This is a genomic window from Rhizobium sp. BG4 (assembly GCF_016864575.1).
Lineage (GTDB): Bacteria > Pseudomonadota > Alphaproteobacteria > Rhizobiales > Rhizobiaceae > Rhizobium.
Genome location: NZ_CP044127.1, coordinates 55913 through 113583, shown reverse-complemented (window position 1 = coordinate 113583; position 57671 = coordinate 55913). Strand labels below are relative to the sequence as shown.

Annotated in this window: 47 protein-coding genes and 3 pseudogenes (2 of these 50 running past the window's edge); 19 read left to right on the top strand and 31 right to left on the bottom strand. The window is 57.1% G+C overall.

The features are described 5' to 3' along the window. Nucleotides 1-2071, bottom strand: partial view of a HAMP domain-containing methyl-accepting chemotaxis protein gene (locus F2982_RS28185; RefSeq protein ID WP_246777721.1) — the 5' portion only. Its footprint begins 131 nt before the window's first position; the window shows 2071 of its 2202 coding nt (coding positions 1-2071); the start codon lies at nucleotides 2069-2071; its stop codon lies off the left edge, out of view. Between the two features lie 267 nt (nucleotides 2072-2338). Between F2982_RS28185 and F2982_RS28180 the strand changes: the two genes are divergently transcribed. Next, entirely contained in the window at nucleotides 2339-4438 is a 2100-nt protein-coding gene (locus tag F2982_RS28180; RefSeq protein ID WP_203431462.1) for an ATP-binding protein, read from the top strand. A gap of 53 nt (nucleotides 4439-4491) precedes the next feature. Here the strand turns inward: F2982_RS28180 and F2982_RS28175 are convergent, their stop codons facing one another. After that, a complete protein-coding gene (locus tag F2982_RS28175; RefSeq protein WP_203431461.1) occupies nucleotides 4492-4905 on the bottom strand; it encodes a helix-turn-helix transcriptional regulator in 414 nt (137 codons plus the stop codon). A 354-nt stretch (nucleotides 4906-5259) separates the two neighbouring features. Here F2982_RS28175 and F2982_RS28170 point away from each other — a divergent pair, with 354 nt between their 5' ends. After that, nucleotides 5260-5835 (top strand): DUF488 domain-containing protein, encoded by a 576-nt coding sequence (locus tag F2982_RS28170; RefSeq protein WP_203431460.1) that lies wholly within the window; start codon nucleotides 5260-5262, stop codon nucleotides 5833-5835. 145 nt (nucleotides 5836-5980) lie between these two features. After that, nucleotides 5981-6736: a ZIP family zinc transporter gene (locus F2982_RS28165; RefSeq protein WP_203431459.1), complete on the top strand. Its 756-nt coding sequence runs from the start codon at nucleotides 5981-5983 to the stop codon at nucleotides 6734-6736. A gap of 29 nt (nucleotides 6737-6765) precedes the next feature. On the opposite strand, the gene F2982_RS28160 is transcribed toward F2982_RS28165, so the two are convergent. The 3 genes from F2982_RS28160 to F2982_RS28150 form a co-directional block, all read right to left on the bottom strand. Further along, the gene (locus tag F2982_RS28160; protein WP_203431458.1) at nucleotides 6766-8607 is read right to left on the bottom strand and encodes a glycoside hydrolase family 15 protein; all 1842 of its coding nucleotides are present in this window, start codon (nucleotides 8605-8607) and stop codon (nucleotides 6766-6768) included. A gap of 3 nt (nucleotides 8608-8610) precedes the next feature. Then, complete coding sequence (locus tag F2982_RS28155; RefSeq protein ID WP_203431457.1) at nucleotides 8611-9393, bottom strand: glucose 1-dehydrogenase; 783 nt, start codon at nucleotides 9391-9393, stop codon at nucleotides 8611-8613. Nucleotides 9394-9979: 586 nt separating this feature from the next. Then, a complete protein-coding gene (locus tag F2982_RS28150; RefSeq protein ID WP_203431456.1) occupies nucleotides 9980-10498 on the bottom strand; it encodes a nuclear transport factor 2 family protein in 519 nt (172 codons plus the stop codon). A gap of 166 nt (nucleotides 10499-10664) precedes the next feature. Between F2982_RS28150 and F2982_RS28145 the strand changes: the two genes are divergently transcribed. Together F2982_RS28145 and F2982_RS28140 are read left to right on the top strand one after the other, a co-directional pair. Continuing rightward, on the top strand, nucleotides 10665-11579 hold the full coding sequence (locus F2982_RS28145) for a LysR family transcriptional regulator (protein ID WP_203431455.1): 915 nt from the start codon (nucleotides 10665-10667) through the stop codon (nucleotides 11577-11579). Nucleotides 11580-11937: 358 nt separating this feature from the next. Next, nucleotides 11938-12110: pseudogene (locus F2982_RS28140) on the top strand (IS3 family transposase); the annotation flags it as partial. Here the strand turns inward: F2982_RS28140 and F2982_RS28135 are convergent. The 4 genes from F2982_RS28135 to F2982_RS28120 form a co-directional block, all read right to left on the bottom strand. Then, complete coding sequence (locus tag F2982_RS28135) at nucleotides 12109-12975, bottom strand: NmrA family NAD(P)-binding protein (protein WP_203431454.1); 867 nt, start codon at nucleotides 12973-12975, stop codon at nucleotides 12109-12111. The pseudogene F2982_RS28140 and the gene F2982_RS28135 sit on opposite strands and share 2 nt — an antisense overlap. Before the next feature lie 13 nt (nucleotides 12976-12988). Next, a complete protein-coding gene (locus tag F2982_RS28130) occupies nucleotides 12989-13537 on the bottom strand; it encodes a class I SAM-dependent methyltransferase (RefSeq protein WP_203431453.1) in 549 nt (182 codons plus the stop codon). A 447-nt stretch (nucleotides 13538-13984) separates the two neighbouring features. After that, on the bottom strand, nucleotides 13985-14242 hold the full coding sequence (locus F2982_RS28125) for a hypothetical protein (protein ID WP_203431452.1): 258 nt from the start codon (nucleotides 14240-14242) through the stop codon (nucleotides 13985-13987). 113 nt (nucleotides 14243-14355) lie between these two features. Then, nucleotides 14356-15063: a hypothetical protein gene (locus F2982_RS28120; RefSeq protein ID WP_203431451.1), complete on the bottom strand. Its 708-nt coding sequence runs from the start codon at nucleotides 15061-15063 to the stop codon at nucleotides 14356-14358. Between the two features lie 86 nt (nucleotides 15064-15149). Between F2982_RS28120 and F2982_RS28115 the strand changes: the two genes are divergently transcribed. Further along, nucleotides 15150-16070, top strand: coding sequence for a LysR family transcriptional regulator (locus tag F2982_RS28115; RefSeq protein WP_203431450.1), 921 nt, complete (start codon nucleotides 15150-15152; stop codon nucleotides 16068-16070). Between the two features lie 833 nt (nucleotides 16071-16903). Here F2982_RS28115 and F2982_RS28110 read toward each other — a convergent pair. Next, nucleotides 16904-17161, bottom strand: a pseudogene (locus F2982_RS28110) (transposase); the annotation flags it as partial. A gap of 701 nt (nucleotides 17162-17862) precedes the next feature. Here F2982_RS28110 and F2982_RS28105 point away from each other — a divergent pair. The 4 genes from F2982_RS28105 (at nucleotide 17863) to F2982_RS28090 (ending at nucleotide 22516) form a co-directional block, all read left to right on the top strand. Then, nucleotides 17863-19635: a PAS domain-containing methyl-accepting chemotaxis protein gene (locus F2982_RS28105; protein WP_203431449.1), complete on the top strand. Its 1773-nt coding sequence runs from the start codon at nucleotides 17863-17865 to the stop codon at nucleotides 19633-19635. 478 nt (nucleotides 19636-20113) lie between these two features. Beyond that, nucleotides 20114-20380 carry a hypothetical protein gene (locus F2982_RS28100; RefSeq protein WP_203431448.1) on the top strand — a complete coding sequence of 89 codons (267 nt, stop codon included), beginning with the start codon at nucleotides 20114-20116 and terminating at the stop codon, nucleotides 20378-20380. A 41-nt stretch (nucleotides 20381-20421) separates the two neighbouring features. Next, complete coding sequence (locus tag F2982_RS28095; RefSeq protein WP_203431447.1) at nucleotides 20422-21438, top strand: J domain-containing protein; 1017 nt, start codon at nucleotides 20422-20424, stop codon at nucleotides 21436-21438. Further along, entirely contained in the window at nucleotides 21431-22516 is a 1086-nt protein-coding gene (locus F2982_RS28090; protein WP_203431446.1) for a hypothetical protein, read from the top strand. The genes F2982_RS28095 and F2982_RS28090 overlap by 8 nt, the downstream gene beginning before the upstream one ends. A gap of 87 nt (nucleotides 22517-22603) precedes the next feature. Here the strand turns inward: F2982_RS28090 and F2982_RS28085 are convergent, their stop codons facing one another. Then, nucleotides 22604-23191, bottom strand: a complete 588-nt coding sequence (locus tag F2982_RS28085; RefSeq protein ID WP_203431445.1) for a hypothetical protein — start codon at nucleotides 23189-23191, stop codon at nucleotides 22604-22606. 10 nt (nucleotides 23192-23201) lie between these two features. Then, the gene (locus F2982_RS28080) at nucleotides 23202-23540 is read right to left on the bottom strand and encodes a hypothetical protein (RefSeq protein ID WP_203431444.1); all 339 of its coding nucleotides are present in this window, start codon (nucleotides 23538-23540) and stop codon (nucleotides 23202-23204) included. A gap of 395 nt (nucleotides 23541-23935) precedes the next feature. Between F2982_RS28080 and F2982_RS28075 the strand changes: the two genes are divergently transcribed. Beyond that, complete coding sequence (locus F2982_RS28075; RefSeq protein WP_246777720.1) at nucleotides 23936-26467, top strand: NB-ARC domain-containing protein; 2532 nt, start codon at nucleotides 23936-23938, stop codon at nucleotides 26465-26467. Between the two features lie 58 nt (nucleotides 26468-26525). On the opposite strand, the gene F2982_RS28070 is transcribed toward F2982_RS28075, so the two are convergent. Genes F2982_RS28070 through F2982_RS28055 form a run of 4 tightly spaced genes read right to left on the bottom strand, consistent with a single transcriptional unit; the run spans nucleotide 26526 to nucleotide 33062 of the window. Next, complete coding sequence (locus F2982_RS28070) at nucleotides 26526-27266, bottom strand: SprT family zinc-dependent metalloprotease (RefSeq protein WP_203431443.1); 741 nt, start codon at nucleotides 27264-27266, stop codon at nucleotides 26526-26528. 1 nt (nucleotide 27267) lies between these two features. After that, nucleotides 27268-30282, bottom strand: coding sequence for an HsdR family type I site-specific deoxyribonuclease (locus F2982_RS28065; RefSeq protein ID WP_203431442.1), 3015 nt, complete (start codon nucleotides 30280-30282; stop codon nucleotides 27268-27270). 7 nt (nucleotides 30283-30289) lie between these two features. Beyond that, complete coding sequence (locus F2982_RS28060) at nucleotides 30290-31582, bottom strand: restriction endonuclease subunit S (protein WP_203431441.1); 1293 nt, start codon at nucleotides 31580-31582, stop codon at nucleotides 30290-30292. Beyond that, complete coding sequence (locus F2982_RS28055) at nucleotides 31572-33062, bottom strand: type I restriction-modification system subunit M (protein WP_203431440.1); 1491 nt, start codon at nucleotides 33060-33062, stop codon at nucleotides 31572-31574. Before F2982_RS28055 ends, F2982_RS28060 begins: the two co-directional genes overlap by 11 nt. Nucleotides 33063-33190: 128 nt before the next feature. Between F2982_RS28055 and F2982_RS28050 the strand changes: the two genes are divergently transcribed. Continuing rightward, entirely contained in the window at nucleotides 33191-34150 is a 960-nt protein-coding gene (locus F2982_RS28050; protein WP_203431439.1) for a DUF5655 domain-containing protein, read from the top strand. Nucleotides 34151-35277: 1127 nt separating this feature from the next. Here the strand turns inward: F2982_RS28050 and htpG are convergent. The 9 genes from htpG to F2982_RS28005 form a co-directional block, all read right to left on the bottom strand. Beyond that, complete coding sequence (htpG, locus tag F2982_RS28045) at nucleotides 35278-37164, bottom strand: molecular chaperone HtpG (protein WP_203431605.1); 1887 nt, start codon at nucleotides 37162-37164, stop codon at nucleotides 35278-35280. Between the two features lie 369 nt (nucleotides 37165-37533). Then, nucleotides 37534-39240, bottom strand: a complete 1707-nt coding sequence (locus tag F2982_RS28040) for a dihydroxyacetone kinase family protein (protein ID WP_203431438.1) — start codon at nucleotides 39238-39240, stop codon at nucleotides 37534-37536. A gap of 23 nt (nucleotides 39241-39263) precedes the next feature. Next, nucleotides 39264-39992 carry an amino acid ABC transporter permease gene (locus F2982_RS28035; protein ID WP_246777719.1) on the bottom strand — a complete coding sequence of 243 codons (729 nt, stop codon included), beginning with the start codon at nucleotides 39990-39992 and terminating at the stop codon, nucleotides 39264-39266. Then, on the bottom strand, nucleotides 39992-40642 hold the full coding sequence (locus F2982_RS28030; RefSeq protein WP_203431436.1) for an amino acid ABC transporter permease: 651 nt from the start codon (nucleotides 40640-40642) through the stop codon (nucleotides 39992-39994). The genes F2982_RS28035 and F2982_RS28030 overlap by 1 nt, the downstream gene beginning before the upstream one ends. Next, entirely contained in the window at nucleotides 40635-41414 is a 780-nt protein-coding gene (locus F2982_RS28025) for an amino acid ABC transporter ATP-binding protein (RefSeq protein WP_203431435.1), read from the bottom strand. The genes F2982_RS28030 and F2982_RS28025 overlap by 8 nt, the downstream gene beginning before the upstream one ends. A 53-nt stretch (nucleotides 41415-41467) precedes the next feature. After that, nucleotides 41468-42349, bottom strand: a complete 882-nt coding sequence (locus F2982_RS28020; protein ID WP_203431434.1) for a transporter substrate-binding domain-containing protein — start codon at nucleotides 42347-42349, stop codon at nucleotides 41468-41470. Nucleotides 42350-42385: 36 nt separating this feature from the next. Continuing rightward, nucleotides 42386-43516, bottom strand: coding sequence for an FAD-binding oxidoreductase (locus tag F2982_RS28015; RefSeq protein ID WP_203431433.1), 1131 nt, complete (start codon nucleotides 43514-43516; stop codon nucleotides 42386-42388). Then, nucleotides 43513-44883 (bottom strand): FAD/NAD(P)-binding oxidoreductase, encoded by a 1371-nt coding sequence (locus F2982_RS28010; RefSeq protein WP_203431432.1) that lies wholly within the window; start codon nucleotides 44881-44883, stop codon nucleotides 43513-43515. The genes F2982_RS28015 and F2982_RS28010 overlap by 4 nt, the downstream gene beginning before the upstream one ends. After that, nucleotides 44883-45188, bottom strand: coding sequence for a (2Fe-2S)-binding protein (locus F2982_RS28005; RefSeq protein ID WP_203431431.1), 306 nt, complete (start codon nucleotides 45186-45188; stop codon nucleotides 44883-44885). Before F2982_RS28005 ends, F2982_RS28010 begins: the two co-directional genes overlap by 1 nt. Before the next feature lie 235 nt (nucleotides 45189-45423). Between F2982_RS28005 and F2982_RS28000 the strand changes: the two genes are divergently transcribed. Both F2982_RS28000 and F2982_RS27995 read left to right on the top strand, forming a co-directional pair. Continuing rightward, nucleotides 45424-46662, top strand: a complete 1239-nt coding sequence (locus F2982_RS28000; RefSeq protein WP_246777718.1) for an MmgE/PrpD family protein — start codon at nucleotides 45424-45426, stop codon at nucleotides 46660-46662. Between the two features lie 61 nt (nucleotides 46663-46723). Next, entirely contained in the window at nucleotides 46724-47542 is an 819-nt protein-coding gene (locus tag F2982_RS27995) for an IclR family transcriptional regulator (protein ID WP_203431430.1), read from the top strand. On the opposite strand, the gene F2982_RS27990 is transcribed toward F2982_RS27995, so the two are convergent. The 3 genes from F2982_RS27990 to alr are packed head-to-tail and all read right to left on the bottom strand — an operon-like array spanning nucleotide 47498 to nucleotide 50314. After that, complete coding sequence (locus tag F2982_RS27990; protein ID WP_203431429.1) at nucleotides 47498-48376, bottom strand: TIGR01459 family HAD-type hydrolase; 879 nt, start codon at nucleotides 48374-48376, stop codon at nucleotides 47498-47500. The two genes, F2982_RS27995 and F2982_RS27990, sit on opposite strands and share 45 nt — an antisense overlap. Continuing rightward, nucleotides 48354-49235, bottom strand: a complete 882-nt coding sequence (locus F2982_RS27985; protein WP_203431428.1) for a DMT family transporter — start codon at nucleotides 49233-49235, stop codon at nucleotides 48354-48356. The genes F2982_RS27990 and F2982_RS27985 overlap by 23 nt, the downstream gene beginning before the upstream one ends. Further along, nucleotides 49232-50314: an alanine racemase gene (gene alr / locus F2982_RS27980; RefSeq protein WP_203431427.1), complete on the bottom strand. Its 1083-nt coding sequence runs from the start codon at nucleotides 50312-50314 to the stop codon at nucleotides 49232-49234. The genes F2982_RS27985 and alr overlap by 4 nt, the downstream gene beginning before the upstream one ends. Nucleotides 50315-50442: 128 nt before the next feature. Here alr and F2982_RS31735 point away from each other — a divergent pair, with 128 nt between their 5' ends. Further along, complete coding sequence (locus F2982_RS31735; protein WP_246777717.1) at nucleotides 50443-50652, top strand: hypothetical protein; 210 nt, start codon at nucleotides 50443-50445, stop codon at nucleotides 50650-50652. Next, complete coding sequence (locus F2982_RS27975) at nucleotides 50649-51605, top strand: hypothetical protein (RefSeq protein ID WP_246777716.1); 957 nt, start codon at nucleotides 50649-50651, stop codon at nucleotides 51603-51605. The genes F2982_RS31735 and F2982_RS27975 overlap by 4 nt, the downstream gene beginning before the upstream one ends. 6 nt (nucleotides 51606-51611) lie before the next feature. Here the strand turns inward: F2982_RS27975 and F2982_RS27970 are convergent, their stop codons facing one another. Further along, nucleotides 51612-52643, bottom strand: coding sequence for a C45 family peptidase (locus F2982_RS27970; RefSeq protein ID WP_203431426.1), 1032 nt, complete (start codon nucleotides 52641-52643; stop codon nucleotides 51612-51614). A gap of 245 nt (nucleotides 52644-52888) precedes the next feature. On the opposite strand from F2982_RS27970, the gene istA reads away from it, so the two are divergent. Further along, complete coding sequence (istA, locus tag F2982_RS27965; protein WP_246777756.1) at nucleotides 52889-54343, top strand: IS21 family transposase; 1455 nt, start codon at nucleotides 52889-52891, stop codon at nucleotides 54341-54343. After that, nucleotides 54340-55097, top strand: a pseudogene (gene istB / locus F2982_RS27960) (IS21-like element helper ATPase IstB). The gene istA and the pseudogene istB overlap by 4 nt, the downstream one beginning before the upstream one ends. 64 nt (nucleotides 55098-55161) lie before the next feature. Here istB and F2982_RS27955 read toward each other — a convergent pair. Beyond that, complete coding sequence (locus F2982_RS27955; protein WP_203431424.1) at nucleotides 55162-55533, bottom strand: hypothetical protein; 372 nt, start codon at nucleotides 55531-55533, stop codon at nucleotides 55162-55164. Between the two features lie 413 nt (nucleotides 55534-55946). On the opposite strand from F2982_RS27955, the gene F2982_RS27950 reads away from it, so the two are divergent. After that, nucleotides 55947-56528 (top strand): hypothetical protein, encoded by a 582-nt coding sequence (locus tag F2982_RS27950; protein ID WP_203431423.1) that lies wholly within the window; start codon nucleotides 55947-55949, stop codon nucleotides 56526-56528. Between the two features lie 24 nt (nucleotides 56529-56552). On the opposite strand, the gene F2982_RS27945 is transcribed toward F2982_RS27950, so the two are convergent. Continuing rightward, nucleotides 56553-57671, bottom strand: the 3' portion of a protein-coding gene (locus F2982_RS27945; protein WP_246777715.1) for a relaxase/mobilization nuclease domain-containing protein. The gene runs 900 nt beyond the window's last position; 1119 of the gene's 2019 nt are visible here — the last part of the coding sequence; its start codon lies off the right edge, out of view; it ends in the stop codon at nucleotides 56553-56555.

Below are 57671 nucleotides of genomic sequence, written 5' to 3'. Positions count from 1 at the left end.
CTTCCCCCTCCGCGGACCCTAGTTGGAACTGCCCAACGACCTGCCGCAGCATCCCGGCTTCAGCTGCAAGTGTCGCGCCGGCTGCACTTGCCTCTTCCACCATAGCGGCGTTCTTCTGAGTAACCTGATCCATTTGATTAACGGCCGTGTTGACTTCACTCAGTCCTATGGATTGCTCGCGAGCGGATGTGGCGATCGAAGCCATGTGGGTGTTGATCGCCACAATGAATGTCTCGATCTGCCTCAGCGCCTCGCCGGTTTCGCTGACAAGCTTGACCCCTGTTTTTACCTCAGCTGCCGACTGCTCTATCAATCCTTTGATTTCTCGTGCGGCGTTGGCGGACCGCTGGGCAAGCTCCCTCACCTCCTGAGCGACAACGGCAAAGCCTTTGCCTGCGTCACCTGCACGAGCCGCTTCTACACCAGCGTTCAGGGCGAGCAAATTAGTCTGGAACGCTATGTCATCGATAACGCCGATAATGTTTGCTATTTGGCCGGAGGAGTTCTCGATCCGTCCCATTGCTGTCACTGCACTGGCAACAATGCCTCCCGATCGACGAGCGCTTTCATTTGCCTCACTCGCCAAGCCGCGAGCTTCTTCTGCCCGCTTGGTTGAGTTAGCAACATTAGTGGTAATCTGATCCAGGGCAGCGGCGGTTTCCTCAAGCGAGGCAGCTTGTTGTTCCGTTCGTCTTGAAAGGTCCTCGGCGCTGGTGCTGATCTCTCGCGATCCACCATCGATGGCATTGGTAGAACGAGCAACCGTCGAGAGCGTCGCGCGAAGCTGGCTCATAGCACTGTTGAAGTCGGTTCGCAGCCCCTCGAAATCAGCCGCGAAAGCCGTATCTAGCTCGAACGTCAGATTGCCTGCGGCCAGCTGACGAAGGCCTTCTGCTAGGCCCTGCGTGGCCTGCAACATCTCCATGGCACGCACACGGTCTTGCTCTGCCAAGTTTCGACGCTGTTCTTCACTGTGATTGCGCTGGTTCGTGGCCTCTTGCTCAAGCCTGCCATTTTCAATCGCATTCTTGCGGAAGACGTCCACTGCTCCAGCCATTGCGCCAATCTCCGTATGGAGCCCTAGCCCGGGTATCTGCGTGTCAAGCCGCCCTTCCGCCAAACCACGCATCGCGCTTGCCATGTCCAGAACCTGACGGGAGATCGACCGGCCAATCGATGTCGAGAGAAACAGGAGTAGAAGTATCATTGCGCTAACGGTGATACCGGCAAGCCAAAGCGCTTCCTTGGCACTTGCGGCCCCGGCCGCTTCTTGAGCGATCTTCACTGCCGCGGCGCGATCGTGGAACTGCTGCACAAGAGGTTCGACAACCGCGAACGCCTCCGAAACGCTCTTTCTTGCGACCGTTTCATCGCTGGCCGCCGCAACATAATCGTGAAAAGATGTCCTGTATGAGCTCAAGGTCCGCAGAGCTTCGTCCTTCGCAGATTGCCCGCCAAAGGCCTGCGGCGCGAGCGACGCCAGGTGCTGGGCTTCAGCATCGTGGGCCGCAGCGTATTTCGGATCGCGACGCATGATGAAATCTTTTTCGTGGCGCCGCAGCATAAGCATCGAGATCTGCGTATCGGCATCTCCACCCGCTTGAAGCTTTGTCTCCAGTTTATGGACGGCTTCCCGCATGGCGCCCTCCAACCCCAGGGACGGGTCCAGACCGAGCCTGATGTTCGTCGCGACAAGCGTCTTGAAGCGATTGTTGTATTCAGCATAAGTGCCCGCCACCTTGTCGAGAAGTTCACGAAGGTCGCGGTCGTCTACCGACTTCTGGAGAGACTGGATTGTATTCAACAACTCGGCCGAAGCAGCGTCGTGCTTTTGTATCGAGAGTTGATCCTTTCGCAGAAGGAAGTCCTTTTCGTGCCGGCGAACCTGCAAGAACATCCCGTCTAGTTCGGACATCGTAAGATTGAGCGCGTCGATCCGCGTCGTCTTGTCCTCGTAAAAATGCTCAGTCGACCGCTCGGTTATGAATATCGCGCAAACTGATAGAAGCGACACGACGGCAAGAAGTGTTAAGAACACAGTCCTGTGGGCTATCTTAATCCTGCCAAGCATCGCGAGCTCCCTATCGGCATAATTGCAGCGATGAGGCTAGATGACGATGACTTAAACTGGTCTTAAAACTCCTTGGAAAAGCCCCGGGTCAGACTTTGGTCCGATGCTTTCAAGTAGTAAAGGTAGGTTATTCTCTCCCACGCGCAACGAATGCGCGAGTACCCAGGTATTTTTTCGGACAGTTTCCACCAGGCCGGCTGACTTCAGCCCGCGCTTCAGCCCATTTTTAGTTCGCAACCGACTATTGCCGTGCCGCGGATAGGCGTTATGTCGGCTCAACAAATTGCTCACATTCTCGGTTTTTCGATGCGAAAAAAAATACGTTGGCTCGCGCTTTTGATCTTAGCCGGAACGATTCCTGTGCTTATCGCTGCCGCTATCATGGCGCATTTCTACATCAGCGAGAAGAAAGTTAGTTTTGATGACGAGTTGAAGGAAAGTGCGAAGTCGCTGTCAGTGGCGATCGCCCGTGAGCTTGAATCCCAAAAGGCGTTGCTCTCGATTATTTCGGATACGCCTCGTCTTGATCCGCCGATACAGCCGGGAAACTTCGAAGAATTGGCTCGCCGGTTCCGCATGCGATTGCCGCTTTGGGAAATGTTGCACGTCGCTGATTTGCAGGGAAATATTGTCCTGTCCGAGCCCGCGTCAAATTTGGACCCGCCCAGAACCACGGTCCGCGATATTGATAGCCTCCAACTCGCGTTCAAAAGCGGCGCGCCTGTGGTCGGCAATGTGTTCCGTACCAGCAAAGAAATGGCCGCTTTTCCGATACGCATACTGGTAAAGCGAAAGAAGGCAGTGTTCGTGCTCAGTGCGCTGGTGCGTGCGGATGCCATCGGCGCCGTCGTCTATCAAAACATCGACCCGGCGCTATCGAGTGTCTGGGTTACAGACGAGAAGGGCGGGCTTGTTGCGGCGACCCGTGCCTCGCCGTCTGCGGTCGGTGACCCGGCAAAGGATTTCGCAGCATTGAAGACGACTGCGAACGGAGAGGCAACCGATCAGTCTTTGGCAGATGGCGAAGAAGTCCGCATAGCTGCTCTTCCAATTTCAGGGACGGGCTGGAAAGTCCACGTCGCAATCCCGATCGCCGTTTACCAACGGGTCGTTCGTGAGGGCTATGAACTTGTTGCGGCGGCGGTGGCAGCCATTACCGCCCTGTGTATCGCGGCAGGAATCCTGCTCCAGCGAGAGCTCGAAGCCCGTCGTCGTCAAGAGGCTTCGATGGCCATCATGCAGCGCATGGACGCGCTGGGGAAATTGACGGGCGGCGTGGCACACGACTTCAACAACCTGCTGATGGTGTTCCAGGCCGGGATCAACGGACTGCAAAGAAGGCGGCTCGACGAGACCAAGTTCGCGACCACGATCGATCTCATGGCCGATGGCGTTGCACGCGGAAAGGCCATTACCGAGAGATTGCTCTCGTTTACGCGTCGTTCGACGCAGCAGGCTGAGACCCTGTACATTCAGCATCGTGTTTCTGAGCTTGAGGAACTTGTCCGCCAGGCTGTCAATGACAGGATAATTGTGGAAATTGACCTAGATCCTGACCTATGGCCGATCACGGTCGATCGCCAGGGCCTGGAGGTCGCTATCGTCAATATCGCCACAAACGCAAAAGAAGCGATGCCAGACGGAGGAAAACTGGTCATTCGCGGACGAAATATACCGCAACCCTCGGGAATGGCCCGATCGATGCGTGAGGGTGCGGTTTCGTTAAGCCTTATAGACAACGGTCAGGGCATTCCGGCTGACCGCATTGATCGGGTCTTTGAGCCGTTCTACACGACGAAGGGTCCGAAATCGAACGGTCTAGGACTCAGCCAGGTTTATGGCTTTGCCCAGAGAACCGGTGCAGACGTCCGTGTGAATAGCGTGGAGGGTCATGGTGCCGAGGTGATGCTCGTCTTTCCCCGCGCCAAAGCCCTGGCTGATGTCTCTCTGGAGATATCGCATCGGCCTTCTCTTCCGCGTCGCGTGTTGGTAGTTGACGATACCGCAGCTTCGCTTGACGCCTGCAAGTTGGCACTAGAGGTGGAAGGCGTTCAAGTGGTGACCGCAACTGGTGGCGCCGAGGCGTTGGTTATATTGCGTCAAAACCCCAATCTGAAGCATGTTCTTTCCGATGTCATGATGCCCCAGATGTCCGGGCTTCAACTTGCAGACCATCTCAAAGCCGATCATCCCGATGTCTCTATCGTCCTGATGACTGGCTACAGTGACGCCCTGGAGGGTGGCTTGCAGACGGAAACACCTGTTGTGAGAAAGCCATTTGCGGTAGAGGAGCTTGGCCCCGCCTTTGCTGCAGCAGACAAGCTGAACGAGAGTGCGAAGAAGATCATCCCGCTGCATCCGAGTTAAGAACGTGTCGCATGGCAGAGGCTGCGCCAAACGGGATTAAGTGCTGTAGCATTCTACTGATCGTCAGGCTGTAGGCCTGCGGCGGCCTCCATGAGAGCGATGAACCGTGCCTGGAGGGATGGCGGGCAGTTTCTGAATGCGCTGAGCAGCCGGAACTCTAGCCTGCTCGCGGGCATTGCCTTAGCCTCAGGATCTTTTCCATTTGCTACTGCTTCCTGCTCGCCAAGAAAATAGCTTAGAGGGAGCTCAAACAGTCCCGCTATCGTCACCATGGCGGCCGCGCTTATCCTGTTCGAGCCCTTCTCGTATTTCTGGACCTGCTGAAATGAAACACCAAGTCGCTCTGCCAAAGCGGTCTGCGACCAGCCCTGGTTCATCCTTGCTGCTTTGACACGCGCTCCGACGAACCGGTCGACATCCGTGGTCTTCCGATTGCTTCGAGCGCTCTCCAATTCTCTTATTGTCAACTTTTTCCTCCAACTGCAGGTGCCTCGCGCCCCTGCCGCACGATCATGCAGCAAAGTCTCACCGTATGCTCAGCAGTGCAAGTAGCAGACCATCAAGGATCGGAATTCCGCACCATGTTTCAAGAGGGTGGGTTGGAAGAAGTTCACTTACAATCCTGCAGGAGTCTTCCGGCATACCTCTGCGGCGCCCGGGCAAGCATTTTTCCACACCATTGCCGCGGCAGAGTGAAGCGTTGAACCACAGTTGCTCACTCAGCGTTAGGTGATGGAGAGCCTTTGTGAACTACCGAAGCCGACTGAGAAAGAACCTGAGGAAAGCGGACAAAGCAGCGCGAAACGACCGCGAGGTACACCATGACTGCCCTAACGCCTGGACGCCTGCCAATCTACACGATCGGACACTCAAACCGATCCCTGCAGGAGTTCATGGATCTTCTGCGCGCGCCGCAGGTGGAATGCGTCGTTGATGTTCGGAAGATGCCGATGTCGCGGACGAACCCTCAGTTCAATTCAGATGTTTTATCGGATGCACTACTGCATCACCACATAGCATATCGCCGATTGGACGCACTGGGCGGTCTCCGATCGAAGGCACGTACGATACCTTTCGAGCTGAACGCCTTCTGGAAAAATAGAAGCTTCCACAACTACGCTGACTATGCACTTTCCGATACATTCCATGAAGGCCTGAGTGACCTTGTCCAGCGCGGGCAAAGTTGCGTATGTGCTATTATGTGCTCGGAGGCCGTGTGGTGGCGCTGCCATCGCCGCTTGATCGCGGATAATCTTCTCGCACGGGATGAAACCGTATTCCACATAATGGGACAATCCCGCATCGATCGTGCAAGCTTAACTCCCGGGGCGCTGGTGAATCGCGACTACAGGGTCACATATCCGGTTGTTAAAGACTTGGTTTGTCCTCATAGCTAGCGCGAGCTATCTCGATGCTGCTCCTGGGACCCGCTTACCATTCGCGCGAAAGTTCCCGGTTTGCGGCTTTTGCATGATCGAAAGCGCGGAACTAGTCTTCCTTCGGGTTGTCCGTTTCGTTTACGTAGGGGAGTTAGGGGTGCCAATGTATCTACAAGCCGGCCTGTGGGGCCTCGTGGGCGGATCGGCCCTTATCATAGGAGCGGTTATACCGTTTCTTGCTAACCTGCCCCAGCGCATAATTGCCGCAGTCATGGCAATCGGCTCAGGAGTATTGATCTCTGCTGTTGCCTTCGAGTTGATGGACGAGGCATTTGCTCGCGGAGGGTTCGATTCGACGGCACTCGGTTTCCTGCTCGGCGCGGCGATCTACACAGCGGCGAACGTCTTTTTGAACCGACGTGGTGCCCGTCACCGAAAGCGCTCCGGGCATCACCAAGAGCAGAAGCAGCAGAATGCCGCGGATGGTTCCGGCTTGGCGATCGCGATTGGCGCTCTCCTCGACGGCATCCCGGAGTCGGTGGTGATCGGTGTGAGCCTACTTGGTGGTTCCGGCGTGAGTTTGGTGACAGTCGCCGCAATCTTCCTGTCGAATGTCCCGGAAGGTCTGGCGAGTTCCGCTGGCATGCGCCATGCCGGCAGATCTGCGAGCTACATCTTCTGTGTCTGGGGATGTATAGCTCTTGCCTCTGGATTGGCGGCCTTGGTCGGGAACGTTGCTCTCGCGGGAGCAAGCCCAGACATCATCGCTGGAACGACAGCTTTGGCCGCTGGCGCTATACTCGCTATGATAGCAGACACAATGATCCCGGAGGCGTTTGCAGAGACGCACGAGTATGCAGGATTGATCACCGTCGTCGGCTTTCTGTGCGCCTTCGTGCTTTCAAAACTGGGAGGATGACGTACGCCTTATCTGGGCGACCGTCGAAATTATTCTTTCTGCAGGCCTTTCCGCCCGTTTGGCGCGGTTTTATTTATCCGCTGCTTTGCCGGGCCTTCGATGCTCGCCAGGTTATGAGCAGTGTTCACCAGGCCTATATGAGAAAAAGCCTGGGGGAAGTTTCCGAGGAGGCGGCCACTGCTAACGTCATATTCTTCGGCGAGAAGTCCAAGATCGTTGCGCAGCCCAAGCAGGCGGTCAAACATTTCGCGCGCATCCTTATGGCGCTCGCCAAGAACATAAGCGTCGGCGAGCCAGAAACTGCATGCCAAGAACGCCCCTTCCCTGCCGCCGACACCGTCATCCGTTTCGCCGGTCGAGTAACGCGCGACCAGTCCCCCGTGCAAAAGCTCCCGCTCTACAGCTTGAAGAGTGCCTACTATGCGCGGGTCGTCGGCGGGAAGAAATCCAAGCTGCGGCATGAGAAGAAGGCTAGCGTCAAGCGTTTCGCCTCCAAAATACTGAACAAAACTGTTTTTCCTCGCGTGGAAGCCGTTATTGCAAATGTCGTCGTGAATACGGCGCCGCAGCTCGCGCCAGCTCGACACTGGCCCTTCAAGCTGGTATTTATCATGGCTAATGATCGCGCGGTCAAAGGCAGCCCAGGCCATGGTTCTGGAGTGAGTGAACAGGCGTGGCGGACCTCGAACCTCCCAAATCCCCCTGTCTGGTTCTCGCCATGTCGCGCCAAGGTGGCCAAGCAGGACCTTCTGGAGTCGCCATGCCTCTTCCTGAGGCTGCAACTCTGCCTCACGCGCAGCGTGAAGAGTTTCAACCAGCTCACCAAAGACGTCTGTCTGCACTTGGCCAGCGGCCTCATTGCCTATTCTGACTGGCTTGCTGCCCTCATAACCAGAAAGCCAGGGCACCTCAAACTCAGGAAGCCAACGCTCTCCGGCAATCCCGTACATGATCTGCAATTGTTGGGGTGAACCCGCGACCGCACGCAGCAACCATTGGCGCCAGTCTCGCGCCTCTTCGCGATAGCCGGAATTCAGCAGGGCATAAAGGGTCAGAGCGGAGTCCCGTAACCAGCAGTAGCGGTAGTCCCAGTTGCGTTGCCCACCGATTGCCTCCGGCAGGGAGGTCGTCGGCGCCGCTACGATACCGCCCGTCGGCCCGTAGATCAGCATTTTCAGCGTGATGAGAGAGCGAACAACCGCTTCACGCAGGCTCTCCGGCAGTTCATGAGCAGTTCCACGTTTGACCCATTCGCGCCACCAGCTTTTGGTCTGATCGAGAAGTTCTCGGCGATCGGCGATAAAATGAGGCTGCTCATTCGAAGGATGATACGACAGGGTCATAGGTATGCTGTCGCCAGCTTTTACCCGGAAAACCGCTGTGGTCTTGAGGTCCTGCCCCTTCAAGGGCAGATCAGTAATCAGTTCGACGGCATGTGGCCCAACGATGGCGCTTAGCCCGTAGTCCTTTCGCCTCACCCAAGGGACAGCCTGACCATTCTCAAACCGCAGCGTGATTTCCATCTCCATTTCGATCATGCCGGAGACGCCAGTGACGATCCTGATGACATCGGGCGAGCGATCAAGAGAAGGAACAGGCATGAAATCTGTGACTGTGACTACGCCCGTCTCTGTTTCAAACCGGCTTTCCAATACGCCGGTATCCGTGAGATAGCGGCGACTGCAGCCCGACGACGCTTGGCGCGGCGCCACCTTCCATCGCCCATTGTCTGGCGTCCCAAGCAAAGCGGCAAAGCAAGCCGGGGAGTCGAAGCGCGGCAGGCATAACCAATCGATCGATCCATCGCGTCCAACCAAAGCTGCGGAAAGCATGTTTCCGATCAGGCCATAATCTTCTATGCGGAGCGCCACTGTTCACCCACCGTGTGAAAACGAGGGATAGTCCGTCATGCCGCCATCTACGAATATCGTCGTCCCAGTGATGTATCCGGCGACGTCAGAGGCGAGTATGACGGCCATGTTCGCGATATCTTGAGGTTCCCCGATGCGGCCGAGCGGAATCTTCGTCAGCAGATCCTTGCACTTCGTTTCGTCCTGCCATACCGACCGATTGATCGGCGTGCGGATTGCACCGGGGGCGATGCAGAGTACACGGACGCCAAAAGGAGCTGCTTCCTGGGCAAGGGATTTCGATAACATTGAAACGCCAGCTTTACTGGCCGTATAGGCGCTATAGCCTGTCCAGGCTATAGCCTCGTGAACGCTGGAGACGTTGAGTACCACGCCAGACTTTTGCTCAATCATCCGCTTCAATGCCGCTCTCGAGCATCGGTATGTGCCTTTCAGGTTGATGTCCATGACATGGTCCCAATCCGCCAAGTCGGTTTCCCATCCAAGGGAATAGCTTCCGTCGATGCCCGCGTTGTTGACCAAGATGTCGATGCCGCCCCACTCATCATCCAGCGTCGAGAAAATCCGCTCGACGTCTTCAGAGCGGCTGATGTCACCCTTCAATGCCAGAGCCGCAGCGCCGTCCGTCGAGAGCTCTACCGCCATCCGCCGCGCTTCATCAGAATCAACTAGATAATTGATCGCTACCTTTGCACCATTTTCCGCAAAGCCGCGCGCGATCGCTGCCCCTATTCCAGAGTTGCCTCCCGTTACAAGGACGCGCTTGTTCGCTAAATCAATTTTCATGCGCCGGACTTCTAGGTTTTGGTGACGTTGCTGGAAAAACGCGGGCACGCAAATCATGTTCCTGCGACAGAACGTACATCTTTTCACTGGCTCGGAGACCGCGTCCTCCCAACCCTTGAGGCCCCGAACACGTGGCGGCAGATAATGACCCTGTTTTGCCTACTCGTTGCTTCTTAGAGTTACTTCCCAGCGGCGAAATGGATCGTCGCCCGCATCGCTGCTTCCCATCCCTTAATGAGATCGCGGCTCCACGCAGGAACGATAGAGCGCACAAATATCTCGCCTACCGCGCATTGCGCGGCCAACGGACCTGGTTCCGGCCAGCAACCTGTCCCAGAGCCGGCCAGCAGGTCTCAAGTGCCCGCTGACCGAAACGCGGCGAGTTTGACATGAAGCATGTCCGCCCCGCAACCATGCGCGTCACAAGATGCCCCAGATCTACTTCCGATAGAGTGCGGAACTTCGGCCGTCTGAAAGAAGATACGACGTCCGTGTCCCAACCCCTCATCGGTTGACGCGATCCGTGCTGTGGTTCTTGGAGAGGCAGCGACACGGCCGATGTCTCGATATCGTTGCAGCGACAGGCCTACTTCGTCGTGCCAAGCTGCTTGATGATAGGATCAACGTTTGGATCAGCCTTCAAGATGCGTCGAGCAAACCTCCAACCTTCAGGAGTGTGGATCAATTCATCCGTAAAAGTTGCCGTGCCTGTCACAGCGAGGCCGACGCGGTCGAAGACGGTAAGGTAGCAATACATGCTGGCTCGATCACCATTGATCGAGATTTCGTGATTGGTAACGACGTGCCGTTTGTTCTTAGAAAAAGTCGACACCATGAACGTATGGGCCTGCCGCAGTTCCTCGGTACCCTTTGCTGTACCCCAAAAGCCTACGAGTTCACCTTCTGTCGCAAAAGTTGCCACGAATCTAGCAGCGTCTTCTGAGTCCAAAGAGTTGTCGAAACGGGCACTCAACTCTGCGATCTCGGCACGGTCAGCGGCTTCCAAGGCTCGTGCCATATTTCTTTCGGATACTTGGGCGAAGGCTGGTGTAGCCGCATGTGCCGCTAAGCTCATTAATACTGCTGATAGGAGATTTCGAACCATTATAACCCTCCACTTGCCATTCAAGGCGTTGCGACGGATTCCAGACCCAGGTCCGGAGATATTGAATGTTTCCGCGCACTGTTTCATGGAAGACTTTGTATAATCGTTGATTACCCTATTCAAATTTATTGTTCGAAGCCCTATGCTTCATACTATGAATATATCGATGTTTGACCTCAATCGCATAAAAGCTCTTCATTTCCTGCTGGAAGAAGCCCATGTCGGGCGAGCCGCGGCACGATTGAACATCACTCCCGCCGCGACAAGTAACGCACTTCGTCGACTACGCGAAGATCTTGGAGATCCACTTCTCGTGAAGCGAGGCCGCGGCCTGGTCAGAACCCGGATCGCAGAGGATTTACGAGCTCCGGCACGTGATGTTGTCGCCTGCGCAGAGCTTTTGCTGAGAACTGCTCGGCCTTTTGAAGCGCGCGGGTTCGCTGGTGAACTTCCCGTCTCGCTGTCCGAACACGTTGCCGCAATCTTGCTTCCACACCTAGACCGCCTCGTTCGCGAACGGGCGCCGCTGGCTAAGTTAACCGTCGCAGCTATTCCGCTCGATGTAGCTGACTGGTTGAAGAAGTCGGGGGGCATTTTGGTCGGGCCGTCGGGGCCATTTGCAGCAACAATGGAAGGGGATAATCTGCTTTCTGAGGATTATTATCTGGACCGCTACGTCTGCGTCGCGCGGCGCGACCACCGTCTCGTCAAAATGCGCTGGAGCCCGCGTGCTTACGCGGACCAAAGCCACGTACTTGTCGTTCCCCGCGGGCGTTCAACGCGGAGCGACGTCGATGACGCTCTCATCGAACATGGTCTGTTCAGGCAAATCGCTCGAACTGTGCCCAGTTTCCAAATGGCGATCCAAATCATTAGCCAATCTGACTTAGTGACGACAATGCCAGAACGAAACACGTTCTTACTGCCGGCCGAATTGATCACAAGGAAGATGCCTTTTGATACGCCGCCCCTGCCAATGCGGTTGATTTTCCACCCAGCTTACCGCGAGGATGGACGTACCACATTCATCAAGACCTTGCTTCGCGATGCGTTAGCACTTTTCGATGCTGCTGCTGCTTGAGTAATCGCGGAGCTCCCAGAGACACAGCCCTTTGCGCAACTAATCCTGACTTCGTGTCCAAGCAAGAAGGCTCAGATAACCTATATCGAAGGTGTTTCGATAGGTTGATCTAATACTGGACAACGGAACGCAAACTGCAGATTATCGAGGAAAGAAGCCGCCGATGACACCGTTTCCTCTGCGGCGCGGCGACGTGGAGTTGCGCCAAGCCCTTTTATCGCTGGGGAATCTCTGCCCTTTCAGCAGGCAGCGGCGAGCTGCCTATATGCCCGTCGTCAATCGCAAACGGGTTTATCCCACCAAGGCCACCCACGCTATGATCCTCGAGAAACACACGGCGGTGCGGACAGGCCGTGTGCACGAGGGCAAGGTCATGGTGATGCGGTCTAATCTCCGCTGGTGCTCGGACGGCTTGAGTTCACTTGCTGGAATGGCGAGGTGGTTCGTCTCGCGTTCATTATCGATGCGTTTGACCTAGAAATTATCTCAGGGAGAGCCGTCGCCAATGCCGGGATATCCGGCTCCGACATTAACGGTCTACGATTAGGCGTAGGGCGTCAGAGAGTGTCGTTTCGCCGCGCATCGTGACGCCTCGGCCCTCAAACGCTGTGTGACCATTGTTGAACCCTCGATAAAGCTCGCAGAATGCCTTGATAGCGTTCGTGGAGAACCCTGCCTTGGCGAATACCTCATTCCAGCAAGCAGGCGGCAATAAAACAGCTTCAACTGGACGACCAAGTATTTCGCTCAGAGCGCTAGCGGCATCGTTTGGCGAATAATCTTTCGGTCCATGAAGTTCAATCAGCGAGGGTGCGGCGGTGCCCGCCAATAGCTGCTCGCCCACCACTCTGCCAACGTCCATTACCGAGACCATGGGAAGACGCCTGGAAAGCGGTGAGAACATCGAAAGCAGCACACCATCTGAGTTAACTCGTTCAAGCGACCAACTCCAATTTTCCATGAAGTTCGCAGCGCGCACTATCGTCGCTGGAACTTTCGATACGGTCAGCCGACGCTCCAAATCGTGGGTTGTCTTGATATTGCCAGTGCCATCGGTGTGCTGAGCGCCGACCGACGACAGAGCAACCACATGAGAAAGAGCGGCGGCCTCTGCCGCGGCTATCAGCGATGCGTGAACCGCCGCAGAGTGACCAAAAATGTCAGGGTCGGCATAAGCGGGTGGATTCATAAGATAGGCGCCACGCGCGCCCCGGAATGCATTGATCAGCGCATCTGTATCGAGCAGATCAACGACCGCCACCTCCGCGCCGGCTTCAATCCAAAGCTGGCCTTGTTCCATTTTGCGTAAGATCGCCTTAACGGGAACGTTTTTTTTGAGAAGGTAGCGCATTGCAGCCGAACCAGTCTGTCCGTTAGCACCCGTTATTGCATACATATCTAGTCTCCTCTCAAGCCTTGAGCTTGACACTGACGGCGGTCCGTCCGCCTTCTGCCATCATGCTGGTCATCCACGTTGCTGGATTGGCGAGCATCTCACGGTATTGGGCAGTCTCACGACCACCGAGCCCGAGATTGGTGCTGATCAACATTCCTCCAACGCGCAGCGACGACGCCAGCAAGTTCAAATCCTGAAGCGATGGCGCGAAACCGTCAAAGAACGCTATGTCGTACCCGGACGTGAGCCTCGGGAGGATCTCATGGAAAGTCCCGTGGTGGACAGTGATTCGATCATTGAAGCCGGCTTCTGCGATATTCTCGCGTGCCAACAGTACATGCTGCTCGTCGAAATCGATCGTGTCGATTGACGCCACGGTGCTACCTCTCGCGAACCAGCACGCGGTGTATCCGAGCGCCGTCCCGCATTCAACGATCCGGCGCGCGCCAGCGGCAGCTGCCAGTACGCCTAACGATACGCCGTCACCGAATGGATACGCTTTGCAACGATGCTGACTTCGATGTCGCGTCGTCGCATCAAGAATATTTTGATAGTAGTCCATAAGCTCGCCCTTCGTCCGCCCACAAAATATCGGTGGCTTTGCTCGGAGTTGAAAGAGAACGGTCAGCCAATCCTCTAGGTGCCAAATTCACAAGTTGCCCGTTGCAAATTTCATGATTGTCGATCACCACGATTCGAACGCGCCTCCGTAGCGGCGATGCCTGCAGAAGCGCCGCGCTGCGGTGCGGTGATAGTCGAAGCGGACGACAACCCTGTTCCCGTCAGCGCACATCCATTCGCGGCCCGGCTCCCAACTCGACGTCTGCGGTACATCCACCCAATCATCCGTGAGCACGTTGTCGAGTTGCGGTCTCGGGGAGATGATAAAAAATTTTGAAACTCCGTCACCAATTGACGTTACCGGATGGCGTTCCACGATTTGAAGACGGCCGCTTGAGTAGGCGCAACGGCGACAGCGCAAAGGGAGAAACGAGGATAGTTTTTCGAATCACTTAACGTTGTCTTTGAACCATTTGGCGACCTCCGTTGCCGTGGGTTCGATTACGAGAGGATCGTCGTAGAATCTCGTATGAAACACCCCATCGACGATGATGAGCTTTTTGTTTTGCGCGGGTACCTTACGGAATACGTGCTGCGCGGCCGCTTCGAAGCCGTCGGATCGCTCACCGTGAATGATCAGCGTCGGACACTGCAGCTTTGCAGCATAGTCATCGACGTTGAACGTCCAAACCTCGGCGTCGCTCATGGTTGTGTAGCGATTCTCCCAGCGACTGGGCTCACCCCATTTTGATGTGGTCCAGGGGTGATACCAGTCGTAGATCTCTGGCCAAGGTAGACCAACGTTCTTATCATCCGAACTCACCACGGGCGTGTAATCGACCTCGCCGCTCGTATCAAACTTAGCCCTAGCTGCCTGACCACGAGCGATGCGCGCTTCCAATCCGAGACCGCCGCCTCCAAAAATCCTTCTAGATTTTCCTTGAAAAGATATTGGCCCGAAACTGTCGCGAGGGCTTTAATTCTGGCGTCGGCCGACGCTGCTGCGATCATTTCCGAGGACCCTTGGCATATTCCGAGCGCAAACATACCTTCGTTGCTGATGTCTGCCCGAGCTTCAAGAAAGGAGATGGCGGCATTGATGTCGGCAATTTTAGCGTGAGGACTCTCATAGCGCCGGGGCTCTCCACTGCTTTCGCCGCTGAAACGCGGATCAAAAATCAACGCAGCGAAGCCATCGCGTGCGAGCCTCGTCGCGTATTCCATCGGAGATTGTTCTTTTACAAATCCAAATGGACCAACGATGACGGCGCCTGGGAATGGGGGTTGTGCAGCCGTCGGCTTAAACAGGAGACCGACGAGCGATGCCCCGTGGCTTTCGAAACTTACTCGCTCGGATTGATAGGCGCCCGCGTTCAGTGCCATTGAAGAAATACTTGTCATGCTCGGAGATCCTTTTGCTCTTGCTTGCGCGTTAAAAGAAAAGGACCCCAAGGCTGCGACTGGCATCGTAGCCATCGCTTGCAATATTTGTCGCCGCACGCTGCTATGGGCGCGATCATTTTGCATGGAGGCCTCCTCTTTCCATTAATATTATTCGACAGACAATGGAGAAGGCGTCATGATGTGTCTAATGCATGATCCGGATATCTACTATGCCGCTTAACGAATTACGACGCCTTGACCTCAATCTGCTCGTTGTTCTCAGGGCGGTCCTTCAGACGCGGAACGTCACTGTCGCCGCACAAAAGCTCAACATGAGCCAGCCTGCAGTCAGCAGGGCGATAGGGCGTCTTCGCCATGTTTTTGCCGATCAGTTGTTTATCAAAGGCGCAAGAGGTGTCGTTGCGACGCCGCGGGCGGAGGCTTTAGCGGACTCGATTTCCAAGTTACTGCATGACCTCGATGACTTGCTTGGCTCGCAAGAATTTTCGCCCAGTACGAGCAACCGCATCTTTCGCATCGCTACGACTGATTATGGCGCTATAGCAGTCTTGCCGTCGCTCGCTGCTGTCTTCGCCGCAGAAGCCCCCAATGCCGGAATTGAAGTGCTACCATTTTCGCAAGATACATTTCGCCGCGCCTCCAACGGCGATGTGGATGTCGTCCTTTACAGCGATGACCCAGTGCCAGACGATTTGCAGCGTACCATCCTCTTCAATGAAACCTATCTTTCGTTTGTGCGAGCAGATCATCCGCTTGCAAGTCGCCTTAACAACGGCCAGCCGCACCTCGACGATTTTCTAGATCCTCCGCACATACTCGTTAGTATTTTCGGGGGCCGGACAAGCGAACTGGACGACCGACTTGCTGCACTCGGTCGATCCCGAAGGATCGCAATGTGGTTGCCCTATTTTGCAACCGCAGCAGTGATCGCGTCCAAAACAGACTTCATCCTGACCATCCCAGAACGGGTGGCTAGCGAGTTGGCTTCACCACACGGGCTGATTAGCTTCCGGACACCAGTCGAACTTGAAGGCTTTGGCTACCAAATGCTTTGGCATGCTCGCACCCAAAGTGATGCGGGGTCGCTTTGGCTTCGTCGGCAGATCATTTCGGTCTCACGTGCGCAATGAATTATGGCTGGTTAAAGCCAACAATATGCTATGCGGAAATCCGGTTACGATAACCGGCTCGACGCCGATCAAGAGTCCCTGCTAAGTACGCAGAGAGGAGCGGTGACCGATTGATTTGCTCTTGGATGTTGCTAGAACGCTCATGTCTTGCGTCGAGTTCTAAATCACCCCGCACTTTGAATTCAAGGGACGCTGCTTGAAACTGTTCTCGAGGACCTACATTTCGTCAATGGAAGATCGTGGAGTGTGCAGTGCGAAATCAGCAAACTGTCGAAGACTACCCTAGCGTGGTCGAGATCTTGAGCGAGCTCGAAGAAGAACTGCCGATAAATTCCGAGGATGAATGGCATCACTTGCGAGCGCTTCTCATTGATTTCTACGAACACGGAATTCGCGGACACGCCCGCTTGAGGCACCTTGCGCTCTCGGCGACGATTAATCGCCGAGTGACCGTGAGCAGCCACTCGTCATCGGCTAGACCTTCGTATTATGCCTGGGGGTCTGGTAAAATGCTGAAAATCATAGACCGGGCTAACCGGCCACTCCAGTTTTCTCACTCTGAGAAAGCCAACGCCTGAACGCACACTCCCGATAGGCGGTTCGTCGTCCTCGGATTCGTCGCCACGACGGACGCAAGCCAAGGGGTCGGCCGCGCTCCTCGGCTTCAATGCCGATTGTCGCGATCTCCGACTAATACTGTTCAACCTTGCGCGACATCATGTTGGCAATCTTTTAGCTGACGGCCTCGGCTGTTGAAAATCGCGGTCAGCAAAGGGAGTAGAAGGGCGGGCGACTGTTCGTCAGAGGGACTGCTATTGACCTTGCCCCAAGTTTTATCCAGTTTTGAGTTCACTCCAACGGTTTTGGGTTGCTGTATTCGGGGCGGTAGCGGCGGGTTGCGGTGCGAAGCCATTTCGGCTGCACAGCCTCGCGTCACGTCGCGGGTTGATGTCTGAGCGAACTCGGCAGGTGTCATCCAGCCGGAGGCCGGAGTGCGGTCGGTGATCGTTGTAATCGCTGCGCCAGTTTGAAAGCGCTGATCGAGCTTGGGTCAGTGTCGAGAAGAGCGTTTCATTCAAGAACTCGTCTCGCGCCCCATACCAGGGAGCGTAATATTATCTTAACAAGACAGGATACGTTGATTACCGTACATTGTGCCGATGGATACTGTAAAATAGTTCAGGCATATTCAAAACGGGCAAGATATTTTCAGAACAGCGCTCCCAGTTCCGAAGCGACTGGTCGAAGCGGTTGCGCACCCCGTGCGCTGAATGAGAGTGCCAGGGAACTGGCGGCCACAAATAGTGAAAAGGCGAGCAGAACGCGTAGCTTTGTCATATCTGACCCTCATAAAACTCACAAAATCGCATCCGGAGATAGTTGACCAAGCATCGATGTCCATCTCGCGGTTGATTTTTTTGCAGCTGAAAGCTGATCAAAGGCATTCTCTGGTAGGACGGCGTTCGGTGCGTGGTCCCTCAACCCTGCTCGTTCCGCACTGCGCCGACGGCACGGTTCAAGCCCCATCAAACTAGGGCCGGCGTGCAACCAGCGACCTTATTGGAGTCGATCAAAAGGACGTTTCATTAATTTGCTCAGCACAAAAAGCATCACCTGGGCATGACTGGCAGGTTTAAGCCAATGTCCACGATGAGTGATCGCTTGCGACCCGATCACTGGCCTGTACGTCGGAAACCGCGTTACGCGCTTAGTTGCTAATTGGGCCCACCGCCCATTCTTCATTAACCAACTGAGCGCAAAGTGTCCCAAATTCAAAATGGAGTTCAGGACGATGCTGGGTGCGATTGACGCGCAGAGGGCGCTCGAAGCTATTGCAGCTTCGCAGGCCGTCATAGAGTTCGACCTGCAAGGTAAAGTTCTTTCAGCGAATGCAAATTTCTGCGCGGTCCTTGGCTATCAACTTAGCGAGATTGTCGGCAAGCACCACAGCATGTTCTGCGAAGCCAGTCATTCCGGTTCGCCCGAGTATCGGGACTTCTGGAGCAGACTTGGTTCGGGGACGTTCGCCTCCGGGACCTATAAGCGCATCGCCAAAGGAGGCACGGAACTTTGGGTCCAAGCGACCTATAATCCTGTGAAAAAGGGTGGGAAGCCCTACAAGATCGTCAAGATCGCATCGGACGTGACAGCGGCCAAGCGCCAGGCTCTCGAGGATGCTGCAAAACTTGAAGCAATCTCCCGCTCCCAGTTCGTTATCGAATTCACTTCGGACGGACAAATCATCGCTGCGAACGAGAACTTTTGCAGGACGATGGGCTACGCCCTCACCGAGATAGTAGGCAAACATCACACCCTGTTCTGTCGCAAGGACTACATCGCCACGGCCGAATATGGGCAGTTTTGGAAACGTCTTGCAGCCGGCGAGTTTTTCTCCGACGAGTTTGTCCGCGTCAGCAAAAGCGGCAAGGAGGTCTGGATCCAGGCGGCTTACAACCCGATTATCAACAGCTCGGGCGAGGTCATCAAGGTCGTGAAGTTCGCTACCGACGTAACGGCTCGGATATCGGCAATCGAACATGTGAATTCAGCGCTGTCGGCTCTTTCTCAGGGAGACCTGACAACCTCTCTTGACCTAGTGTTTGTGCCGTCGATGGAGGAGCTGCGGGCCAATTTTAATAGCTCGGTGCTCAGGCTGCGACAGACCATGGAGACGATTGGTATGAATGGCGGCGAGATTGCCGCAGCCGCTTATGAGATTAGCAACGCGGCAGATAGCTTTTCCAAACGAACGGAGACGCAGGCTGCCTCACTTGAGGAAACCGCCGCGGCTCTCGAGCAGATTACCACCACCGTTGCCGATTCCAGCCGCCGAGCGCACGACGCTGGGCTTCTCGTTGCCCGTACGAAGCAGGGCGCGGAAGCGTCCGGAGAAATCGTTCGCAGCGCTGTCGGCGCGATGGGCGAAATAGAGCGATCCTCCAACGGCATTACGAACATCATCGGCGTCATCGACGATATCGCATTCCAAACGAACCTGCTCGCCTTGAATGCCGGCGTGGAGGCAGCACGTGCTGGTGAGGCTGGGAAGGGCTTCGCGGTGGTGGCGCAGGAAGTGCGTGAGCTGGCGCAACGGTCCGCCGCAGCCGCCAACGAAATCAAGTCGCTAATTTCGACGTCGGGGCAACACGTCAGAAGAGGTGTCGATCTCGTGAGCAAAACGGGAGAGGCTTTGGCCGAAATAGTCGAGCGGGTCGGCGAGATCAATGACAACGTCGCGGCTATCGTTGAGGCGGCGCGAGAGCAGTCCGTGGGTCTCAAAGAGATTAATGTGGCTGTAAATTCAATGGACCAAGCCACTCAACAAAATGCAGCTATGGCAGAGGAAAGCACTGCCGCGAGCTCCGGTCTAGCCGAACAGGCCGCCGCCTTGCGTCAACTTCTCGCTCAGTTCAAAGTTGACTCCGCCCTAAACGCCCCCTCGGCTCGCGGTTTCGTTCCAACTGAACGTCAGTCGACGCAGAATGCCCGCCGGCACGCTAGAGCGTCTGTCTTGGTCAACCGTTCGGCGGCAGTCGCGTATCAGGAAAGCTGGCAAGATTTTTGACTACCGCCCCGACGTCAGGTCGCGCGTTTCGGTGGGGAGAGTGCCTGATTTTCCTTCCTGGTTGCTATGCAAAGACGGCCCTTAGCCTTGCCGAAACGATCGGCAGTGCGTCGAGGCTGCCTCATTTCCCAGCCCCGGGCGGCGCCAGTGGTAACGCTCAGCATCGGCGTCGCCACCCTCCCCGGACTGTACGCCAAAGAGCGTGGACGCTTCGGCGGGAAGCCGATGCAGCACTTTATGCGGCAAAGAGAGAGGACCGCAATCGGTGCACTCACGGCAGTTCAGCCGACGAAACGAAAATGTTCAGACCCTCGCCTTGAACGGATACGAACGCACGACCCTCATACCGTGTGGGCAACATCGAAAGCTCAGTTAAGCGCGACTACCGCAACCGCGGTTTGGATAATCGCTAAGGCTTTCTATCCAACAACACCTTCCATCGAGGAGACCTGCCCCCCGTTGAAACTATCGAAAGATCATGTACTTTCGCGACTGTATTGGCATGGGGGTCGCGTTGCGCTGGGATCGAGAAAATCTTCCGGAAATCAGAATAGATCGCTGGTGGAAATGGCTGCTGCTTCCGGGCGCGGTCATTCTCTGGTTCGGGTATATGTTTCCGAACCCGGGTGTTCGAGGCGCGGTCTTAAGCGCGAGGCATGCCCGCAGTCCAATCATGACTGTTTACTACAGCCTCGTTTTTTACGGCGGACTGCTGTTCGTGCTTTTTCTGATGGTCGGCAGGTAATGGCGAGCAGGCGTAAGCAGAGCGGGGGTTTTACGGGCAGCATGTTGTACGTCGGCATGTTCATAATTTTCGCCCTGCTGGTGCTCTTGACGGCCGGCTTCTACTTCTATCCGGTTCTCTGCCTCGGCCTGATGGTCTCGTCGGCCCTCATGGGCGCGAAGCCGCCGCCGCTCCCTGACCCTGACAAACTGGTGAGTGTCGAGGGAGACCGGGAAATTGAAGGCCAGCTCCGCAAACTCGGGGCAGTCCGTGAGGAATTTCGGCGCCTTCATATGAGGGCGAGTGCGCTCGGCATTGACTCGACCTCGTCGAGCGCCGGCATGCGCTATGACCGCCGCAAGCGAGACGGAAAGTTGATTAATGCGGAACTCGACGACGTCGAGCTGCGTATGAAGGATGTGATGCACCAGATCAAGGCGACCAGGACACAGCTCCTCGGGGCGATCCCGAACTGGCGAGGTCCATTCGAGAGATGGGTTGGACGCAGGGCGTGGTCACTTGCAGCAAGGCTCTCCCTCTTGGTCGCACTCTTGTCGATCGCTGGAATGATGATCGCTTCGCGCGACTATCCCGGAGAGATTGCCTGGCTCGCGAGCATCGGCAATTTCGCCTCCGGCCAGCTTTTGTGGCGTCCGCTGCGACCGGATATGCTCGCTGTCATGATGACCGGGGTGCTCGCCGGGTACGCCTCCCTCTTTGTTTCGCAGCCGTTTTTCCGGAGCCGCCTGAAGCGGTCGGGCGACGTCGGGACTATGCTGAGGCTTGCAGCGCTCGAGGAACGGCTGAATCCAGACCAGATCTACGAATACGACCCGGACGGTGCATTCGAAGAGCCTGAGGAAGAAAGATCGCGGAGCGAGCCATGGTGGACGGTGCTGGGCGTTGCAGCCGACGCGGCCGTCGAGGAGATCAAGACCGCCTACCGCAACGCGATCCGAGGATATCACTCCGACAAGGTTGCGCATCTGGGCGACAAGCTCAAGGTTGTCGCCGAGTTTGAGAGCCGGCGCCTTAACAAGGCTTACGAGACCGCGAAGGTGGAGCGCGGGTTTGTCTAGAATACCGCCCCTTCTCTTTTTGCCGTTCCGCGCTGTAAGGTACATCGCCTTCGCATCGCTCGTCATGTCGGCATGGGCCTTTACACCATACTTTATTGATGCCGTCCGACTCTTCGGCATACGCGACGACCCCACGGCGATGCTTGAAAGAGCGGCCGAATCGCGCTCGCCAGACGAAATCCGGAGGCTGGCCGAACAGGCGCTCGCGGAAAACGATCCGGAGTTGGCCGAGAGCCTGTCGGTCGTCGCCGCAGACAATGGCGAGCCGCTCCCGTCAGAACTGCTCGCGAAAATCGAGGAGAGCAACAAGTTCAGCCTCGCTCGCTCCGCGTTTGAGGTGTGGACAGGCATATCGACCGGGAGAGGCGACACGCCGACCGCTTTCGTTGCAGCTGCAGCGACGGATGCTTTGATCGTCGGCGATCTGAGGGATCTAGCGACGGAGGCGGCTAAATATCCGGACTATGACAGGCTGACTGTTTTTCTTGCAGGGATCGGTGTCGCGGCCTCGGCCAGCAACTATGTGAGCTTGGGTGCAGCTGCGCCGCTTAGGGGCGGCCTGTCGATCCTGAAGAAGCTGAAGAAGCTCAACAAGCTGCCGGAACCGTTGGAGAAGGACGTTGTGGCGCTCGCGAGTCGCTCGATCGACGACGGCGTGATCCGGGCGATGAAGCATCGGGCGAGCGACCTCGACCTGAACGGCGCCCTTCAGGAAGGCCGCAAGCTGATCAAGCCGGAGGCCGTCAAGATGGTCTCAGACGCCGCCAGGGCGACATTCACTGTTTCAAGCAAACAGGGTTATCGCGCAACGGTTCAGACGGTCGAAAACGCGGGGGAGCTCGCGGATTTGAAGAGGTTAGCGGCCGTCGCCGAAAAAACGGGACAAAAATACCGCGGCGTGCTCGCGCTCCGCAAAGGGGCGAAGATCGTCTTCACGATCGTTGAGTACCTGGCCGAGGTAGTCTGGATCTTGATCGGAGTAGTCGTCTGGATCCTGCTGGCGCTCTGGACGCTTCTGAGGTTTGTCCGAAGCGTCGCAAACATCCCTATGTGGTTTTCTCGCAGATCGGCGCTCTAAACCGAAGTGTGCCGGATACATCGCCTGCACAAATGCCCGCCATGTCGCCCTTGGCTTCGGCTCAAACGTGGCTGAAAATGACGGCCCTCAGGCGGACTTGCTCCGGGAGAGACGTATTCCGCGGTTCCCTTCGATGGTCTCGGAAACGTCATAGCGATGGTAGAAGTGGTGTAGCTCGCGCAGGGCGTCCAGAAACCTCCTTACATGTGATTCAATGAGTGGAAAGTCCTTGGTGGCATCCAGCATACCGACCGCGATCTCTACGCCAGCATAGCCCTTGGCCCTGGTGGTGCGCCATCCATCAGGCAGCAGCGAATTCAGGGAGCGCTCGGCTCCAATCGGATCCCGCGTTTCGACGCGCAATTCTGCGGTTCCCATCTTCATTTTCATCAAAAGTGAATCGCCCCTCGCAGGCAACGCATATGGTAGATGAATTATCGAGGAGTCATAGCCAGCCTGTTCGAGCCACGCCATCCTCAGCTGGGGATACTCGTTGGTGGCAATGCCGTGAACGGACTGGTGAAAATGCGTCATTCGGGTGTCGAGGCGTTTCACGTATCCTATACGCGCATCGTCTATCGCCTCGGTCAGCATGTGTACCTTAAAGGCATTGAGGGCGGGGGCGTCCCTGGTGAGCCAATCCCTGGTCCACTCATAGGTGAGAAATCCATCCACGAAGGCCGCTTCATCTACTGTAATGTATGACCGGTAACCCTCCGGGGAAAACTGCGACGTAATAGCGTTCCCACAATTCCCTCTTTTGACCATCTTCCCCTCGTCTGCGATAACGCCCGAGTTGTTCTGGCATCAGAAGGGCACGCACCTTGTTTTCGATAAGGAAACCTACACGCTCTCGCCCGACCTCGACCACAGCCTCGATGTCGGTTTCGCCAAGTAACGTCTTGTGAACGCTCCGCCGGACGCTGATCACCTTTCCGGCGTCACCAAGGCCAAGATGCGCGAACACGTCGAGGACAAATTGCGGCCTGGTGCCTAACAGCTCGCAGAGCAAGAGATCAGTCATGAGCTCTTCGACTCGTCGAAGAGTGCGGCCTTTTTCGTGACGCCTTGTGTCAAATCCATCCCCATTCGGTGGCGCGGCCGACAAGATAGTATCCGATGAACTGATACAAGTTGCCCTTCTGTCGAAAGGTAGCTGTAGGCCGCGTAGCAGCAAGCTGCGAGTGGACGCGACTCATGAACGAATGCGTGTTCAACTCTTGCGGAAGACAAATATGCGTTTGAGAACAACAACGATCCGCGATTGATTATGTTCAAGGCTGGACCGTAGCCCCCATTGTGAAGCCCTATCCGCGTCGACTGTATCCTGTGCATTACTCGAGCACAGATTGATTCCGGACTAAACTTTGCTCAACCAAACAGGTAAATTATACTTTCTAGACGTTTCGGAGAATCACTTTGGCGAGCTATCAGCGAGTAGCCCTTTTCATCTTTTTCGATTCGATAGAAAAGGATCTGGTCACGCACATTCGCTCCGCCTCGGGTCGTATAACAACCGGATTTCTGAGTACGCAAGAACGCGAAAAAGCTACTCAACGTGCTGAGAAGTCTGATGAGCCATATACAACCGCAAAGGACGATTTCGAACTTCTCTATCAGCTCGATCTTGGCGACAAAGTAGCAATTGCTCAACGTCTCAAGCAGCATTTCAGTGATGCACTCCGGAAGCATTTTTCCGCGAAAGCAGCATCGCTAATGGCGGCGGTGCCGGTACGCAACTCAGTAATGCACGGTCGGCCTCTGACTGTTGAAGAACACGCAACGGCGTTTGCGTTGGCCAATGACTTGGTTAAGAGCAATGGTTTTTGGCCTGTTCTTCACAAAGCTCTTGTTGATTATAACACTGATCCAGAAGCTATCACCCGGCGAGCAGTCACCTTTCTTGAACAGCCCACTGAAAGCGGTATTTTCCATAACCTGCCTCTTCCCGACTACGACGATACCGGGTTTGTCCCTAGGCCACAGCTCGAACAAGAACTGAAAAAGAAAATTTTAAGTCGGCATCCAGTCGTTACCGTGTTGGGCGATGGCGGAAATGGTAAAACGGCCCTCACGGTGCAGGCACTTTATAGCTTGGTTAATTCCGGCGATCATGACTTTGACGCGATCGTCTGGGTCTCAGCAAAAACGTCCAAATTAACGGTTGGTGAAATCCAGAGAATTGAACACGCAATAACGACTTCAATGGGCCTCTTTGAAGAGGTAGTAGGCATCTTTGAGGACGATAAATCGAATCCTATGTCCCGTGTTCGGCAGCTTCTAGAGAACAACAAAATACTTCTTGCAATAGACAATCTTGAAACGGTCCTTGACGACACCATTCGGGATTTCGTGTCGGACATCCCCGGCCAGAGTAAGGTTGTGTTGACGTCTCGTATTCCCGTCGGAGGCGATTTGACGGTGGACGTCAAACCGCTGACCGATAACGAGGGAGAGATTTATCTTCGTGCGCTCATAAAATCCTATAGCATAAAAACGCTGTCATCATTGAAACCGGACGAGTTGCGGCATTTTGCTAGCCGTCTGGAGCGAAGGCCACTTCTGTTAAAGTGGTTTTGCATGGGCGTGATTGCTGGGCTGCCTGCCAGCAAAATCGTGAGCAATCCTGAAATGGCGCTTAGGTTTTGTCTCGAAAACGTCTTTGACGCACTGAGTATCGATGCAAGAATGACTTTGTCGCTAATGTCGATCCTGCCACGCGCTGTTTCGTTAGGTGTCTTGCACCATGTCTCGTCTGTTGACGTTCGTAAGTTGGAGGCTGGCGTAGCCGAGCTCTTGAAGTTTTCGATTTTGGAGATCGAGAACCAAAGCGGCTATGAGTTGAACTATCGAATCAAGCCTTTTGCTCGCGCCTACATTGCGCGCATTCTGCGTTTGACGCCTGAAGCCCAGGAGGCTGTGATCCGGAAATTCCGTGGCCTTAGCTTCGCTTATCAAGCAGAACGAGGGGCTGAAGGCCAGGAAAAATACAACTTCAGAAACTTTACGGTTCGCTCCATGTCTCAAGCTCTTGCCGCTGGGAAACTACGCGAGGCTGTTAAACTCGCGTACAACGATGAGTTCCTTCCAGCAAACATGATTATCGAGACGCTCAAAGTCTCCAATCACGATTATTTCGAAGTCTTTCGAGCAGATGCTTTTATTCGATTCCGCCAACATGACTTCGCCGGCGCGACCGACTCATATCGCTCGGCTATCGAGTTATCGCCGGAGACGCCACAGCTGTACTTCTTCTTCGGTGGGTTCTTGCTACGTGGGTACGGAGATTGTCCCGCGGCTATCGGACAGTTGGAAGAAGCCTTGAAAAGAGACCCAGATTCTGTCGATATAAAGCGAGAACTGGCAAGAGCAAAGATGTACGACTTCGATTTCGAAGGGGCTATGGACATCCTTTCGTCGGAGACAGCGGCGCCACTTTCAAACATGCGAACCAAATTGATTTTTGCGGATCTCCAAACACAGAATTTTCAACGCATGATCGCTCATAAGGCTGCCGTTGGCATAGATGCAGACCTTGAAGCTCCTTTTGCAGCTTTCGCAGATTTTCTCTCTTCCCTTGACCCTAGGATAATCGACGCCAAGATGACGGGGCACCTAAGAAAAGCGCGATCATCGGTTGTTCAGGCTCTGCAAACCAAGAATGTCCGTACCGGGAATGAGATTGTCGCCTTGTTGGACAAGCTGATCGGAGAACTAGAAGCTACCGACCACAGGACATCAATATCGGGTCTCATTGGCAGTCTCAAAGAGAAGGGCCGAAAACCTAATTTCGGTTTTCTCGTCGATCCATCTAACCGTGAATATTTCCTTGCGCGTGCAATAGTGTCAGACCTGATTTGGGCCGGGCTACAATCTGGCAAAATGGCAACTTTTGATGTGGATCTCGATAACCAAGGTCGCCAGCGCGCTACAAATGTTCATTTGATTTGAGTGTGACAGTAGCCTCGCCGAGGTCCTCACTCCGCCCCGCCAAAGCAAAGGGATTACCTTAAGACACCTTCAGCGTCTCCCAACCGAGGAAATTCTCGTTGTTGTCGAGCCATTGCTTTCGCGCTTCCCAGTCTGGCAAGACACGACCCACTAGATCCCAGAATCTGGGCTCATGGTTGCGGTACTTTAGATGACACATCTCGTGGACAACGGCATATTCGAGTACGGGGACCGGGGCGAAAACTAGATGCCAGTTCAGGTTGATCCGGCGGTCTTTGCCACAACTGCCCCATAAGTGCTTTTGGTCCTTGATCTGCACGCTACGCGGCTTCAGCCCATGCCGCTCGCCGTGCCGATCGATAAAGGCACGGGCGTCGTCTCGCACGCGGCGTTTCAGCCAGAGACGGAGTGCGCTCTCGATGATGGTGTCGGATGACTCCGGCGACAGGTCGGCGGGCTTGCGTATTTGGAAGCCGTTACGGAAGCTGACCTCGACGAGGGAGCCATCGAAGGGCTCGATGGTGAGCCTCGTCATCCGGCCGCGATAGGGGATCTTGGCACCGGTCACGAACTGGTAGACGCGCGTCTGCGCCCTGGCGCGTTCTGCCATATGTTGCACGGTCTCGATGATCCAGGCGCGCCGGCGGTCCAGCACGGCGCTGATCTGTTCATCGGTGGCTGCTTCAGGCACCAGGAGCTCGAAGGATTTTGGGGTGACGCTTAGGCTCGCCTTGCGCGCCCTCAGCGAGCGCCGCAGGGTGTATTCGATGTCTTGGCTACCTATGCGATAGACGGCCATGTCACTGCCCAGCAAAATGCTTGAGCGCGTAAGCCTCGACCTCTTCCGGGATCTCCCTGAGCTGCGTCAGGCCGGCCAGATGCGCCATAGACCGTACCTGCTGGCGCAGGCTCTTGCGCAGACCATCCTTTTCCCACCAACCGAAAGGCGCGGTGACGGGGTCGGTGTAGAGCCCCTCCAGGCGGAGCGCCAGGGCCTCGCCCTCCGGTCCCGAGGTGAAGCCGTTGAGGATCTGCAGGAGGCCGTAGGCGCCGGAGGAGAGACCCGCTTCGACATGGGCCGCATCCTCGGCAGTGATGTCCTTCGCCAGCTCTTCCGCCGCCTTGAGCTTTTCTGACCAGGAAAGCTGCGCGCTTTCCAGCTTTTCCAGAAGTTGCCGCAGGCGCTCGGAAAACTTGCCATATTGATGCGGGCCGTCGTCGATCCGCTCGGTCACGGTCTTACGCAGCTCCGTTGTTTTGCGGATCGCCGCGGTCATCAGGTCTTCCTCGGTTTTGCCATCAGGATCGAAATCCTCCCAGAACTCCGGATCGGTGATGTGACGCAACTTGACGGTGACGCTCAGACCCGTCGCCTCCAGGTGCTTCTCCAGCATCTCGCGGATCTTTTCGCTGTAGTTCATCTGGTCGAAGGCCTGGCGCTTTTCGAAGTGCTGCGTGCCATAGAGCAGGAAGTTAGCCACCCACTTCAGATCGACGGTGAACTCCAGCACGCTCGGGTCCGGGCTCAGCGTTTCATAAAGCGCGATGAAACTGCGGGCCTTCGCCTTGAAGTCGAACCACTTGTCCTCGGTGCCCAGCAGCTTCACGAAGGCGTCGTATTTCGCCTTTAGCGCATCCTTGTCGCTCGCCTTGCGCTTCAGCGGCTTCATCGGCGCGGCTACGGCGGAATGCGCAGCCCGTAGCTGATTGCGCAGATCGTCCAAGTCGCGCATGGCGTTCTTCACATCATCGGCGCGGTAAGAGGACAGCGCCTCCTCCAGATGGCCGGAGACGCCGATGTAATCGACGATCAGCCCGTTGCGCTTCCTGGCGTCGGAAACGCGGTTGGTGCGGGCAATCGCCTGCAGCAATCCGTGCTCTTTCAGCGGCTTGTCGAGATACATCACGCTTTCGATCGGGCAGTCGAAACCTGTCAGCAGCTTGTCGCAGACGATGAGGAACTGCGGGTCGTCGCCCTTGCGGCCAAAAGCCTTCTTCGCCAGCTTCTCCGCCTCGGGATCGAGATACTGCGCCTTCAGCTCGGTGCGGATCGCCTGTTTGTGCGGATCCTCGCTTGGCTTGCTGTCTTCCTGGTTGATCGAATAGACGCAGGCCGACATGGCATCGGCGCGGGCGAGCGCCTCAGTGGGCTCCATGCCCTCGGCCTTTAGATCCTCGGCAATGACCTTGGTCAGTGCCTGCTTGTAGAGGATCACCGCCTCGCGATCGATGGCGACGATCTGCGCCTTGAAACCATCAGGCCGGGCATACTGCTTGAAATGCGTCCAGATATCATAGGCGATCAGCTCGATGCGGCGCGGATGCTTGACCAGATCCTCGATCTGCAGGCCGCGCTTCTTGATCTCGTTCAGCTTGTCGTCGTCCAGCTCGGAAAACCAGGTGTCGAACAGAATGTCGATCTTCGCCTCGTCAATATGCCAGTCGGTCTTGCGGCCGGTATAGTAGATCGGCACGGTCGCACCATCGGCCACGGCGTCGTCGATGCCGTATTTGTCGAGATAGCCTTCTCCCGGCACGCCAAAATTCTCGTAAGTGTTCTTGTCGTCTTTCTTCACCGGCGTGCCGGTAAAGCCGAAGAAGCGGGCGTTGGGCAGCGTCGCGCGCAGATAGGCGCCGAGATCCTTTTCCTGGGTGCGGTGGGCCTCGTCCACCATCACGATCCAGTTTTCGGAATTGGCCATCGCCTCTTTCGAGCCCTGGAACTTGAAGATGGTGGAAAGCGCCGTGTGCCCGTCCTTACCGCTGCAGATCAGCGCATGCAGGTCCTTGATGCTCTCGATCGTCGTCGGGTTCGGCAGGCCGCAGGCGACGAAGGTTCCGCTGATCTGCGAATGCAGGTCCACGCGGTCGGTCAGCACCAGAATGTTCGGGTTGGTGAGCCGCTCGGATTGGATAGTCCGGTGCGTCTTCAGCTTCAGAGCGGCAAAGACCATGGTCAGCGATTTGCCGCTGCCCTGCGTGTGCCAGATCAGCCCCTGCCGGTGCTTGCCCCCAATGACGCGCTCAACGATGCGATTGACGGCGCGGAACTGCTGGTAGCGGCATATCTTCTTGATCGTGCCCGTCTCGGTCTTTTCGAAGACGACGTAATGCGCGATCAGATCCAGCAGCCGGCTTGGCTCCAGCAGGCACCAGAGGCCCTTGGAGAGTGTATCGGGAAAATCAGCCTCCAGCTTCGGCCAGGGGTCACGCCACTCCGCGAAGTATTTGGAGCCGGCGCCGGTCGCGCCATAGAGCACCAGCGCGCCGTCGGTGACGATGTTGAAGACATTGGAGAAGAACAGGCGCGGAATGTCCCGCTCATATTGCCGGATCTGTTCAAAGGCCTCGCCGGTCTTGTCCTTCACATTCAACGGGCTTTTCGCCTCTATCACAACAAGCGGGATGCCGTTCACATAGACCACGACATCCGGCTTGCGTGTATTCTCAGCCTTCACCCTGAGCTGATGCGTCACGGAAAACAGGTTGTTGCCGGGGTCGAGAAAATCGATCACCCGCAGCGTCTGACGCGTTTCCTGGCCGGTCACCTTGCGGGCATAATCGCCGCGCAGCACCTTCAGCCAGGCCTCGTTGTCGCTGATCGCCGCCAGTTCCCCATAGGCAGCCTCGGCAGAGGCGCGGTCGATCCCATTGATGCGTATCAGCGCGTCGATGAGATGCGGCCGAAAGAGAACCTGGTTTTCGCCCTCGCGTAAACCAGCGTGTTCCGCCTGCGCCACGAAGCCATAACCCATGGCCTGGAGACGCTCGATCGTAGGGCGCTCGGCAAAATGCCATTCGGGGCCGTGGCTCATGGGGCCCTTACTCCGCAGCCATGGGCAGGGCGTCGGTGACGCGCTTGCGGCCGGTGAGGAGGTCGGACATCAGGGCGGCTTTGAACCCAATCTGCTGTTGCAGCGTTTGCTCAAGCACAGCCTCGGTGTTCGCAAATTCCTGAATATGCGCTACGATCTCATGTTGTTCGCTTAGCGGTGGCAGCGGCAATTTCATCTGCTTCATTGCCCCCACATTGAAGTGCTTCTGCGCCAAGCCCCCTTCTGCTTTCAGGACTTGGGTTTTCCCGCTTGCACTGTTGATGAAAGTTGAAAGAAAGTAGGGGGCGACCAGTTCGATCTTCGGTCGCGCGAAGATGATATCGATGCAGTTGGCTCCATCATATTTCGGCGGCACCACACAAGAGGTTCCTGGATAACCCGTTCGGACAACAAGAACGTCTCCGGTCCGGAGGACTGATTTCCGGTTTACGCGATTGCCCTCGTCACTGATGTAAACCCAGTCTGCATCCTCCACGAAGCCTTCACGGACATTGGCAGAACGGAAGCAGCGAACCCCGCTCTCGACATAATATTGAGACGGCTTGATAACGATCCCGACACTGACTTGTGTGCAGACACTGTCGGCGCTGGTTAGCGGCCACTCCTCCGGGATCTCCCCGATTTCAGTTTGCTTAAAGCGTGTGTGGCCGATGCCTTTGGTGAGTAGGCGTTCCAACACGGCCTGCTTGACCTTTCTGCTCTGCACAATCACAGCCCGCGTTGCCGCAATGGCCTCATCAACGCTGGACAGGATTTCGGCGATCTGACGCTGTTCGTGGAGCGGCGGGAGCGGGAACTCAAAGTCGAGCCAGTCGGTCGCGCGAAAGACCATCTTTTCGATAACAACGCCCACGCTGGCCAATTCGCAAGACTTATGGAAAGCGTTCGCATGCGACAAATACCACAAGTATTTGGGATCAAGCTCTTTCTGGATTTCGAAAGCATAGTAGCTGCCGGATGCAAGAGCTTTGTCCAACTCACATGGCACAAGCCCGTAAGAGCGATGCAAAATCTGGACTTTGGACATCAGCCAATCGCCAGCACGAATCAAAAATTGCGCCTTGGTCTTGATTGATGCTCCCAATTGTCTTTCGCGGATGTCTATCCCGCCGTGTCCTCGTCGGATTACGGGTTGCACATACTCGACATGATCCTGGACTTCGATTGGTCGTCGCTTGATTTGAAGGACGTCACCGAAACGAGAAAATCGCCAATCGGATGGCAATTCGCTCAACCATTGATTTTTCAACCCCTCGATGACTTCCGCACTAAGCGACATAACCAAGCTCCCGCAGAAAGCTCATCATCCGCGCTTCCGCTGTATCCCGCTCAGCCTGAAGCTCGATCAGTTTCTCCACCTCCACGGCGACATCCACTTCTACCGTCTCGTTGCCCAGATGCACATAGCGGCTTATATTAAGGTTGAAATCATTCGCCTCGATCTCGCTTGATGGCACCACCCGCGCCAGCCGCTCGGCATCGGCAAAATCCCCAAAGGCTTTTGCCAGCGCGGAGACATTGGCTTCCGACAGATGGTTCTGGTTCTTGCCATCCACTACCTGTTCGGCGCCGTTGATGATCAAGATCTGGCCCTTGTGCCCGAGAGGCTTCTGTTTGCGCAAGATGAGGATACAGGCCGGAATGCCCGCACCGTAAAACAGATTGGGCGCCAGGCCGATCACGGCCTCGATCAAATCATCACGAATCAACCCCTCGCGGATCTTGCCCTCGGCGCCGCCGCGGAACAGCACGCCATGCGGCAGCACTACGCCGCAGACACCGTCTTCCTTCAGGCTCGCCACCATATGCTGCACGAAAGCGAGATCGCCATATGATTTCGGCGGGCAGCCATAGCGGTCGCGGCCATAGGCATCGCCCTTCGACCAGACATCATGGCCCCAGCTTTTCAGCGAAAAGGGCGGGTTGGCCAGCACGCGGTCGAAGGTGCGGATGGCCTTAACGCTATCGCCCGTCAGATGTTTCGGCTCCAGCAGCGTATCGCCGCGCGCCACAGCAGCGTCGTCGATATCATGCAGGAACAGGTTCATCTGGCAGATGGCCCAGGTGTTGAGGTTTCGCTCCTGGCCGAACAGCGACAGGCTTCTGGGGTTCTTTCCCTGCCGTTCCAGATGATGCACCGCCTCCAGAAGCATGCCGCCCGAGCCGCAGGTGGGGTCATAGATGGACATGCCTTCTTCCGGCTTCAGGCATTCGACGATCAGCCGAACGACCATCTTTGGAGTATAGAACTCGCCCCCCTTCTTGCCGGCATCATCGGCAAACTGCGCAATCAGATATTCATAGGCCTGGCCCAGAACATCCGGCTCGACATCGGAGTTTCTCAGGCGGTAGGTTTCGAAATGCTGCAGCAGCTTTTCCAGCATAGCATCCGGAAAACGCTCCTTGTTGTTGAAATCGACATCCTGGAAGACGCCGCGCAGCTTCATGTTCGCGTCTTCAATGGCGCGGAAGGCGGCGTTCAGATGCGTGCCGATGTCGGTTGTATGCTTGCGCACATCCTTCCAGAAATGACCTTTTGGAATATCGAAACGGTGCTCATCCGGATCGGCGGCGAGCTCAGCATCGTGATAGCGCGCCAGCCGCTCGTCATACTCTTGCTCCCAGACATCGGAGAGGCGCTTGAAGAACAGAAGACCGAAAATGTAGTGCTTGTAATCCCCGGAATCGATCGATCCGCGCAGAATGTCTGCCGCCCGCCAGAGATGGTTTTCCAGCTGCGACAATTTAAGAGTTGTCACCTTATGCTATCCCCATGTGATTTGCGGCCGATCCTATCAGATCGATATGCTCTGGCAATTTATCTGGACAACGCCGAACGGGCGAATAAAACTTTCTATGCAATTTATGAGCCTATTCGGAGTTAGTATTGAGCGATATAAAGCTGTTTCATTTCGATGGGCACCAGGTGACAGAACTCGCCGGAGCGGCCGTGCAGGTCGAGAAGTCGCTTCAAAACCTGTTCGAGGCAAATCTGGAAGCGCTGCTCGGGATCCGCTTTCTGGCCAGTGAGCATTCAACTGGTCCGGTGCATGGCGGTAGGATCGATACGCTCGGTCTAGATGAGGATAACTCGCCAGTCATTATCGAGTACAAGCGCTCAGTAAACGAGAATGTAATCAACCAGGGCCTCTTCTACCTCGACTGGCTGCTCGATCATCGAAAGGAGTTCCAATGGCTTGTGATGGAACGCCTCGGGCCCGGGGCCGCGAAGACAGTGGACTGGACCGCGCCTCGGTTGCTCTGCATCGCCGGTGATTTCACCCGATATGACGAACATGCCGTTAAGCAGATCGTACGCAACATCGAGCTCATTCGTTATCGCCGTTTCGGTGAAAATCTCCTGATGATGGAACTTGTTCACGCGCCCAAGACAGCACGTCTTGGTGCCACTAAGATGTCGACGGAGCCGAAACCTGTTAGCGGTGCGAATCAACCTGCCGAGATTAGCCAGGATAACGACCCCTATCTGAGCCAACGGATGAGCTACCGGCTCTCTCAGTCACCGTCGGATCTGCGCGACATATACGACGTGGTCTACCAGTTCCTTATTGGCCTTGGGGACGACGTTCAGGTCAAGGAACTCAAGCTCTACACCGCATTTAAGCGGCTGAAAAATTTCGTGTGCATGGAAATCTATCCGCAGGCGCGAACGGTGACACTTTTCCTCAAGTTGAACCCCGGAGTAATGGACCTGGAAGAGGGCTTCACCCGTGATGTTCGTAACGTCGGGCATTTCGGCACCGGCGATCTGCAGGTGACGGTCAAATCGATGGCGGATTTCGAGAGAGCGCAATCCCTCCTCCGACAGGCTTACGAAGGGGGATAAGCATCCCGTCACCTCCGTCGTCGAGCGGCTAGCGCATATCAACGTTAAACCGTGGCCGGATCTCTACCCGCGGCGGGCATGACCGGACGCATCGATTTCCTCCGATTGAGGCTGCAGCGAATGTGACGGTAATCCTCCACAGCGAGGGTTTTTTCCTGGATCAGCAAGGCCGATCGGATTTTGGCGCGATCTTCAACAATCGTTGGGCGGCCTCTGCGCGAAGCGAACGTCCGGCGAGCGATCTTCACAGCCTTCGACTTTATCGGCGTAACCACAGGTCGGGCCGTTAGCGATGAGCGCGAGGACATCGTCGGCCGTCTGCCCGACCTTCTCGAAGGCTGGCATTTATCGTATCGGCTTAAAACGCTTTTGCGATCGTGCCTTCGGTACGATCGGCGTGTCTTGCCACCGGTCCGAAGCGGCAGACTGAATGGGCTCGACAGCAGACGAACCAGCGCGGCTCCAGCCGATCTGTCCCGGCCCTTGCCTGCATCGGCGAACCAACCGGACGCGGTTGGCGTCACTGCGGGGAGTTCGCGTCATCGCAGCGCTGCGTTCTCGCCCCGTCCTTGAGCCTACTCCTTCAAGAAATTTGCTCTATACCCCGCGAAACGATATCACTGCTGACTAGTCTTCCTCCTCGACGTCTGCAGCTTATCGACGATCAACGAGCTGTCCGTCGCGGCGCCATTTTTGGCGTTCTTCCGCGGATGCGGCCGACGTGGCAACTTATTGAAAGTATAATTAACACGCAATTAAACAGAAGCAAAATCGTCACTCACTTCCGTCATGCCTGCGAATTTCCCGGGGACATCCTAACCATCGATAATGACCGGTTATCGATAGTAGTTGATTTCAGGGCCCAACAACGCAAGTTACTAGAGGCTTTCGCGAGCCAAGAACCTCAGCACTGTGCCAGCGTTGTACCGCCCGACGGGCCCCTTAAGTTCCGAGAGCGTTGCCCTATAGGTGTGCAACGCTCTCGTTTTTCTATTCAAGACGCCACTACTGAGCGCAGCAGCCAGTCATTGTGCATCACCAAGGCGATGTGAGGACGCTGGTATCGCATCAAGGTCCCGCTCTAGCTGTTCGTCGATGCGGGGCACCTCTATAATCACGCCCGATGATCAGCGCTGGCTGATTGCCCGGCTGAATAGACGCGCCTGCCGACCGGCGAAAGCGCGGGGATCTACGGGTTTGTCACCATCGAGAATTCGGGCCTCATCCAGTAAGAGGCGAACGGCGTCCTCTCGGAACGCGTGATCAGCGACTGAGGCAATATTCTGCACAAGTTCACTCTGCGCGTTTATCTCGAGAATCGGTTTCGACGCGGCCTGCAGCCGCCCGGCCCCCTGAAGTATCTTTTCCAACTGTCGGTCCAGCCCATCATCCGGCGCGACCAAGCAAACCGAACTTTCGGTTAGCCGTTGAGAAACACGCACGTCGGCCACTTCCTCGCCAAGCACTCCACGAGCGAACTCGATGAACGCGGTCACATCCGATGATATCGAAGGCTTCTTGTCATCGGAATCCATATTACTCGGTATCGCATCTAGATCGGATTGACCCTGCCTAACTGATCTGAACGGCTTTCCATCGAAGTCACGAGCATTGGTCGGCCAGAAGCTGTCGACCTGGTCCGTGAGCAGAAGAACTTCAATGCCTTTGGCGCGGAAACCTTCGAGATGCGGAGAAGAGTTGAGTTGTTCGATACTGGAGCCGGTTATATAATAGATTGCCGACTGCCCTTCCTTCATCGCGCCAACGTACTCGGCAAGGGTCCGGATCGCTTCGTTGGACGCGGTCGTGCGGAATCGCGCCAGTTTCAGTAGCTGTTCTCGGCGTTCGTAATCCTCGTAGATGCCTTCCTTGACGATCGTGCCGAACAGATCCCAGAATTTCGTAAAGGTTTCGGGTTGCCCTTCCGCCATCTTTTCGAGCGCCGAAAGTATACGGCTGGCTACACCCTTACGGATCGACGAAAGAACCGGGCTCTCCTGGATCATCTCGCGCGAGATGTTCAGCGGCAGGTCCGGCGTATCGACGACACCGCGTACGAATCTCAGATAGCGCGGTAGCAATTCGGCGTCGTCGGTGATGAAGACGCGCTTAACGTAGAGCTTCATACGACCCTGTCGGTCCGGATCAAACAGATCGAAGGGCTGAGAACCAGGAATGAACGCGAGCGTCGTGTATTCGTGGCGACCCTCGGCGTGAAAGTGAACGTTGGTCAATGGCTCGTCGTACTGACCGGAGACATTATGATAGAAATCGTCATAATCCTGTTTCGAAACCTCGCCCTTCGGCTTCGTCCAGAGTGCGGCGCCGTCTGTAATTTGAGTCGGCTCGGCGCCGAGCTTCTCGATCAGCTTGATCGGCACGGGCACATGCCCGGACTGATCGCGAATGATCTTTTCCACGGCCCACTTGGTCGTGTACTTCTTGGCGTCCTCCAAAAGATGCAGGACGACGCGAGTTCCTCTAGTCGGAGCATCTGCGAGATCGATAGCCACCACGTCGTAGCTTCCCTTGCCATCTGAAGACCACTTCCAGGCATCCTCGCTTCCGGCCAGCCGGGAGATCACGTCGACCTTGCCTGCGACCATGAAGGATGAATAGAAGCCGACGCCGAACTGGCCGATCAGCTCAGCTCTCTCGCCGCCCTTTGCGGCCTCGATACGCTCCATGAAAGCCCTTGTGCCTGATCGAGCGATCGTACCGAGCGCGTCGATCAGATCGTCATGGCTCATGCCAATTCCGTTGTCCTCGACGACGAGGAGGGGCGCCTCTTCGTCGAGCGTCACCAGAATCTGAGGGTTCCATCCGCTGCCTGCGAGTTCCGGCCGGGCGATCGCCTCATAACGGAGTTTTTCGCAAGCATCGGCTGCGTTGGAAATCAGCTCTCTGAGAAAGACATCTTTATCCGAGTAGACCGAATGCACCATCATGTGCAACAGTCGGCTGACGTCGGCTTCGAATGCATGCTGTACTGGCTGTCTCTGTGTTGTTGTCATCGGCAATCCCCACTGCAAATAATCCGCGCGTGAGATGGATTTTTCGATGAGAATTTTCAAGCCCTCGCACGACGATACATATGGCGCTTCCTGGAGCATGTAGGCTTATGCAGGTTGCTGTCGGCTTCTAACGTCAGTACGGGCCGGGGAGCTCACACCAACGTGTTGTGCGAGAAAAAATCGGCGATGCGGAGCATGACTGTCAGCTCACTATCGGTCTAGCGGCCGATTCAGAAACCTTTTCTTGGTGTACCGCTGCAGTCGAGGAGCTCACATCGCGACGTTTCTACCTCATGTTTAATCTTCGATTAGTGCCGCCAAAATAAGTGGTTTTGGTTATGGCCGCGAGCCGGTGCCCGCAGCCTGGCTTTACTCTGGGCGAGCATCATGATCGAGAGCACTGAGCCACACGGTCACGGCGGCCGCACCGGCGTCCGGGCTTCCAATCGCTCGCGTGCCTAGGTAGCTGGCTCGGCCTAGTTTTGGATGCATCGAGCTCGTCATCTCAGTCCCCTTTCTCGCTGCATTGATTGCGTCCCGCAAGGCGATCTCAGGCGGCTTCCCACCGGCGATTGCATCGTGTAACGCGCGGGCGGCTGGCTCCAAAGCATCAATCATCGTACGATCGCCCGGCTTTGCGCCACCTAGGTCCATGATCGCTTGAACCGCATCCGAAAACGCGGCGGCTATGTCACTGGCGGAGGGAGACGGGTGCTCGGATAGCCGGCGTCCCGCTCGCAGGAATGCAGTTGCGTAGAACGGTCCAGAGCTTCCAGCAATCGCCCTCCTGATCCGATCTCCAGCCATTATGAGAGCGTTACCCGGCGTGACAAATGCGGCCTCAGGAAGCGAGAGAAGCACTTCCGCGCCTCGCCGCATACTGGCACCGAGGTCGCCGTCTCCCGAGATACCATCAAGACGCGCTAGCTCGCCCTCTGCAAGAATGAGAGCCTTGGCTGCGCGCTCAAAGAGGTGCCGCAACTTCTCCCCACTCTCGCCAATGGAGACCGCGTCTTCCTCTGCAGGCGCCGCGTGGGGCGCAGGGTTGGCCGTTAATGTTTTTCCGCCAATCACGCCACCGCCCGGCCAGGCGAGTGCTGTCGTCGGTTGGTCGAGAAGCTCTAAGTGATTTGACGATACCGGCAAAACAGACAGAGAGAACCCCGGCATGTCGAGCGCCGATAGAAAGGTACCGGCCCAGGCCCGAACGACCTCAACGCCTTCACGTGACAGACGGTGCAGTGCCGAGCGCGCCAAGATCGCAAGTTCAAGAGGTGGAGTTGCGCCGAGGCCGTTGACGAGGAGGGCGATGCGATCGCCTTTCTTCATCCTTCCATCTGCGAGGAGAGCGTCGAGGATCATCTCTACAAGATCATCGGCCGGAACAAGCTGCATTTTGCGGATGCCGTGCTCACCATGGATACCAAGACCGATTTCGATTTCGTCGACGCCAAGTTCGAAATTTGGTCTGCCTACAGATGGAAGTGTGCATGGACCAAGGGACACACCCATACTTCCGACAGACGCAGCCGCCTCCCTGGCGATGGCCGCCACCTCTTCAAGAGACAGCCCCTTCGCGGCCGCTGCGCCCGCTATCTTATGCACCAGAATAGTACCTGCGATGCCGCGGCGCCGATCTGCTGAAACGGTTTCCCGAAGCGCAACATCGTCCGCAACGACAACGATCTCGACAGGATATCCTTCCGCTCGGGCCATTTCGGCAGCCAGGCCGAAATTCAGTCGATCCCCGGTGTAACTCTTGATTATCAACAGGGCACCAGCGGGGCCACTTGCCGCTCGAATACCAGCAAGAACGGCATCAGCGCTCGGAGACGTAAAGACGTCGCCAGCGATTGCTGCGGTCAGCATTCCAGCGCCGACATAGCCTGCATGGGCAGGTTCATGCCCGCTCCCGCCGCCTGAGATCACGGCGACTTTGCGTTGCGAGGGAGCCGGCAGGTCGGCTTCGACAACAACGTTTTCATCACTGAGAAGGCTGGCAGCGGCGCTGAGAAGAACGGTGCCCTCCAACATTTCCCTGACCACGCTGTCGGGATGATTGATAAGTTTTTTCATGAAAACTCCAGGGTTATGTAGTTCTAAGCCTGCGAAACGCCAGAACGCGCGCTGTTGCTCGTGAAGTTTGCTGCAGCTGCGGGAAGTCGCTCGCCAGGCGCGTGCAGGCGCTCTTCAACATACCGGGCGAGGACAGACGCCGGCCACGCCAGTGCGAAGTAGAGCGCTGCCGTGAGGGCGAACACATGCAGGGGCAAGAAGCTTTCCGCCATGAGTTCCCGAGACGCCAGCGTTAGCTCGGGCACCGCGATGAGGGCACATATCGAACTGTCCTTCAAGAGCGAAACCAGGTTGACAAGCAGCGGCGAGATGGTGTGTTTGATGGCCTGCGGCAGGAGTATGAGCCTGAAAGTCTGGATCGGGGTTAAGCCACTCGCGACGGCCGCTTCTCGGTGTCCCGGCGGTATCGCACCTAGCCCCGCCCTGAACACCTCCGCCAAATATGCAGCGTAGACAAGCGCCAGTCCGGTGGCACCACCGACAAATGACGGAAGTATGATACCGACACCCGGGAGAGCAAAATACAAAAGATACAGGATGACAAGGATCGGCACGCCGCGGGCTACAGTGATGTAGAGGTTGGCAATGATGCGGATAGGGCCATGGGGACGAGATCGGAAGTATTCGACGGCCAGGCCAAGAACAAAAGCCGCGCTAAACCCGGCGAGTGTGAGAATGAGGGTCAGCCGTAGTCCGGCTAGAAGTCTTGGACCCCAATCCGTTAGATTGTCGGCTATAGTATCCAGAAACATCAACGTAACTCCAGGCATCTCTCGACCAGCAGGACCGTCTGCGCCACGGCGGTCGTCAAAACGAGGTAGACGACAGCCGCACAGCCATAAATGAGGGCGGTTTGGAATGTCTCATTCACGAGTTGGCGGGCGTTGAACATCACCTCGGGCGCGGCGATAGCGGCGACCAGTGATGTGTCCTTGATCAAGGATATCGCGTAATTGCCGATCGATGGCAGTGCCAGCCGCAGCCCCTGGGGCAGGACGATCAACCGAAAGGCCATCACCGGAGACAAACCTACAGAGGCAGCGGCTTCGCACTGGCCGTCGGGAACAGAGCGGAAGCCTGAGCGAAAGATGTCGACACAGACGGCTCCGCCGATCAGCCCCAGGCCAGCGAGCGCCGCCGCCGTCGACGACAATTTGACGCCGACCGCAGCCAAGCCGAAATAGAGGAGGAACAGGAACGTCAGGCTCGGGACGTTACGAAGCGCTTCGACGTAGAGCCGGATCAATCCGTGCGCGAACCGGTTACGCGTCAGGAAAAGAATCGCTGCGAGTGCCAGACCAAGGGCCATCGCGATGGCTAACGAGCCAGCAGCAACCTTGACGGTCACCAAAGCTCCAGCCAGTAGAGCCTGACTGAGCAGGGCTGGAAATGTCTCACCCATGAGCGTTTTCCCCAAGCGTCAAGCTGGCGAGGAATTGTCTCAGGCGCGGAGAGGTCGGATGATCGAGAACTGTGTTCGCATCTCCTTCCTCGATGATCCTGCCGCCGTCCATAAAGATGATGCGGTCCGCCACTTCGCGCGCGAATGCAATCTCGTGGGTTACGAGGACCATCGCCCGGCCCTCTGCCGCCAGCTCCTTGATGACGTTGAGGACCTCACCGACTAGTTCGGGATCGAGCGCAGAGGTCGGCTCATCGAAAAGAAGGACCTTCGGCTGTTGGGCAAGCGCGCGCGCTATCGCCACGCGTTGTTGCTGGCCTCCGGACAGGCGTTGAGGCGCTTCATCGGCTTTATGGGCGAGATGAACCTTGGAGAGCAGCGTCAGCGCAAGCTTGTTCGCATCAGCATCGTTCAGACCACGAACTTTGCGCGGCTGCAGGGCGACATTGTCTCGGACGGTCAGATGCGGCCACAGATGGAAATGCTGGAAGACCATGCCAAATTCGGCACGCTGCGGTGCCATCTCACGATCGCTCATCTGTTTGCCGTCACTGCGTCGGCCGATGACTTTCCCGTCGAGACGGATCTCGCCTTCGCTGGGCGGTTCGAGATAGTTTATCGCACGTAGGCATGTCGACTTGCCCGAGCCGCTCGGGCCGATCAGGGCGAGACGCTCCCCGCGGCGCAAGCTGAAGGAAACGCTGTCGAGGACCTTGAGGCTTCCGAAGGATTTGCTCAGGTTTTCGACTTCAAGAAGAATATCGTTTGACATTTTCGGCCTCGCTCTCGATGGAGGTGGCGGCCGGTTGCCCGGCCGCTATGGTGTCACTTCATGCAGGTTGGTGGCGTCCAGTCAGCAGGGCGATCGACACCGGCGCGAAAGTTGTCGCTGCCGGGTGTGAAGTTGGCCTGGCTGGTGTTGCCGTAACGTGCGCCGATTTTCTTCACCTCACACGATGTCCATAGCGCTCGGATCTGTGCGCTTAGATCAGCGGAGAGATCGGCGTTCTCTTTCGAGAGACCAAACACGTATTGTCGGCCGAGATTGGTGAGAAGCGGAAAGTCGGGACTGTTGTCTGTGAAGGCGAGATTGACGAGGTCCCAATCCGGGTTTTTCGAAATCGCGTAGTCGATGACGGGCGGGTCGCCCACCAATGCATCGATCCGGCCGGCCAGGAGGTCGCGCAGTGCAGCGTCCGTGCTGTCGTAAAGGGAGAGCTCCAAGCCGGGAATTTTGTGCAACTCCGGAAGGAAAGAAAATCCGGTCATCGACCCGACCTTTCGATTTTCCAGGTCTTTAAGGGTGTGCCAGCCCGATTCCCGCTTTGATGTAATCCCGTTTTGAAAATAGCCTGTCGGGTCACTCATCGACAACGTCTCGGCACGCTGCTTGGTCCAGGCGACGTTGCCTCCGATGATATCGACACGGCCAGTCTGTACAGCAGCGATAGCGCCTGACCATTCCATTGGCACCGGTTTGATAGTCAGCCCGAGCTTTTCTGCGGCCTCCTGAAGGATGTCGCCGTCGTACCCCGTCAGCTTGCCGTTGCGGGCGACGAGGCCTGGCATGTCACCAGTGATGGCAACAGAGAGAGTGTTCGGTTCGACGAGATGATATTTCTGGTCCGCTGCATTCGTCACTGCGGGCACGAGGCCAGCCGTCCAAGCGAGAATGCCGGCCAGCAGTTGATGTCTGATGCGATGCATATCTGTTCCCTTTCGTGTTTGTTGTGATGGTCAGTTTCAAGGCGCAGGCACCGCGAAGGGCGCGAAGCGATCCATCGCGAGACCCGATATCGATGTCCGCGTGTCACCGTCGAGACTGAGTTCGGCGAGCACCGCGCCAACCGCAGGTCCAAGCTGAAAGCCGTGACCGGAAAATCCGAAGGCATGAAAAAGGCCTTCAACAGTGGGGCTTGCCCCGAGAACTGGCAGGCCATCGGGCATTCGGCCCTCGATCCCCGTCCAACTGCGCAGCAGTAGGACGTTTCTGAGATGTGGGACCATTTCGACAGCAGCAGCAGCCGCTTCGAGGGTGACCTCTGCCAATGGTCGCGCGCGCAGAGCCTGTGCGTCGGCGACGCCGAGCCCAGCGCCGAAAATCACGCTGCCGTGGGCTGCCTGGCGAATGTAGATGCTGCCACCGCAGATCCCGAGGTTCGGTCCGATCAACGGTGGAATAGGTTCAGTGACACACATGTTAGGAGCCATCACTGTTTCCTTCACAAGGTCCCCGAACATGGCGGCAACCTCGGCGCCCCATGCGCCCGCGGTATTAATGAGACGGCGCACGGAGATTGCAGGACTACCGTCCGCCGGTCGTATGACGAAACCACTTTCCGCTCGCTCGGCCACGGCAATCTTGCAGTTTTCTCTGATTACGACGCCCAGGGCCCGAGCCGCTTTGGCAAAAGCTGGTGCGACAAGCCGGGGATTGGCCTGGCCATCCTCGCCGCAGTAGGAGCCTCCAGCGTACCTTCCGGACAGGTAAGGAAAACGACGGGTGAGATCCCGAGCTTCCAGAATGTCGGCGTGAATTCCATGTTCTCCAAGCAATGCCTGGTGCGCGATGAGGTCTTCCATATCGACATCAGTGCGAGCTAGTTTGAGGTGACCAGTGGCCGCGAACTCGCAGTCAGTGCCGATCAACTGCTGCAGGCTTCCCCAGATCGTCCGGCTTCGCCGCGACAAGCTGAGTTCTGCCGGATGCCGGCCCTGTTGACGCACACCACCATAATTCACGCCGCTTGCCTGGCCGCCGCAGCGCCCACGCTCGAACAGGATGACCGAGGCTCCTTTGAGACGGGCGTGCAATGCCGTCGAGCAGCCGGCCAGACCGCCGCCGATGATCGCGATGTCGAACGTAGCGCTCATGGCCGGCTCCGTACGAGCTCGGCCAGCGGGATCGGCTTGATCGGCGCCTGACCCCGCATTCGTCCAACCGATTCAATGGTGGTGCCCGAGGCAGCCGCTACAATCTCCGCGGCCGCCGCGCCGCACAGGCGACCTTGGCAGCGTCCCATTCCAACCCGGCAAAACGCCTTTACTCTGTTGATGTCGGCTTCGCCGCACCGTTCGACCGTTTGGCGGATCGCTCCGGCTGACAGTCCTTCGCAGCGACAAACGACGACGTCATCTGGAAGAGCTGCCACCTCCTCGTGGGGGTAAGCGAACGCGTGTTCGAGCGCTTCTCTGAAACGGGCTGCGCTCCTCATTGTACGGCGATCCCGCTCAACCTTCGAGGGTGCGGGCAGGCCAATGTCGTGAAGCAATGCCGAAGCGGCGAGACGGCCGCTGGCCTCGGCGATTTCGCTGCCGCGAACGGACAGTCCGTCACCCGCTAAATAAATATTGGAAGCGGTTGAGCGTCCATCCTGATCGGTTTTCGGCAGCCACTGCCGTTGGACCGCGTCGAAGCTGAATTCGATATCCAGGAGGTCGGCAAGCTGCGTTTCGGACCTCAGTCCGTGACCGAGCGCCACGGCATCGCAGCTTTCGACCTGTTCCATGCCGCGATGCCGGAATGACAGCGCGGTAACGCGGTCGTCAGAATCGCGAATGACTTCCTGCAGCCTCACGCCTGTCAGGATCGGGATGCCTCGCTTTCGCAGTGCAGCCATGTAGAACAGGCCCCTGGCGAAGAGGCGGCCGCCGGAAAGCAACGCCGGCAATCTGGCGATCTGTGCGAACGGGTGCCCCGTTTCCAGGACGGCTGCGACATCGACACCGGCCTCGGCATATTGGTAGGCGACGAGATAGAGCAATGGGCCTGAACCCGCGAAAATGACACGACGGCCGATGACGGCGGCCTCAGCTTTCAAGGCGATTTGAGCACCGCCCAGACTGTAGAGGCCTGCTGCTGTCCAACCTCTGACGGGTGCAATCCTGTCCATCGCCCCAGGCGCGACGATCAGATGCGTCCATGCCTGAACGCTTGAGCCGCTGTCATCAATGAGATGAAGGATTTCATTCCCGGCCGCCCACACCTGCGTCCCAGGCCGGTAGTCGATCTTTGAGCGCAGACTGGCAAAAGTCGCGTTAACGCGTCTGGCTCGCGCTGCATCGAAGCCATAGAGCTTCTCAAGTGGCCGCTGAAGCTGGGCTTGAGGCTTTCGGAAAATCTGGCCGCCTGGCTGGTCCCCCTCGTCTAGGATAGTGGGATGCAGGCCGGCATGTACCAAGATCTCGGCGGCTGCCATGCCGGCGGGGCCAGCTCCGATGATCACTGCCGTCGTGCTCATCAGCAATGCTCCGGGGGAAGGGTCACAAGCGTCATGCCGTCTTCTGCACGCGTCGTGCAGGCCCGCAGCCGTCGTCCATCCTGATGCCACAGCCAGCAATCCTGGCAGGCGCTCATTAGACAAAAACCTGCTCGTTTTTCCGGGGAAAACTCAAACCAGCGTACATGACCGGTCGCCATCCGCAACGTAGTCAAGACGGTCTCTCCCAGTCGCGCCTGGTACGAAATCTCGTCGACGGTGATCCCGATGATCTCGTCATGGGCGACCGCCAACCTTCTGCTCTTGCTTAGGTCTTTATCGAGCATTTCTCCAACCCCTCCCGAGTTTGATATTGACACGCTACACATCCACATTATGGATGTCAATGACGGTTTGAATCCGATTGCTCAAGTTCAATGGAGGGATGTTTGAATGTTCAATACCACCTGGGAGAGTATGCGTGCAGGGTCACAGACTGTCCCGGCCATCACAGGCCTCGCGGTATGCTGCAGTGACGTTGGACGGGCACCGGAGCGAACCCATTCGGCAGTCAGGCGCACCTTGCTCGACACATTGGGCGTGGCCGCAGCAGGTGCTGGAACCGATGCTGGTCAGGCCTCTGCACGATCGGCTCGCGAGATATTCGGATGTGGCGATAGAGTGGTGTGGTTTTCGAAAAGCAGGCTGACGCCGGCCGGCGCAGCCTTCGTCAATGCGACCTACGCTGCAGCGCTTGATCTCGACGACGGGCATCGGCAAGCCTCGGGCCATCCGGCCGCAGCAATCGTACCGGCCGTCCTGGCTGCGGCCGAGCGTCACGCTTGCAGCGCTGACAGTCTCCTGACCGCCATCGCACTGGGATATGAAGTTGCAGTGCGAATCTCGGCAGCGCGCGACATAAGCGCCCTGCGCACCACCGATACCGGTTTATGGTGCGGGCCGGGCGTCGCCGCGGCGGTCGGATGGCTGACGGGGCAGGCGCCGATGATTGTTGCACACGGCATGGCTATCGCTGCACAAACGGCAACCTCGCAAGCAGCCACCGGCTGGACGGTTTATGGGCACACGGTCAAGGAGGGCATCCCTTGGGCGACCGCCAATGGTGTTGCGGCGATATCGCTTGCCAAGGCAGGACATCGCGGCCCTCTTGATGCGCTGGATGACCCTTCTGCTTATTCGCGCAAACGCCTTCTTGATGATTTCGGCCGCAACTGGGCCATCGAAGGCGCCTATTTCAAGCTCTACAGTTGTTGCCGGTGGGCGCATGCAGCAATCGATGGAGCTCTCGCCCTACAAGAAAGCACAGGCATCTCGCACGACGCAATCGAGCACCTCGAAATCGAAACATTCGAGCGCGCCCTAAGTCTTCCTAACCAAGCTGAACCGCAATCCCCCGAAGCGGCGCAATACAGCATCCCCTTCTGCGTCGCCTTGGCGCTGGTGCACGGGGCAAGCGCTCTTCTTCCGATGGACAACAAATTCTTGGCGGATACCAGAGTGACGACGCTCGCCAAGCGTATAAAGCTTTCCAGTGGCAGTGGCTATGCAAGCGCGTTTCCCGCCTCAACGCCAGCGCGCGTGACGATCAGTGCCGGCAATATTGTCCAGTCGATTGAGATCCGCTTTCCAAGGGGCGAACCGCAAAATCCCCTGACTGCCAGCGAACTACAGCACAAATTCGAAAGGCTGTCCCTCAATCTCGAAGATGAGACCGCGCTATCAATCAGCCGTACTGTGAGCGGCTTGGGCATACATCAGCATCCCTCGGCGTTGTTTGCAGCGCTTGGTGGCCCTGGCTAGGCGTTTACAACGGCGGCTAGATGTATAAGGAGTCTCCTGGCGATTAATCCAGGGGATAGGCATGGCGAAGGACGAGACCGCCGCAACCGGTACACAACTTCTTGATAGAGCGGTCGCCATCCTGAAATACCTTGGCGAGGCTGGCCAAGGTGGAACATCGATGGCAGCGATCGGTGACGAGCTGGAGCTCAAGCAGCCCACAGTCCACCGGATCGTAACTGCGCTTGAACGCCATGGGCTTGTTGACCGTGAGCAAGAGACGAAGAAATACCGGTTGGGACTCGCATTGTTCGCCTTGGGTGCCAAGGCTGCCGACGGTACCGGGCTTCGACAGCTGGCTCGGCCAGCCTTGTTGCGACTGGCCGCTACGACGAGCGATTCCGTCTTCCTGATGGCACGCGCTGGCCTCACAACGGTTTGTGTAGACCGCCAGCAGGGCAGCTATGTGATTGACAGCCTGACCGGACATGTCGGCGGTCAGATCCCGATGGGCATTGGACCGGCCAGCCAAGCGATTTTGGCTTATCTACCTGCTGCGGAAATAGACGTTGTCATCAGCGCCAACACACCACTCTATAAGAAATTCGGCGGCTTTACGGCGCGCAAGATTAGGGAAACATTGGAACAGATCCGCGCAAATGGATACGCCCTGGATGAAGGAGAGCTTGTTGCAGGAATCTCATCGGTCGCCGTTCCGATCTTGCCGCCGGGGCGCGACGCCATCGCGTCGATTGCTCTCAACCTGACAAGCGCTCGACTGACGCCGGGGCGCTTGCCCGAGCTGGTCTCACTTCTCACCAAGGAAGTTCGTGACATCGAAACGCAACTCAACCCGCTAAGCGATGGGTTGGAATCCCTGATCCCAGGAAAACTGCTCTAGGAGGTAATCCGGTGCAGCGGCGTGAGCTTCGAAGAGGTCATGCAGCTCATTCCTCGCTGCCGATCGGTGGAGGTCGATTTGATCTCGATGGACCCCCGATAGCACCAGGGCGGATGCCAAACCGGCGCTGTTGGCGCCCGCGATGTCTGTCGCCAGGCTATCGCCGATCATGATGACCTGTGCTCGCGGCAGGTCCAGAACCTGTAGCGCAGCAACGAAGGCTTCCACACCCGGCTTGCCGACGCGGTGGACGTGACCGCCCTGCCCTTCGTAGCGCCTGGCGAGGGAGCCTGCGCAAGCAACGCGGCGTCCGGCAATGATGACGTCGAGATCGGGGTTGGCGCAGATCATCGGCAAGTTGCGCGCCAACGCAATCGAAATCCAGGCCGCATCGTGCGCGACGTCCCCGGTCGCCAGGATGAAATCGGCCTCGGCCGGCGAGCTGGCCGGTTGATGCGGCAAGCCCTCAAGCAGCCCGCAAAGCTCCGGCGGCCCAGCATGTAGATATCGCCCACCGGCTGGCATGCCATCGAGATGCACCGCTCCCGACATAGCTGCATAAACAAGCTCACCAGACGAGACCAAGCCATCGTAAAGATTTTGATAGAGGCCCATGTCGGAGAGACGCAAGGTGATGCTTGCCGCCCGTCTCGGCGAGTTCGATAGAAGGCAGACCCGCGCGCCCTGCGCGCGCAGCGCCGTCAGTGTCGTCAGAACGGCTGGGTTAAGCACGACCCCGTCATGCAGGACGCCGAAGATATCGATAATGAATCCCCGGTAGAACCGCGCAAGCTCTCTGACAGACGCGTGTTCAGCGGCCGGGGGTATCGCCATTGACTTCAACCTCGTTGGAAGATCGTCGTGTTTCTGGTGCATTCAATTTTATTATAACGGCCGTCAGAATGACCGCTGCTCCGACAAGAGTCAGCGGCGGGGGGCTGTCGCCGAACGCAGCCCAGACCCAAAAAGCCGACATTGGCATCTCGGCGAGGGTCAGAAGAGCGGTCTCGGCTGGCGGCAGCAGCCGCGAGCCTGCCGTATAGCAGAGAAGTCCGAGCGTCATCTGCACCAGGGCAAAGCCGGCAAGCATGCCGAGTTCGCCGATGTCGACTGCCAGCGATGGCGAACAAACGGCACCGACTAGGGCAGCGAGGCCATTTGATGAGGCGACGATCACTAACGCCGAGGACCGGGCATTTCGCATCGCTATCGTCATCAGCGCCATGAGGACGGTCATCGACAGAGCCAGGCCGTCACCAGCGAGCCCTAACCCTGAAGAGGTTGAGCCCCAAAATATAACCAGAGCTCCAAACGCCGCCTGCAAGCACAAAAACGCTGTTGAGCGCGAAATTCGTTCTCCGACGATCAACCAGGCGATCATCGCTGTCATGAGAGGCAGAGTTCCGTAGATGACAGCGACGTTCGCAACCGATGTGAGTCTAAGCGCAGCTACGAAGACGAGCATACCGCTTGCTGAGAAAAAAACGGCAAGAAGACTGGAACGATCCGGCTTGGTCAAATGTCTCGTCGGCGCTAGGATCATCAGCGCGCTCGTAAAAGCGAGAGAAAACAGGCTGCGCCAAAAGATGATCGACCACAGATCGGTTTTGATCAATCCAACGAACACGCCGGCCGTGCTGAAAAACGTTGCCGCAAGCAGGACCTGCGCCTGCGCTGATCGTCGACGGTTCATTGGAGCGAACCCTTCGTACCGATGTAACTGCGCCGACAGGATGCCCCTGCCCGAACAAGAATCTCTTGGGCGACCGTCCCCGCGGCATGCGCGATCTCTTCGGCATGATGGGTTGAGCTGATGAAATCGACCCGGGCGCCGGCACGCAGGAGCGAAGCCGGAAGCTCCGTAAGGTCGATTGCGCAATGTTCCATCGAGATGCGTCCCACGAGGGGTACAGCATAGCCGCCCAACTCGGCGCAAAACCGGTTATGAGCCGACCACGCCAACCCGTGCTTATAGCCAATTCCGACGACTCCAAGGCGGGTTCTGCGGTCTGTTCGAAACGTTCCCATATAGCCGATCCCCTCTCCGCGTGGGACCTGGATTACGGCGAGAAGACGGGCGCTAAGACGGACTACGGGTAGAAACGGGTTGGGACCGAGGGCAGGGTTGTGGAGGCCGTAGAGCGCGGATCCGACGCGCACCCGATCGAAGCGGTAGGATGCTTCAAGCGATAAGCCGGATGATGCAGCCAGGCTGCGCGGTGCCGTTAAGCCGAGGATTGAAGTCAATGTGACGAAGCGGTTGAGCTGCAGGACGTTCTGTGGGTTTGACGGTTCATCGGCACACGCAAGATGACTCATCATCAGGACAGGCGTTGCCGGTGCTGAGTGCGCCAGCGACTGTGCCTCGCCGAGACGCAGGCCAAGCCGGCCGAAACCAGTGTCAAGATTCAGAGCGAAGGGGATGCGAGCAGCAGCAGCGATCGCGACCTGCGCAAGCGAATGACAGACGGCAGTGAATTTACCGCTGCGATAGACGTCGCGCTCACCTGAGCTAATGCCTGACAGGACGATAATATCGGCGTCATCCAGCATTCTACGTACACATTGCGCTTCGTGAACATCGGCTACGAAGAAGCTTGTGCAGCCAGCCTCATGCAACGCCGCTGAGAGTTGGGTTGAACCAAGTCCATACGCATCGCTCTTGACGACGGCGCTGACCGAGACGGATCTGCCGACCATCTTTTCCACTGTTCGATAGTTCTCCTGAACCGCTCTCAAATCGATGGAAAGCACGGGCTGGTCAGTCGGCACCTTCTCTACTCCAACTAGCACCCAAATTCTTAAACACGTTTCGATTGCAATCTACAACGCCTTCATGCATGATGCAATCAGCAATTGCTCGTGCGGTTGTTAGACTTTTTACGAGTGAGGAGATAGTTATGAAAAAACCCACGCGTGCGAAAAGAATCTTGATCATCGGCCATGGCGTGCTCGGTGGCGACGTTCTTGATTTCCTGCTGCAGAGCGGCATGGATCTCGACGTCATCGTAGCAGGTCGCAATTCCGAGATGGTGCTTCATCGGGTCAACCTGGCGCGCTACACCGCCATGAACCTCGGGTTTTGCCCGGCAGTTGAAATTGTCCGATGAATTTGATGAACGTGGAGGCGACGGCAGAAAGGCTGACGCAAATAGCCCCTGACATCATCTTCAATGCCACCACGCTTCACAGCTGGTGGGTTATAACAAAACTTCCGGGCGACGCCTTCAAGCGTATAGACGAGGCGCGCGGCGGCATCTGGACGCCTATGCATCAAGTTCTTATTCGGCGTCTCATGAAGGCCGTGCGGCTCGCCAACTCACCTGCCGTCGTTGTCAACGCGTCCTATCCCGATGTCGTGAATGCCTCGCTTGCTGCGGAGGGACTGGCGCCGGCTGTGGGAATAGGGAACATCGCCAACGCCGTGCCGGGCGTCCGACTTGCAGCCGCTCACATGCTATCGATGCCCCCTTCGTCCATAGATGTCCGCTTCTTCGCCCACCATTATGTCAGCTACAGAATGCCCAGCACCGGCGGAACGGACGGCGCGCCCTATCATCTGACGATCTATGCCAATGGTCTGGAAGTCCCGCACCAAGACGTTGATCATGCGAAACTGTTCTCGCTGGTGGCCGGTCGGTTCCGGCGCGTCAAGGGTCTTGCTGGTCAATCTGTGACGGCGTCGTCTGCGACGGCCATGCTGCTGGCGATAGCGCGAGGTACCGGTGACGTCGTCCACGCACCAGGCCCGATCGGCCTCGTGGGTGGTTATCCCGTCAGAGTCTCCCAACACGGGTTGCTGGTGGATCTTCCTGCCAAGCTGTCACTCGACCAGGCGATTTCGGTGAACAGGGAGAGCCAGCGGTTCGATGGCATCGAGAGCGTCGATGATGATGGGACGGTGCGGTTCACCGACACGTCCGCCGGCGTCCTGCGCGACGTGCTGGGTTATGATCTCCAATCCTATCGACCTGAAGAATGCGAAGCACGAGCCGAAGAACTTGCTGCTCATTTCTCCCAGTTCGCGCGCGACAATGGTCTGCAAGACTTCCGCACACCTTGACCGGGACTAGACACTGGCATGTTGGAGGAGTGAAATCCGCCGGTATGACGACAAGTCGGGACGACCTGTGGCAATCAGAGCCTCCCGACGTCCGCAATCGAAGATGACTGAAAAAGCTGTTCCCGTTGGCTCGCGGCGTGAGGGTGACTTTGAAATCGCGTCTGGCGCGTCGGAGCGGTCACACAATAGGGAGTGTATGTCGTCCACGCTGTTCAAGGAATGCGCTCGGGCGGCACGCAGCCGGGAGCGGCTGGATGGGTAAACACGTGCCACTGCTTCGATGTCTTCCCACATTGCAGGCTTGGCAAAAATCGGGTGATTCGTATGCACAGCAAACCGTAGCGCTCGATCAGTGACCCCCGAGGAAGGTCCGACCTCTACAAGACGCAGCCGCCCCTGCGCATCTCCAAGCGTGAAGCATCTTCCTGATAGATGTTTGTGGGATCGCAAAACGGAGTTTGCAGCATCGACATTGCGTTCTGCGAGCATGAGCCTACGGATGACCAAGCTCGGCAGGCCATTTTCCGCCTCATCCAGGATGAGATCGTTGTTCACGAAAGCCAGACCATGACCATTCATGCCAACCCAGCCGAGGGTGCCGGCAGACGCAATACATATGAACCGCTCGTCTGCTCCCTCGTGGACAAAGACGACAAGATGTTGATCTGTGCTTGCTGGAGCGTCCCAGTTTTGCGCGACCACAGCTCCCGCCGGACGCGACAGGGCTGCCGATGTACAGCCACGCGTATGCCCGCCAAGGAATTCGAAGGCGGAAAGCAGCAAAACATCGTGTACGTGTAGATTTGTAGCGTCTGCAATGCCGCGAAGCTCGGCGACGATGGAGGGCGCCAGTGCCTCAAGTTTTTGAAGGCAAGCGGCCGAACGGGTGCGACCCGAATCCCATTGCTTGTCGCTGAAGGAATTCCGCAACGAGGTCAGCGACGTTAAAATGCACGCGCGCAACGCCGCACCATGCTGGCGTCCTCGTTCAGCCGGTGTCCCATGCAGGACGATGAAGGGTATTTCTTTAGGAGCCATGCCAGATCCGAAATTTACTGTGCAGAGCATCCATAATGTGGATATTCCGCTTGATCTAGTAGCTACTCGTGTGGATTGTACTGAGAGCGGCGGTGCAAAAGTCGGCCACGGTAGCGGCGGCATAATGCTGCCGCGGGCGGAGTAAAATCCGGCCACCTATTTCCTTTCTGCATTGAATGCAGGAGGGCCAGGGGATCTACACCGTGGAATTGTATCTGAGGGTTCGGCTGGCTGTTTCGGAAGGGATGACGAAGCGCCAGGCAGCTAAGCATTTCAACATATCGCGCGACAGCGTGGCCAAGATGGTGGCCTATTCGACGCCGCCCGGCTATCAGCGACGTTTGCCGATCCGGCGTCCGAAGCTGGATGCGTTTGTGTCGACGATCGAGCATTGGCTCGATGAAGACCTGAAGGTGCCGCGCAAGCAACGGCATACTGCCAAGCGTGTGTTCGACCGCCTGCGTGACGAGTGTGGGTTCGTCGGCGGCTACACGATCATCAAGGATTATATGCGCGAGCGTGATCAGCGCCGTCAGGAGGTGTTCGTGCCGCTGTCGCATCCACCCGGCCATGCGCAGGCAGACTTCGGTGAGGCGACGGTGGTGATCGGCGACGTCGAGCAGAAGGCGCGCTTTTTCGTGCTCGATCTGCCACATAGCGACGGCTGCTACGTGCGGGCCTATCCGGCGGCCGTGGCCGAGGCCTGGGTCGATGGCCACATCCATGCATTTACGTTTTTCGGGGCCGTGCCGCAGTCGATCGTCTATGACAACGACCGTTGCCTGGTCGCAAAAATCCTGCCCGACGGCACCCGCAAGCGCGCAGCACTGTTCAGCGGCTTCCTGTCCCACTACCTGATCCGGGATCGCTACGGCCGTCCCGGGAAAGGTAACGATAAAGGGAATGTCGAGGGTCTTGTCGGTTATGCCCGGCGCAACTTCATGGTGCCGATCCCGCAGTTTCCGACATGGGATGCGTTCAATACCTTTCTGGAAGAGCAATGCCGCAAGCGGCAGAACGACAAGCTGCGCGGCGAGAGCGAGACGATTGGCGAACGGTTGCAGCGAGATCTTGCCGCCATGCGTCCCTTGCCGGCGTCGCCTTTCGATGCCTGCGATCAGGCGAGTACAACGGTGACGGCCCAGTCTCTGGTGCGCTACAAGACCAACGACTATTCCGTGCCGGTCGCCTACGGTCATCAGGACGTCTGGGTCAGAGGCTATGTCGACAAAGTTGTGATCGGCTGCCGCGGCGAGATCATTGCTCGTCATCCGCGAAGCTGGGAACGCGAAGATGTTGTCTTCGATCCCGTTCATTATCTGCCGCTGATCGAGCAGAAGATCAATGCGCTGGATCAGGCAGCGCCACTCCAGGGCTGGGATCTGCCGGACGAGTTCGCGACGCTGCGTCGGCTGATGGAAGGCCGTATGGCCAAGCATGGGCGGCGGGAATATGTGCAGGTTCTCCGTCTCCTGGAGAGCTTCGACCTTGCCGACCTGCATGCGGCCGTTAAGCAGGCCATTCAGCTCGGCGCGATCGGCTTCGATGCGGTCAAGCATCTGATCCTGTGCCGGGTCGAGCGCCGGCCACCGCGGTTGGACCTGGCGATCTATCCCTACCTGCCAAGAGCGACGGTCGAGAAGACCTCTGCGAAGGCGTATATGCGCCTTCTGTCGTCTGATGCGGGAGAAGCGGCATGAGCACCGAAGCACCCGACATCCTGCTCGCCCATTATCTCAAAGCCTTGAAGCTGCCGACCTTCCAGCGCGAGCACCAGAAGCTGGCCCGGCTCTGTGCCACCGAAGGTGTCGATCATGTCGGCTACCTGTTCCGGCTTGCCGAGCGGGAGACGATAGAACGGGACCGGCGCAAGGTTGAACGGCGGATCAAGGCGGCCAGATTCCCCGTCGTCAAAAGCCTCGACAGCTTCGACTTCACCGCCATCCCCAAGCTCAACAAGACGCAGGTGCTGGAACTGGCCCGCTGCGAATGGATCGAGCGCCGGGAGAACGTCATTGCTCTCGCCCCAGTGGAACCGGCAAGACCCATGTCGCGCTCGGCCTCGGTCTGGCCGCATGCCAGAAAGGCTTGTCCGTCGGCTTCACCACGGCCGCCGCCTTGGTCAGTGAGATGATGGAGGCCCGTGATGAACGACGTCTGCTCCGGTTCCAGAAGCAGATGGCCGCCTACAAGCTGCTGATTATCGATGAGCTGGGCTTCGTGCCGCTGTCGAAGACCGGCGCGGAGTTGCTGTTCGAGCTGATCTCGCAACGCTACGAGCGCGGAGCCACCCTCATCACCAGCAATCTTCCGTTTGACGAATGGACGGAAACCCTGGGATCTGAGCGCCTGACCGGCGCGCTGCTCGATCGCATCACCCACCACGTCAACATCCTCGAGATGAACGGCGACAGCTATCGGCTCGCCCAAAGCCGCGCCCGAAAGGCCGGCTGAGACCCTTCAAAAAATCGCCACGGCGGCCTGAGACCCCCGCTCGGGCTACGCCCTCCCAGCGGTCTCAGGCCGCCGCCATAGTGGCCGACTTTTGCTCCGCCCCGTGGCCGGTTTTTACACCGCCGTTGACACTTTCATGGTTGCGCCCAAAAAAATGCGCTCGAAGTTCATAACGCTTATAGCAACATTTACATCGGCTGATCTTTGACCGCGCCTCATCGAGGCGGGCTGACAAACGTCGCGCCAAGGGAGCATCCGGTGGTTGAACGACGCGGGCAACCCTGCGTTCCAGCATGCCGGTGTAGCCGCTCAACTCTCCAGAGCGGAAGTGATCGTTGTTCGAGATGCCCACGCGCGTAAAGATGCCGAGCAACTCGCAGATGCGCGTTCGCTTGGTAATCTCCAATTGGTCCATCTCCGGCAATAAGCCGGACACGCGCGGCTCCTTTTTAAGCGCAAATAATCTTCTCCCCACCATACCGATGCGCACGGGCTAACGTCGGAAACCGCCACCGGTTGCCGACGGTCTGGCGTGTAAGAGCATACAGTAGATCAGGGCGAGCCGCACGAACTGGTCTCGAGACACGAAGTCCTCGTTGCCTATTTGATCAAGAGTATCAACTGACAGACATGGGGCCGAAGGATCAGGCTAACGACCGAGTAGAAGCGCAGTTTCATTTTCGCCATGATTTGCCTCCCCAAACTCAACGGCGACAAGCATCGTATCACCACATAGCAAATTCCAGCGCCGCGCGACCACTGGAGGCAGAAGCTCAGCGCTCATTCTGAACGGACACACACCGCAATTTGAAGCGCACAGGGGAAGCTATGTCAACTTTGAGAGCAGCTATGGATTCTAACGTATTCGATGTGCATTGCATCCGCAGGCGAGTGGGTTCAACTGGCTTGGTCATTTTTGAGCGTGACGACATCCTCTTGAGGCACAGGCCACAATTCGAAGACCAGACACTCGGCGACATCGATGCTGATTTCGTCGCGATGCTACAAGATATTCGTAACCTCGATGTTCGTTTCGGATTTATTTCACATCATCCACCTGCGTTATATGAGTCGCGTGTCCGTATCGATAGCGCGACGCTGACACGGCTGCTCGACGATCTACTGAAGGTATCGGGCGCCCCACCCGATTTCTGGATACACACAGCCTGTATGTCCGCCCTGAGACCGCGCCAGGGTTCGCACAGAGATGAAAACGACCTGATAGGGAGACTGACGGACGGCTACGGAGCTGATCTTAACAGGACGGTCGTGGTTCGGAAGGCAGAAGCCCTGCGAGTCAACGCTCACCCGTCGGGTCTCACGGAAATATTTTATCCGGGACTAAGCGCCCGCGCGGCGTCGAACATCAGCCGGCCAGCGACGGTGGGTTGGCTTAAGACGATGATCAAGCATGTCTTGGATCTGGAGTAGGCGGTTCCGTTCCACCTCTTTCCATTACCGACCGTGGTCCCGGTCTTTTTCCTCCGGCGGGCGCAGCTTAATCGATTTCGGTATCTCGCGATCGCGCTGTTGGTTTCTTTGGTGGTCTGGCCGACCTTTCTCAGGGATATCATGCTCGGCGTTCGAACGGGCTATACGCAACTGATCAACAGCACGGTTGCTCGAACTCTTGTTACCGACGCCCTGCTCCGCAACGTGGTCGCGCCCGGTCGCCGACTTCGTCGCAAGGCTGTCCGACGTGCGCTTATCCTTGCCAATCTCCGCCCGATCCCGATTTTTCGCGACGCGGGAATCGAGTTGCAGCCCTACCACCTTGCCGATGATCCTTGCCGCTTGCTCAAAAATCAACCGATCAGATGGATTGGCGATCTTGGTGGCAACGCTCAAAGCTGCATTCGCCAGTGTTTCCTTCGCCGCTCTTGCCTGCGCGGAACTGATGGGGGCGGATCGCAGCATATGCTCTTCGCCTTTCTCTCCTGTGGGATCGCGACCCTCGCGAATCGCCGTTTCAAGCCGTTGGTATTCGCGACGAAGCCCTACGGACAGATCGTGACTAAGATCGCGCGCGGTGCTGGGGGCCGATCGATCTCTTGCGACTTTCTCCAACATCTCGATGACATGTCCGACGGACCGTTGACCCCTCTTGAGCCGCATCCGAGCATCCTGGCGCTTTGGTGCGGTCGGAGTGTCACGCATTCTTGCCAAGACCTTATCAACGACGTTGCCAGGCGCCGTTGCGCCCATCCGCCGGAACATCTCCCATTCCCATCGTTTCACCGGCGGTGGTCCGGCGCGCTCGATGCGCTTCTGACGATCGATCGGGATACCACGCTCTCGCGCCTTTTCGGCAAAGCGAACGCGCCATTCAGTGAAGTCGCGGATGTTGGGGCTGAGCGTCCTCCCACTGGCATTGCGCAGTGCGACGATCACATGCAGGTGCGGGTGCTTTTCACGGTCGTGACGATTGTGGACAGCATAGGCAAAACGATGCCCCGCGAACTGATCCCGCAGGAAATCTCGGCCAGCGAGGATGAACTGGTCACGATCCACATTGGCTGGTCCTGAGAGCAAGAGGTGCATAAAATCCCGCGGTTGGCGGGTTTGCATGAGGAC

Excerpts from the sequence above, each read along its gene's own strand:
- F2982_RS28170 (WP_203431460.1), top strand. The coding sequence starts at position 5,260 with ATGACTGCCCTAACGCCTGGACGCCTGCCAATCTACACGATCGGACAC.
- F2982_RS28155 (WP_203431457.1), bottom strand. The coding sequence starts at position 9,393 with ATGAAAATTGATTTAGCGAACAAGCGCGTCCTTGTAACGGGAGGCAAC.
- F2982_RS28060 (WP_203431441.1), bottom strand. The coding sequence starts at position 31,582 with ATGTCGCTTAGTGCGGAAGTCATCGAGGGGTTGAAAAATCAATGGTTG.
- F2982_RS28005 (WP_203431431.1), bottom strand. The coding sequence starts at position 45,188 with ATGCTCGATAAAGACCTAAGCAAGAGCAGAAGGTTGGCGGTCGCCCAT.
- htpG (WP_203431605.1), bottom strand. The coding sequence starts at position 37,164 with ATGACAACAACACAGAGACAGCCAGTACAGCATGCATTCGAAGCCGAC.
- F2982_RS28180 (WP_203431462.1), top strand. The coding sequence starts at position 2,339 with ATGTCGGCTCAACAAATTGCTCACATTCTCGGTTTTTCGATGCGAAAA.
- F2982_RS28015 (WP_203431433.1), bottom strand. The coding sequence starts at position 43,516 with ATGAGCGCTACGTTCGACATCGCGATCATCGGCGGCGGTCTGGCCGGC.
- F2982_RS27950 (WP_203431423.1), top strand. The coding sequence starts at position 55,947 with ATGGATTCTAACGTATTCGATGTGCATTGCATCCGCAGGCGAGTGGGT.
- F2982_RS27995 (WP_203431430.1), top strand. The coding sequence starts at position 46,724 with ATGGCGAAGGACGAGACCGCCGCAACCGGTACACAACTTCTTGATAGA.
- F2982_RS28150 (WP_203431456.1), bottom strand. The coding sequence starts at position 10,498 with ATGGTTCGAAATCTCCTATCAGCAGTATTAATGAGCTTAGCGGCACAT.
- F2982_RS28105 (WP_203431449.1), top strand. The coding sequence starts at position 17,863 with ATGCTGGGTGCGATTGACGCGCAGAGGGCGCTCGAAGCTATTGCAGCT.
- F2982_RS28020 (WP_203431434.1), bottom strand. The coding sequence starts at position 42,349 with ATGCATCGCATCAGACATCAACTGCTGGCCGGCATTCTCGCTTGGACG.
- F2982_RS28035 (WP_246777719.1), bottom strand. The coding sequence starts at position 39,992 with ATGTTTCTGGATACTATAGCCGACAATCTAACGGATTGGGGTCCAAGA.
- F2982_RS28025 (WP_203431435.1), bottom strand. The coding sequence starts at position 41,414 with ATGTCAAACGATATTCTTCTTGAAGTCGAAAACCTGAGCAAATCCTTC.
- F2982_RS28095 (WP_203431447.1), top strand. The coding sequence starts at position 20,422 with ATGTTGTACGTCGGCATGTTCATAATTTTCGCCCTGCTGGTGCTCTTG.
- F2982_RS28130 (WP_203431453.1), bottom strand. The coding sequence starts at position 13,537 with ATGGACTACTATCAAAATATTCTTGATGCGACGACGCGACATCGAAGT.
- F2982_RS27990 (WP_203431429.1), bottom strand. The coding sequence starts at position 48,376 with ATGGCGATACCCCCGGCCGCTGAACACGCGTCTGTCAGAGAGCTTGCG.
- F2982_RS28070 (WP_203431443.1), bottom strand. The coding sequence starts at position 27,266 with ATGGCCGTCTATCGCATAGGTAGCCAAGACATCGAATACACCCTGCGG.
- F2982_RS28120 (WP_203431451.1), bottom strand. The coding sequence starts at position 15,063 with ATGCAAAATGATCGCGCCCATAGCAGCGTGCGGCGACAAATATTGCAA.
- F2982_RS27985 (WP_203431428.1), bottom strand. The coding sequence starts at position 49,235 with ATGAACCGTCGACGATCAGCGCAGGCGCAGGTCCTGCTTGCGGCAACG.
- F2982_RS28040 (WP_203431438.1), bottom strand. The coding sequence starts at position 39,240 with ATGAAAAAACTTATCAATCATCCCGACAGCGTGGTCAGGGAAATGTTG.
- F2982_RS28115 (WP_203431450.1), top strand. The coding sequence starts at position 15,150 with ATGCCGCTTAACGAATTACGACGCCTTGACCTCAATCTGCTCGTTGTT.
- F2982_RS28030 (WP_203431436.1), bottom strand. The coding sequence starts at position 40,642 with ATGGGTGAGACATTTCCAGCCCTGCTCAGTCAGGCTCTACTGGCTGGA.
- F2982_RS28010 (WP_203431432.1), bottom strand. The coding sequence starts at position 44,883 with ATGAGCACGACGGCAGTGATCATCGGAGCTGGCCCCGCCGGCATGGCA.
- F2982_RS27970 (WP_203431426.1), bottom strand. The coding sequence starts at position 52,643 with ATGGCTCCTAAAGAAATACCCTTCATCGTCCTGCATGGGACACCGGCT.
- istA (WP_246777756.1), top strand. The coding sequence starts at position 52,889 with ATGACGAAGCGCCAGGCAGCTAAGCATTTCAACATATCGCGCGACAGC.
- F2982_RS28125 (WP_203431452.1), bottom strand. The coding sequence starts at position 14,242 with ATGAGCGACGCCGAGGTTTGGACGTTCAACGTCGATGACTATGCTGCA.
- F2982_RS27975 (WP_246777716.1), top strand. The coding sequence starts at position 50,649 with ATGAATTTGATGAACGTGGAGGCGACGGCAGAAAGGCTGACGCAAATA.
- F2982_RS28080 (WP_203431444.1), bottom strand. The coding sequence starts at position 23,540 with ATGACTGATCTCTTGCTCTGCGAGCTGTTAGGCACCAGGCCGCAATTT.
- F2982_RS28100 (WP_203431448.1), top strand. The coding sequence starts at position 20,114 with ATGTACTTTCGCGACTGTATTGGCATGGGGGTCGCGTTGCGCTGGGAT.
- F2982_RS28145 (WP_203431455.1), top strand. The coding sequence starts at position 10,665 with ATGTTTGACCTCAATCGCATAAAAGCTCTTCATTTCCTGCTGGAAGAA.
- F2982_RS28065 (WP_203431442.1), bottom strand. The coding sequence starts at position 30,282 with ATGAGCCACGGCCCCGAATGGCATTTTGCCGAGCGCCCTACGATCGAG.
- F2982_RS31735 (WP_246777717.1), top strand. The coding sequence starts at position 50,443 with ATGAAAAAACCCACGCGTGCGAAAAGAATCTTGATCATCGGCCATGGC.
- F2982_RS28135 (WP_203431454.1), bottom strand. The coding sequence starts at position 12,975 with ATGTATGCAATAACGGGTGCTAACGGACAGACTGGTTCGGCTGCAATG.
- F2982_RS28165 (WP_203431459.1), top strand. The coding sequence starts at position 5,981 with ATGTATCTACAAGCCGGCCTGTGGGGCCTCGTGGGCGGATCGGCCCTT.